The organism is Micromonospora sp. NPDC005254 (genome assembly GCF_042872525.1).
In the GTDB taxonomy this organism is placed as follows: domain Bacteria; phylum Actinomycetota; class Actinomycetes; order Mycobacteriales; family Micromonosporaceae; genus Micromonospora.
On the sequence record NZ_JBIAKM010000002.1, the window covers coordinates 112,502 to 166,837 of the forward strand.

A 54,336-nucleotide genomic window follows, 5' to 3' on the forward strand; every position below is an offset into this window, starting at 1 on the left:
CCTCACCGTGCCGGACGGGCCGAGCCTGCGCCCCATGCGCCGGAACCTTCACCACGCCAGCAGCCCGACGCCGATCAATCCCACGCGACCGGTGGGCAACCGCTGGCAAGACCAGCACGCCTAACCCGTCCACCCCTCAACGGACAAAGGCTCAACCATGTCCCTCCATTCCGTCGGTGACTTACCAAGCGCCCCTGACCAGCAGTGTTGTCCAATGCTGCCCGGCTCAGACCTGATCATCAGTACGTTCGACGGCCGCCCAGAGGTTCCGCCAAAGGTTTGGGCGGTACCCCTTCATGTGGCATCCCGGCTCGCCTCGCACCATCGCGAACAATGGGCGGCGGAGACGATCTCCCGCGACCCATCCGCTGACGATCACGCAGTGGCTGACGCCAAAAGGTCGATCGACCGCCTCAACGCCACCCGCATCGCTCTCATTGGTGAGATCGACTCATGGGTCGAGCAGGTGATCCAGCCTCCAAGCGGGGCACCGTTGCACACCGAGACGATCGGCTCCGTGATCGACCGCCTGGCCATCGCCTGGGTTCGGTGGAGGAGATTCTCGGAGACCGCTCACCTGGGCCTGCGCGACGTCGATCCTCCGCTGGCGCTCCATCAGTTCACCGAACTCACCGAGGCCTTCGACACCCTTGTGCTCGACATCCATGAAGGCCGCCGCCGAGTTCCTCACTGGCGCACGCTGAAGAGCTATCGGGAGCCGCGATGAGGATCGCCGTCACCCTCAACGGCGCCGACAACGTCGGCAAAACCACGAACGCTCGCTGGTTGGCCTCGGCGCTGCCGGACGTCGAGTTCACCGGGACAGTCGATCGGTGGGACCGGCGATGGGCCGAGGTGTCCCGACGAGACTTCAGTCAGTGGTGGTTCGTCGACAGCACCACCGACGAACACATCGACCTCGTGTTCAGCTCCCACGCCGCGCGGAGCGCCGGTGGTGGTCCCTTGGCGTTGGAGGACCGCGGCTGGCCGATGCTTGTGGCGACCTGCGCGGCGACAGCGGCCGTCAAGGACGGCATATCCACCGCCGAGGCGCTCGCGCTAGTCGAGACCAAAGCGCGTCGCTACGCCCCTACACCCCGCCGCGAGCTGCACCTGCTGCTGCGCCACAGCGACCAGGCGGTAGCCGAGGCGCACCACGCCGTGGCGCGTGAGCCTGTGCCGGCCACCGAGCGTTACGTCGAGTATCAGCGGCGGCTGGCCGAGGCGATCGATCTTCAAGTCTATGCCGGGGAGTACCAGGCCATCGTGGTGCGCGGGGACCGCCCGCTCCTTGATGTGCAGCGTGAGGTCCGCGAGGCCGTAGCGCAACTCGACGTGCCCGTCGCCCCGCTCCCACCGGACCGGATCGAGCACCTATGGGTGCTCGCTGGCATGTCCGAGAGCGGCAAGAGCACGGTCGGCGAGTTGCTCCGCACGGAGCACACGGCCACCCGCCTGAAGATCGGCTACCTCATGCAGCTCGCCGCCGATCGGCTCGGGGTGGCCGATCCGTATCGCGAATGGGACGAGCTGACCCAGGCGCAGATGCTCACAGAAGAGATCCTGCGGTTCGCCGCGCTGAACCCAGGCTCGCACCGGATCAGCCTGGAGAGCGCCCACCGCTTCGACGCCACAGCACACCTCCGCAGAATCTGGGGCGAGCGCTGCGAGATTGTGTTCCTCCGCCTCCCGGACGGGCTTCGCGCGCAGCGCGCCACCGAGACCATGGAGTCGCTCTCCGCCCGCGACGCGATCAAGCAAAGCCGGGGCGGAGACCGCATCGCGTCGATCGCCGACACGGTCATCGATAACGGCCGCAGCCTGGCCGCGCTGAAGAGGGCGGTCACGGAAGTTGTTCACCGCAGGTCCGGGGCCCGGGTTCCACCACACGTCGACACGGCCATCCCTGAGGCTCTGCAACCGGTACTCGCGGACTGCGTCGCCAGACTGACCGATTCTGAGACCACGCTCGTCGCCGCCACCGGGAGCCTCGCCCATCAGGGCTGGCAATCGGGATGGAGCGACATCGACCTCCTTGTCGTACGCGACACGCTGCCATTGCACTGGCTCCAGACCAGGCGTGTACCCCAGAGCGGACCGGCGGGGGAGAAGATCGCGCTGTCGTCGTTCACCACCCGGGAAATGCTCACCGGGTCGGTCCCACCCCGAGTACTACACGCGCTGCGACAGATAGCCCACGACGGCCGCGGCCTGCTCTACCGCCGAAGCGACCTCGTACTCAACGCCTTCGACGCACCAACCGACGACCGCGCCTCACGCGGTGAACTGCCGCTCGTGGCGATGGTACTGCGGCGACTCGCCGCGAACCCCGAACCCGATGTCCGCGCTGTCTACAAGCACATCGTGCTGATCATGAAGATCATCCTGCGCGCCGACGGGCTGGACCTCGACGGCAGCGAGGAGGTCCGCCTCGCCTTCACCACCAGCCATCCGGACGCCGATGTCGACCTCCCGGCAGTGGCCGAGGTCAGCGGCGACCGGTGGCGACAGGACGAAACCCTCTCCTATCGGGTCCGTGGAGCCGCCGCCAAAATCCTCGCCTACCACGACGTGCTCGGCTGCTCGGTCGCGCCCAACACGCCCCAGACGGAAGGATCAGATCTTCAATGACCACCGCCTTCGACAAGGTTCTGCACGCCGAGCGAGTGACCCGGCTCGGGGTGGGAGACACCACTCGTCCGGTCCGCGTCGTCCACGGTCTCGATGGCATCCGCACCGACGTGGCCGCGGAACAGGTACTGGCGACGGGGCGAAGCCTGTGGGGGCGATGGTGCGAACACCCGGCGTACCGGCCGCACGATCTTCTCCTGGGCCTCGACGCCGGCGGCATCGTGCCGACGATCGCGGTGGCCTGGGCCAGCGGTAGCCAGTATCGGCTCGCCTGGAAAGTCAACCTCGACCTACCCGGGAAGCTCGTGTTCCACGAGCCCCATGCCCGGCGTCTTGAGGTCTTCGCCTACGGCGACTTCGAAGGACTGCGCGTCCTCATCGTGGACGACGAGATCACGACCGGACTCACTCTGGCCAACCTCGTCGAGGCGCTTCGCGCGGCCGGCGCCGACATCACTGGCGCGCTCTGCCTCGTCGAAGACACCGCTGGCGAGGGCCGACAGCTACTCGAGCGCAACGGGGTCCCGCTGTGCGTACTGACCACGCTGTGACCCTCGTCGAGGGACCGGTGCGCCACCGCGGCGGGCGGTACCTCGTCCGACGTGAACAGGCACCGCTCGGCCGGCTCCTGCCGTATCGCCGGGCCAACGGAGAGATCCCATCCCGGCGGGCACTCCTCGACGCGGTTCGTGAGAACGGGTGGCGCGTCGACTTCGGCTCTCGCGGACTCGGCGACCTGCTGCTCGGCCTCGCCATGGCACAGGCGCTTCACGACGCCACCCACGATCAGTTCGAAACCCTGGAGTACGCGGGCAGCCGGGCGGATCTGATCGCCCGGTGCACCCTTCCTGTCATGGTCGCGTACCGCGACGGGCACAAGTTGGGTACGCGCGGCAGCGACAACGCCTTGGAGTTCGACGCGGTGCCGGAATCGCCTCCAACACTGCTCGACCTCGTCGACGCCGACATGGTCGAGGTCCATGCCGCGCTGCCGATGCGCTACTACCTCGACATCGAGCAAGCCCTCGGCGTCAGGCTCCCCGCATCCGACGACCCATGCCCCAGGTTCCGGTCGACCGTCACAGCGCCACAGCCACTGCACGTGGTCTTCGTGGCCACGACAAGTCGCCCCGACCGCAAGGACTACGGCATCGATAACTTCAGCGCCGTCGCCGAACACCTGACGACCCGCCACTCGGGCGCCTGGCGCTTCAGCCTGGTGACACCACCGGGCCACCAACCTCCGGCACCCGTAGGGCAGATTGAGGTACTTCACGGACCAACGGCGGTCGACTGCATTGACCTCTTCGCCACCGCCGAGCTGGTCATCGGCAACGACACCGGCCTGACCCATCTCGCCGCGCTCACCATCCGACCGAACGGCACCCAGCCGCACGTGGTCGGCCTCTACGGACGACACGGCTACGCCAAGTGGATCACCGGATCGCCACACCACCACGCGGTGGCCACCCCGTTCTCGCACCTGATGTCGCTCGCCGACGCGTGTCCCGTGCGGGACCGCTACGACGACACCGTCTGGTCCACCGCGAGCGACCTTCGGGCCATTCCCGCCAAGGACATTGCCGACTTCGCGGGGCAGTGCGCCGGGTGGTGGCAACGATGATCCGGGTCGCCCGCTACCGCCGCTTCACCATGAACCGCACGTTCCACCTCGACATCGGCTCACACCGCCTCTTCGCCAAGGTGAACCCGAACCCGGTGGAGGCCGCCGCCGAAGCCGCCGGATACCAACGAATCCGCCACCACTACCGGGTACCAGGGCTGCATTCCCAACACCGCATCGGGCACTGGACCCTCACCCTCTACGACCGCCACCAACCAGATCTTCCGGACACCGGCCTGCTCCTCGACGCTCTCACATCGACCGACGCAGACAGCACGGCCAACCTCGGTCGCGGGCTAGACGCGATCTTCCAGCACTACCGCCGAACCATCGACGCGACAATCTGCCGCGTCCCCGCCTCGCGCACCAACGGCAAGCTCTACCGCGACCGGGTCCAGCCCCGCGGCAGGCTGGACCATTACTACGGCCACGACCCGATCGTGCTCAAACTGGCCGACGCCGACGGTCTCCGACCCACCGAGCTGCGAGAGACCACCCTCATGGTCAACGGACAGCCCCGACGGCTCGACTTTCCTGCCCTTGTCAGCGAGCTACGCGACGCCTTCCACCCCGACGAGCAGGTCTGGTCCGCGATAACCCAGGGCGACCCCACCGACTTCAACATCGGCCTCGACGCCGACAGCAGGCCCGTCTGGTTCGACTACGACACCGCAGGCCTCAACGCCCTGCCCGGCGAGATCGCCTGCTTCCTCTGGTACCAGAGACTTCACGGCGCCTGGCTCGTCCCGCACTACAACACCGCCGCCTACGCCGACCACGCGATGGCGCTCGCCGAAGCTGTCGAACCCACCGTACGGCTCAAGAGACTCTCCCACCGATCGGTCGGCATCGACTACCAGCACCAACCATCGCCGGCCCGGCAGCAAGCCATCACCCGATACCTCACGACGCTCGCCCGGCCGCTCGCACTCTCCGCCGCCACCGACCTACTCACCTGGATACGCCCATACATCGCCATGCGGATCCTCGCGGTCTACCCACTACAGCTCCTGGAACCCCGCGACGCCGCTCTGTCGCTGGGCCTGCTCGCCGACCTCTACGCACCCGACGCCGACCTGGAACAGATCCTCGGACTCACCACTCGTGCACCGACGGAGCCGCCCTCATGAGCCGCTCCATCGCCGTCATCACCGGAGCAGGCACCGGCATCGGAGCGGCCATCGCCACCCGGCTGTCCGCCGACTTCGACCTCGTCCTCACCCACCTCCAAGACGACGCCGACCTCGCTGCGGTCGTCGAGGCCGCCCGCCGCCACGGCGCCCAGACCCACACCGTCACCGGTGATCTGACCGCCGCTGACACCCAGACCGCACTCCGCGCTGCGATCGAGCAACACGCCACCCGGCTCGCGGCCCTGATCAGCAACGCCGGCGCGTACCCCCGCATCCCGTGGAGCCAGACGGACCCCGACGCCCTTCGCGACCAGCTCGAACTCAACCTCGTCACGCACGCCGCTGTCATCCGCGCCGTCACGCCGGCATTCATCGATAACAACTACGGGCGTATCGTCGCGGTCTCCTCAGTCATGACCCAGCTCGGACGCGTCGACCTCGCCGGCTACATCGCCGCGAAAAGCGGCCTGGAGGGACTCGTCCGCGCGCTCGCCCGCGAACTCGGACCCCACGACATCACCGTCAACACCGTGCGGCCCGGCTCGATCGAGGTCCCCGCAGAGCACAGCGTCGTACCCGACCACGACGCCATGGTTCGACGCCAGCTCGACCGACAGTGCATCAGGCGACGAGGCCAACCCTCAGACGTCGCCGCCGCCATCGCCTTCCTGACCACCGCGGAAGCGGGGTTCATCACCGGCCAAGCGATCAACGTCGACGGCGGCTGGCACCTGTCATGACCACCCTCTGGATCCGCCACGGAAGCAGCCTCGACGGAATCACCCGACCCCACGCCCATGCCCGACCCGACACGCCGCTCTCCGCGCGCGGGGCAGCACAGATTGCCGCCACCGCCCACACACTTCGTGACCGCCGTGTTCGGCCTGCGATCGTGTTGACCAGCCCGCATCCGCGCGCCGCCACAAGCGCGGAGATCCTGTCTGCTCTGCTCGGCGTGCCGCTCGCCGCTCCCAACCCGCTGTACGCCGAGTGGCGTGCTCCAGACTGCGTCCTCGGCAAAGGACCTGACGAGTACCCAGCTGAGTACCAGACCTGGCGCTCGGACCGACTCCGCGACCCGGACTCGGCCCTGGCCGGGGGCGAGAGCCTTACAGCGCTTTACAAACGGGCGATGGCAGCCGCGACTGTCCTCGGACCTCCGGTCGAAGAAAACACCAGCTTGATCGTCTCGCATCGAGTGCTCATCGGTGCCGTCGCGGCAATCGCCGCTGGCGCGAGTTGCCCCCAGGACGTGTTCCAAGCCGCGCGCCGGTTCACGCTCGCACCGGCAGGGATCTGGCCCGATTCAGGTCAACTCCGATAGCAACGCGTCAGTGTTCGCGAGGATGAACTCTTTCAGGGCCTCAGGCTTCAGATCCACCTCAGGAAGGCGGTCGACAGCTACTCGGTCGAGAACGTAGCCACCCCGGCCCGGATCAGTGAACTCAGGACCCGTGCGAGCACTCTCGTCTACCTGGGTGAGCCGGCAGGAGACGAAGTGCTGTACGGACACCCCATCCCCTGACGGCGAGCTGAACAAGAACACCTGGCTGAGCCGCTCTGCCTCCGCGCCTAACTCCTCCCGCAGCTCACGTCGCAGGGCTGCATCGAGGGATGCGTCCGTCGGCTCAAGGCCGCCACCGGGCGCAGTCCAGTAAGGGGCTTGGCCGGGCTTCGTCCTCTTGATCAACACGAGCTGATCGCGGTCGTCCCACAGGATCGCCCGCACAGACCGACGCATGACCTCACGCATGTAGACCCCATAGCAGTTACGAGAACCGGGCGAATCGAAGTTACCGCGAAGATTGTCGCACCTCGCTTTGAGCGGCGAACCTGCCGCTCGGTCTTGCTGCAGCACGCCTCACGGGTCAGGCCGTACTTCAGCCCTGTCACGATCGGAGCGTGCGCGGACGATCTGAACCTTCCACCACGCCCACTCCAAGATCCGGTCTGCGGTGTGCAGGAGGCCGTCGATAGGTTTCGCCGGCCTGCCGAGGCGGTGTGGACAGCAGTCTTACGATATCGGCACGCTGGCGGTCCGCAGCCCCGAAACCGTCCGGTCCGGTCGGGAGCTGACCAGCGCAAGCACCGCGACGGCACGCAGGGTCAGTGCGGCGTAATCGGCGCTCATGTTGACGGTAGGCCGCGTTGTCACGTACCAGCGGTGATTGCATCTCAAAATTGGCCGCCTCCTTTCACCCATGACTTCCCAGACAGGAGGGTCACTGCACCTTGGTGCCGTTTGAGGTTGGGCGGTAGGTAGTCGACAAGAGGTCAGGAACGTCGGCTAGGACGTCGTTAAGCAGCCTGATGACCTCGTCAGCCTCGTGCGCCTCCAAGGGCTGCCCGACGCGTCCGCTACGTCGGAGTATTTCGTCTAGGCGAGCAGCAAGAAGGTCTATGTTCGTCTTTTCTTCTGCGGTCACAAACTGTTCGATGACGCTGGCCAGATGCTCGTCGGTCAGATGGGCTGCAGCATGCGCGCGAGGGCTGTGGCGCAGCCGGTCTAGCACCGCGATCCAACGTTGGGTCAGTTGGTCGGTCCGCTGGGCTCGTCGCAGGAGTAACTCGTGCTCGCCTTCCTCCTGGATCCGTTGGAGGTGGATCGCTCGAAGTTGTTCACGTACCTCCGGGTCGAGACGGACCCTCACCTCGGGCCGGCAGCAAAGAACGATCCCCCGTCGTTCATAAGTGCGGTAGCTTCGCGAGAGTTCCCGGTTGAGGCGGTACTCGAGTTCGCCGGCCTGTTGCGGGTGAAAATGTCGTGCCAGCTCAGCACACTGTCTCTCAACATCTCTCCGTGCTAGGTCGGCAAACTGCAACGACCAGGCACCTAGCAGTTCTTCGCTCAGCTTTTCCGCGTGCCAGGTCAGCAGCACCTGGATCTCAAACGTGAAGACGAACCCGCGTGCCGGCACGATAATGGGCTGGGACAGCCGACGGCGTTGGCTGACGCTCTCCGGGACGGATTGCCGGATCGGCGGTGGCGGACCGGCGAGGAGGCGGCGCGCAGCGAGCCACAGCCGCCTCAGCCATGCTTTCAGGTCTCGCCACCTAAGGACGATGGCATTCGTAGAAGCAACAGCGTTGGGGGAGGTCATGGGAGCTCCTGAACTCAAGCAGCCGAAGCAAAATGGGATAGGGCACCGGCTCGTGATAGCCAGTAGGCGAACCGTGGCTGCACGCTCGGGTCGAGGACGAGATTCCGGAGCAGGGCGCGAAAGGCCTCGGCGGTCGGTGGGTATGCCCGGAAGGATCGCAGCCAGTGACCCAGTTGGCGCCAACCGTTCTCTGCAAGATCGGGATCCAAGAGGATTAAGCGCCAGATCGCCGCCACATCTTCTAAGGCTCGGGGCGATGCGCCTGCTAGCGAGAGCAACGGAAACTGGCCGGGAAAGTGAAGTTCCGACGTTGTCAACCGGCTGAACGCGCGACCGGCCGCGACCTCAAGGACGGAATCCTCACTTTGTGACCATTTCTTGAGTAGAACCAAGATCGGGGCATGGCCGAGATCTCCGGCCAGTCGAGCGACCGACTCCGTGACCTCGTGGCCGAGATAGCCGTGGGCGTTTCGAGCAACGTGGGTCAGGTCGTGCCATAATCGGTTGTGATTTGCGGTGCGGAAGCCCATAGACCATGCCTTGGCGGCTGTGTCGCGTTCGAATGCGGCGTGAGACCGGGCGAGGGAGGAGATTTCCACGCTCACACGGCTGCTGATCCGGTGGCTCGGTGATCTGTCGGGGGTCCCTGAGTTGGCAAGGTTGGCCGCAGCCACCAGCGCCGCCGCAGCCGCTCGGCGAAGGGCGGGCTTCCGGTCTTTCGCCCAGTTGCTGATCACGCTGCCATAAACTTGATCGAAGTCATGACAGGCGAACCCGGCAGCAGCGACTGCTGCGCAGTGCTTGAAATCCTCAGCGGGATGAGTGGCCAGCGCGTCCAACCACCCGATGAGTGCCGACCTACTGTTGTCGAATTCGTTCCAGGAAACGTCCAGAAGTGCCCGAACCATATCCGGCTCCACCTGCGCCATCCGGGTCGCCACGTCAGGCCGGAGCCGATCTGCTAGCTTCTCCTCGCCGTCCCAGTCGCCGGCAAGGTCGTCACCGAGCAGTGTGGGAAGGCTGTGTACCAGCGCGGGCCGGCCGATGGCGGGATGGGCGAAGAGCCCATCGAGCTTCTCTAGCAATAGCCCGGCCGCATCCGTCACGTGGGCGACCGGATGGCCAGAAAAGACTGCATAGGTGACTCGTAGCGCCCTGCGGTGCTGCATTTGGCGGTGTTGGTAGTCGCTGTCGGCGGTAGGCATCTCCAAGATGGCGCGTGCACGAACACGTCGCCGCACTTCTCCGGACGGAAGCAGTGCGGCCAGTTCTTCATTGCTTTGCGGAAGTCTGGTCGCGATAACTTCCGCCTGCTGTGCGCATTCTCGGGGCCGAGCCAACAGCGTCACGCCGCGGCGGAGGAGATCGTTTTTCAAGAGCCTCCGAGCGTAGCGGATCCCGCAGTGCCCGTCGCAGTGCTCATGGCCGTCAACACAGCGGCCATGGAGGTTATAGACGAGGTGCCGACGGAACACGGCTGTCGGATCGAAACTGCTTTTCTGAAACACCTCCGCGTGATGAAGCACGCCGTCTGGCACGTCTAGGTCGCGAACCAAAACTGCACTCGATTCTTGCTGCTCAAAGGTTCGCTCCAAAGCTCGGAGTAGCCCAGCAGTGGCGTTGGCGCCGAGTCGAATGATGTAGCCATGCCCCTTCTGCAGCAGATCCGCGTGATCTCGGATCTGCAAAGGATCGCTGGACTCGGGGAGCATGATCTCTCGAACGCGTTCTTGGCCGTGGCGAGCGACGAGTGCAGCGCAGGCAGTCGTCGAGCGCCCCGTGCCAACCGGACCTGCGAGGCCAACTACCGGGCTTCGACCCAAGCGTTGTGTTAGGTCACCGAAACATGCAGGCTTGACTAACGTGGCTACCTTGAGTTTAATCCTGCGAACGGGATCGGCACTTAGTCGAGCGCGATCGTCTTGGCCGATGTTGATGATGTTGCCGATGATCCGCGCATAGTCGCCATAGACCGTCGGTCCTTCGTTTCGGACGTCGTCGAACCGGAAGCGATTGCCCTGCCGTGGCATCCATGCTCTGAGCGTCGGATTGGACTGCATGAAGTCGGCAGAGTTGCCAGACTCGTCGATCTCCGCTGGATCCTCCGACTGGTCCTCTGCCTCTTTGTCCTCCTCACGGGCCTTGGTGTCGCGCAGATCGACGCCCGCCTCGTCCCGGTCATGCTCGGGTTTCCCTGCTGTTGCCGGCTGCTTCGAATCGTCCACCTCCGGCCCGGAGCCGGGCGTTTCCACACCAGGCCCTGCATCGACTGGTAACGGCTCGTCAGCGGGGGGACGGTGGGGAGTCACCGTTCTCGCTCCTCGTCGTCGCGCCACACCGCGTGTGAGCCGTAGGCGCGGCCGTGGTCGCCGTACACGGTAGGCCCGTTATTCGTGACGGTGCCAAAGTCGAACCTGCTACCGCCGGACGGACTTGCTGCTGATGGCCTCGTCTTTCCACCACTACGGCGAGCGTCGCCCGGACCATCAGCGGCGGGCACGAAGGGACCGCAGTTGATATTTTCGTCTGGCACAAACACCCAGGCCTCGTCCACGAAGGACTTCACCTCAACATCTACCCGACGGAAGCGGTCTGGCCGGATGCCGCTATAGGACTGGCAAACGACGTCGCGGTGAATTGTTCCTGATACGATTAGCGCTACTGCAGCGTCGGGGAATAAGCCCAATGCCTCCCGCGCAGGATCGGCATTGACCAGCCGAGCGGCTGTGACGACTGCCTTGCCGGCGAAACCGTTTTCCCCCCGTACTACCAGCCCCTGATGTAAGGCGACACGCATCCGGATACGAGCGTGGTCCGCGGCTTGCCGATTGTGGTCGCGCAGAACCCGGTCCATTGCCGGCACGAGTTCGGCAACGATCCTCGGCTCCGAGGTCCCAGGCGGAAAGATTGCGAACTCCCCGTCCCCGCTCGCCTGGGTGACCCAGCCACTCCGGTCCAGCCCGCAAAGCTTGGCAGCGTCTCGCATGATCTTTTGGAAGTTCCTCTGGGCATGGAACTGTCCCATGTCGTCGTTCCTGCTGTAGCTTTCCATGTCCACAAACATGATCAGCCGCCGGTCCGCCTGCGCTGCCGGTGTCATCTCGCCCCCCTCGTGCCTCGCCTTGCTTGCGAGACCATGTCACTTATAGCGAGGCGCGACGGTGGGAATGCCATCGAAGTACGGGTTTCGGGAATGAGGTTGTTGTCGTCTTTGCGTCAAGCCGTACTTCGAAGGGGTCTGGCTGAGACGCCACGGCTTGACTGATGCCATGAGCATCCCTCAGTTCCCGGTGTCATCCGGTACCGCCGACGTGGAACGAGCGTTGGCCACGGCTCGCATTCATCAAGACTCGATCCAGCACGCCGATACCAAGATCGCGAGGCTCGTTGGTGTCTACGGAGCGCTGGCGGGCCTCATCGCCAGTAGCCTGCCCACGCGATCTGAACTGGCAGGCACGCCAGGGCTGGGTCTAGCCCTTGGCCTCACCTGCGTCGTGTTCATCTGCTCGCTGGTCGCCGGTGCCCGGCAACTGGCGCTCGGCTTCCGCCCAGTGGTGACCGGACCAGAGGGACCGAACCGTTTCGGCTTTCCCGATCCTCAATCGCCACCCATCGCCCTAGTCGCTGGTCAGGAGAGCAATGAGGCGTGGCGGCTCGTGATGCTGCTCGGGCAGATCGCGTACGGCAAGCACTGTCGGGTGCGTTCGGCGCTTCCGTGGACCTTCGTTGCAGTCGCCTCGGCAACGTCATCGCTGGTCGTTGCTTCCTTCCTGTGACTGGCATGCCGCTGCTCGGATACCTTCTGCCGGCCGACTGCATCGACCAGAATGGTTGCTGTGTCGATGCAACCGCAACCAGGCCGAGCATCGCGACGTCCGACGGCGAACGGGGTGCTGACATGCAACACCACCAGGACCGACCACAGGGCCTGTCACCGTGGCCTCCGGGGTCCCTACTCAGCTACCTGACCCCGCCAGTCCGCACCGCGCTCCTTGCCATCGGTACAGCCGTTAGGGTGGAGCCGGGAGACCGCATCCTTCGCGAAGGCGACGAGGGTAGTCATATGGTGCTGCTCCGCGATGCGTTGGCGAAGGTAACTGTCAATATGTCAGATGGGCGTCAAGCCCTTCTAGCAATCAGGGTTTCGGGTGACGTCGTCGGTGAGATCTCGGCGCTGGGCGGCGCACCGCGCACCGCCACGGTCACCAGCTGCGGCGACGGGGTGGTCAACGTTATGCATCGGCGGGATTGGCATCCATTTTTGCAGGGTCACCCCGAGGCGGCGCTTGCGCTAGCGGGCACCACGGCTGCACGTTTCCGCTGGGCGAACCAGCGAAGGGTCGACTTCGCCTCTTACCCGGCGAAGGTCCGATTGGCTAGGGTCTTGGCAGAACTATCGGCCGCACACGGAGAGTCGGTGCCGGCCGGCAGAACTCTTGGCGTGATGCTGACTCAAACGGAGTTGGCGACCTTGAGTGGCGCAGCGGAGCCGACGGTGGAGAAAGCGCTCCGCGAGCTTCGGCAGGCCGGAGTTCTTGAGACGGGATACCGCCAGATCACCATACGTGATTTGGCGACCCTGCGGCAGGTGGGGCTAATGCCGAACGTGCGACATGGGTGGACCAAAGGCAGCTGAAGGGTTGGAGTCCAACCGACCCGTATCGAACGATGTCCGAGTGAAGGCGAAGCGCCCTCCCTGCCGCGTATCTTCTCTGGCCTCTTACGGTTCTTGACTACCGTGAAGAGCCAGACCCGCCACGCCCTCGGCCGACTCCGCGTACTCGCCCCCGAACTGGCCGAACTTGTCGGCCGTGACCCGCAGGAGGTGGCACGGTGACCGCCCGGCTCTCCGAAGCGCTGCGGCGCCTCGCCGACGACGTGCCGCCCGCGCGCGTAACCGGCGGGGTTCTTCGACGCGGCGCGGACCCGGCACCGCCGTCGCCGGGCCGCCGTCGCGGGAGCGCTCGCCGTCCTGGTCCTGCTCCTGGGCACCGGGTACGCGCTGCGCCCGGTCGCCCTGCCGATCCCCGCCGGCCCGAGGCACGACGCCCCCGGCCTGCCCACCAGACTCGTCGACCCGCCGCTGCGAACCGCCTCGGTGCGGGCCTCGGCACCTGGCACGGCGGCGATGCTCTTCGGCGGTCCCGCCGTGCGCACCGATTGGTTCGAGACCCGGATGGGTGTGCTCGCCGCGGACGCCGACCGCTATCGGGTGCTGGACGCCGGTTCGGCCGTCGCGGGCTTCGAGGCGATGCTGTCCCCGGACGGCCGGTACGCCTCGATCGGTGCGACACTGCTCGACCTGCGGACCGGGAAGCTCACCCCGGATCGCACGGGCGGCTACCCGCTCGCGTTCGCGCCGAACGGGGAGCGTCTCGTCTACGCCGAGGACGACACGACGTTCACCCCGCCCAACAGCTACGGCACCCCGTACGTCGGTGTCTACGACCGCAAACTCGGCGCGGATGTGCTGCGGGTGCGGGTCGGGACGGCCTGGATTCCGCCCGGACGCACGGCCGCGCTCTCGCCCGACGGCGGGGAGTTGGCCCTCCAGGTCCGCGACGAGGTCTGGCTCACTCGGGTGGCCGACGCGGGCGCCGATCGGGTCGCCGAGCCGTACCGGAAGCTGCCGCTCGCCGGCGGCCGGCTCGCCGGGGCCGGGTCCTGGTCGCCGGACGGCGGATCGGTGGCGGTCCTGGATCGGTCCACCTGCGACGACTGCCCGGTGCCGTCCTTCCGGCGCACCTGGACGCTGGCGTTGCGATCCACCGTCGACGGTTCGCCCGTGGCCGGTGCCGCGTTCCCCCCGCTGCCTTCCCGCACGTTCGTGCAACTGCTCGGCTGGCGCTCGGCCGAGGAGGCGGTCGCGTTGGTCGGGGTGCCGGGGCCGGCGGCGGTGGACCGCCCGGACGACCACGACGTGGCCTGGGAGCCGTATCACGAGCCCGGAACGGAGGCGGTGGAACTCGTGGCGCTGCGCCGGGGCGCGCTCGCGCCGGAGGTGCTCTTCCGCACCCCGGAGGGCATCACTGAGCTGTCGGTCGCCGCCGACCTGGCGATCGACGGGGCGGTACGCGAATCCGGTCGCCCCGACTACGGGCCGCTGCCGTTCTGGGCGCTCGCGGCGGGGTTCGTGCTGGTGGTCCTGGTGGCGCTGCCCGTGCTGGGGTGGCTGCGGCGGTGGCGCGGCCGCCGTCGCCGGCCTAGCCCTCGTGCACCTCGATGACGCGGGTGGCCGGGGCGGCCTCGCCGAGGGCGGTGCGCAGGGCCGCCCGCTCCGGGTCGACCAGGAACGACTCGTAGCCGGCCCGCCCGTCGAAGGTGATCACGTGCACCTCGGCCCGCCCGTCCGTGCCGCGCAGCCGTCGTTCCAGCCGGCCACCGTGCCGGTCGAGCAGCGCCAGCACGGTGTCCTCGTAGCGCTGCCCAGCGGCCTCGGCCCCGGCCGGATACTCGACGACTGCGACAAGGGTCAGCATGACGCCACGCTATCCGTCGATGCCGACGGCCGTGGCGCTGGCTTCCCAGAGCAGGGCCGCGAGCCGCGGGTCGGCTGCCTTGCGGTACGGCCGGCGTGGCCGGCGGTTGTAGTAGTACGCCCCGTTGATGAGCCGGGCCGGATCCTGGTTGGCCAGCCAGACCAGCGTTTCGGCGCCCTTCTCGGGGCTGCGGAACGGCAGGAACCGCATGCCGAACGCGACCATCCGGCTGTCGTTGGCGAACCTCGTACGCACCACGCCGGGGTGGAAGCTGTGCGTGGGGATGTGCGGCCAGCGGCGGGCCGCCTCGGCGGCGAACAGAATGTTGGCCTGCTTGCTGGTGCCGTACGCGGCCATCGACCGGTAACGGCGCAGCGGCTTGTTGAGGTCGGCCGGGTCGAGCCCGCCGTAGCGGTGCGCGCCCGAGGCGGTCACCACTATCCGGCCCACCCGGTCGGCGAGCAGGTTGGTCAGCAGGAAGGGGGCCAGGTGGTTGGCCTGGATCGACAGCTCGAAGCCGTCGACGGTGGTGAGCGGTTGGAGCGCGATGGCCCCGGCGTTGTTGGCCAGCACGTCGATCCGGTCGTACGCGTCGCGCAGCCGCTCGGCGAGCCCGCGTACGTCGTCGAGCACGGCGAAGTCGGCCCGGAACAGCTCGGGACGCTCGCCCGAGGTCTCCCGTACCCGTTCCGCCGCGGCCTGCAGGCGGGCCGGATCCCGTCCGACCAGCACCACCTGGTCTCCGCGGCACGCGAAGCTCACCGCGGCGGCCAACCCGATGCCGGAGCTTGCCCCGGTCACCACCACCAGCCGACGCCCAGTGAGATCTTCCACAGGTCCATTCACCCCGGTCATGGCGCGAGGTTACCGTGACGTCACCACGCCCTTTGGGATCGTTAAGTTTTCTTCGGAGTCAGGTGGCGTCGGCGTGCTCGCCGATCGCTGGAAGAGGAGCGCATTCATGGCCGCAGTCGGTCGTCCCCGCCGGTCCTGCCTCGCCGTGCCGGGTTCCAGCGTCAAGATGCTCGGCAAGGCCCAGGGTCTCCCCGCCGACCAGGTCTTCCTCGATCTGGAGGACGCCGTGGCGCCGCTGGCCAAGCCGGATGCGCGCAAGAACATCGTGGCCGCCCTCAACGACGGTGACTGGGCCGGCAAGACCCGGGTGGTCCGGGTCAACGACCTGACGACCCCGTGGACCTACCGGGACGTCATCGAGGTGGTAGAGGGCGCCGGCGCGAACCTGGACTGCATCATGCTGCCGAAGGTGCAGAACGCCGCCCAGGTGCAGTGGCTGGACCTGACGCTCACCCAGATCGAGAAGACGATCGGCCTTGAGGTAGGCCGGATCGGCATTGAGGCGCAGATCGAGAACGCGGCGGGTCTGGTCAACGTGGACGCCATCGCGGCCGCCTCGCCGCGCGTGGAGACCATCATCTTCGGCCCGGCCGACTTCATGGCGTCGATCAACATGAGGTCGCTGGTGGTCGGCGGCCTGATCCCGGACTACCCGGGCGACCCGTACCACTACATCCTCATGCGGATCCTGATGGCCGCGCGGATGCACGACAAGCAGGCCATCGACGGCCCCTTCCTGCAGATCCGCGACGTCGACGCGTTCCGCGAGGTGGCCAAGCGGTCGGCGGCGCTGGGCTTCGACGGCAAGTGGGTGCTGCACCCGGGCCAGATCGACGCCGCCAACGAGATCTACCAGCCGGCCCAGGCCGACTACGACCACGCCGAGCTGATCCTCGACGCGTACGAGCACTACACCTCGGAGGCCGGCGGCAAGCTCGGCGCGGTGATGCTCGGCGACGAGATGATCGACGAAGCGTCCCGCAAGATGGCGCTGGTCATCGCCGCCAAGGGCCGCGCCGCCGGGATGAGCCGTACCTCGTCGTTCACCCCACCGGCGCAGTGACGCCTCGGGCCGGGTCGGTAGCCGCCCGCTGCCGACCCGGCCTACCAGCCGGCGGTACGCGGACCCGACGACCGAGTCAGTAGCTGCTGTCGCTGCCGGCGCCCGTCGTGACCGCGAAGACGATCGCGACGACGTAGAACGCGATCGCCAGCACCATCAGCGCGGTGACGATCCAGCCGACGATGATGCCGGCCTTCGCCATTCCCTCGCCGCCCTCGCCGCTGACCCGGATCTGCTTCTGCGCCACATGGCCGAGGATCGCCCCGATCGGCGCGGTGATGCCGCAGGTGGTCAGGCCGGCCAGGGCCAGCACGAGCGCCGCGATGGCCAGCCCGTTGGTCTTCGGCGGTGGCGGGTACCCGTAACCGGGGTGCGGCGGGTAGCCGGGCGGCGCGTACGCGCCCGGCGGCAGCTGCCCACCCGCGTACGGGTCGACCGGCGCGTACGGGTTTGCGGGGCTGGGTTGGGTCGGTATCGGCTGGCCGGCCACCAGGGTCGGGTCCGGCGGCGCGCTCGACGGTTGAGCCGACCAGGTGGGGTCGGTCCAACCGCCGGGGGGTGGGGGATTGGTCATGCGAACTCTCCGTCGGCTCGGGTGCGCCGTCAGAGTAGCCAGGGGTGCCCAAACCCGATGCCCCCGCTACCGGGTGCCGCGTTGCTCGGGCCGGTCGTAACGGGCAGGATCCCTGGCATGGCAATAGACGCGCGCGCCGCGGACCGTTCCGGCAGCCGACCGCGACGGGACGTGAGCCGTCCGGGTGCGGGCCGCCGCGGTCGGGCGGCCACGCCGGCCGGCGCACCCGGCCCCGACGAACCGGTCGCACTCGCGGACCCGGTGACCATGCGGCTCGACGGTCGGGTCGCCCTGGTGACCGGGGCCGGCAGCCCGGACGGCATCGGCTACGCCACCGCCCGGCGGCTCGCCGACCTGGGGGCGCGGGTGGCCATCGTCAGCACCACCCGGCGCATCCACGAGCGGGCCGGTGAGCTGGGGGCGACCGGGTTCGTCGCGGACCTGACCGACGAGTCCGAGGTCGGCGCGCTGGCGGACGCGGTCGCCGAGCAGTTGGGTGACGTCGAGGTGCTGGTCAACAACGCCGGTCTGGCCAGCCGGGCCAGCCAGGGGGTGCTGCGCCCCGTCGCGCAGCTGACCTACGACGAGTGGCGCGGCGAGATCGACCGCAACCTGTCCACCGCGTTCCTGTGCAGTCGCGCGTTCATCGGCGGGATGGCCGAGCGGGGCTGGGGGCGGATCGTCAACCTGGCGGCCACCGCCGGGCCGGTCAACGCTCTGCCCACCGAGGCCGCGTACGCCGCCGCGAAGGCCGGTGTCGTCGGGCTGACCCGTGCGCTGGCCATGGAGATGATCGCCGACGGGGTGACCGTGAACGCGGTGGCGCCCGGCACCATCTACACGGCGGCGTCCACGATGGCCGAGATCAAGCAGGGCCTGGGCACACCGGTCGGTCGGCCGGGCACCCCGGACGAGGTAGCCGCGGCCATCAGCTTCCTCTGCTCGCCGGCCGCCTCGTACATCACCGGCCAGATGCTTGTGGTGGACGGCGGCAACAGCGTCCGGGAGGCGCGCTTCCGCTGATCGGCCGGGCGGGTCAGTAGCCGCCGCTGTCACCGGTGCTGCTGAAAATGACCAGCGCCAGCCAGCCGCAGCAGGCCAGCAGGGTCAGCGCGGTGAAGGCGTAGCCGAGGATCAGCCCCCAGGTGGCGAGCTGGTCGCCGTCCTCACCGCTGGTGCGGATCTGTCGCTTGGCCACGTGGCCGAGCACGGCGCCCGCCGGGGGGAACACGAAGGCGAACACCAGCGACAGGATCGCCAGCACGTTGGTGCCCCGACCGGGTCCGGACGGCGGCGGGCCGTACTGGCCGTAGGGGCCCTGCGGCGGGTACGGCGGCTGCTGCCCCCAGTGCGCCGGCTGGTGCGGCTTCTGCTGCTCGTACGGCGACGGCTCGTCGGCGGGGGGCCCGTACGGCGAGCGTTCCGGCGACCCGAACGACGACTGGTCCGGCGGCGGCGGGTACGGCGACTGGCCGGCCGGCGGTGGCGCGTACGGCGACTGGTCCCGGGGTGGCTCGTAGGGTGACGGCGGCGGCTCGTCCCCCGGGGGGCCCGACGGTGGCGGGTAGCTCACGGCTGTCCTCCTCCTGCCGGTGCCGGAAAAGTCCTTCTTGCCGGACGGTACCCGCAGCGGTGAACCTTTTCACAGCGGTTGTGTGGACTGGTCACCTTGGCCTTGCCGACCCGGAGGCCGATACTGACCGAGCGTTCAGTTACCCATGAGTAGTGCGCTGATCCCCGGAGGCTGAGATGGCCCGACTCGCCCAGACGCCCGGCCTGACCGATGTGCAGCGATCGATCCTGGAGACCGTCCGGGAGTTCGCCGACAAGGAGATCATCCCGCACGCCCAGCGGCTGGAGCACGCCGACGAGTACCCCACCGACATCCTCGACGGGATGCGCGAGATGGGGCTGTTCGGCCTCACCATCGACGAGGAGTACGGCGGGCTCGGCGAGTCGCTGCTCACGTACGCCCTCGTGGTGGAGCAGCTGTCCCGGGGCTGGATGTCGATCTCCGGCATCGTCAACACCCACTTCATCGTGGCGTACCTGATCTCCCAGCACGGCTCCGCCGAGCAGAAGGCCCGCCTCCTGCCGAAGATGGCCACCGGCGAGGTGCGTGGCGCTTTCTCGATGTCCGAGCCGGAGACCGGCTCCGACGTCTCGGCGATCAAGTCCCGGGCCGTTCGCGACGGCGACAGCTACGTGCTCAACGGGCAGAAGATGTGGCTGACCAACGGGGCGTACTCCTCGGTGGTGGCCACCCTGGTCAAGACCGACACCGGCGCCGAGTCGGTGTACGGCAACATGAGCACCTTCCTGCTGGAGAAGGAACCGGGCTTCGGCGAGACAGCCCCCGGCCTCACCATCCCCGGCAAGATCGAGAAAATGGGTTACAAGGGCGTCGAGACCACTGAGATGGTGCTCGACGGGGTGACCGTGCCCGACTCGGCCATCCTCGGCGGCGCCGACAAGGTGGGCCGCGGTTTCTACCAGATGATGGACGGCATCGAGGTGGGCCGCGTCAACGTGGCCGCCCGCGCCTGCGGCATCTCCATCCGCGCCTTCGAGTTGGCCGTCGCGTACGCCCAGCAGCGCAAGACCTTCGGCCAGCCGCTCGCCAGGCACCAGGCGATCGCGTTCAAGCTCGCCGAGATGGGCACGAAGATCGAGGCCGCGCACGCCCTCATGGTCAACGCCGCCCGCCTCAAGGACGCCGGCCAGCGCAACGACGTCGAGGCCGGGATGGCCAAGCTGCTCGCTTCGGAGTACTGCGCGGAGGTCGTGCAGGAGGCGTTCCGCATCCACGGCGGCTACGGCTACTCCAAGGAGTACGAGATCGAGCGGCTGATGCGCGAGGCCCCGTTCCTGCTCATCGGCGAGGGCACCTCGGAGATCCAGAAGACCATCATCTCCCGCGGCCTGCTCAAGGAGTACAAGCTCTGAGCTGCCCCTGATCCGGCTCGACGGCCAGCTCCCGCGATCGGAACCGGTAGTCCTCGAGCGCGGCGATCAGCCGGTCCTCCGGCACCGCCGTGTCCCGGCCGCCGACCACCGGCGCCGGCCGCAGCGACTGCCAGACCGCCGGCCGCAGCCGCACCCCGTTCAGCCGGCCGTCGCGCCGGTGCGGGCTGACCCGGTCGATGTTCGTCCAGTCCACGATCTGGCGGCCGTGCCGGATCTCGCTGGCGGTCAGCGCCAGCCTTCCGGTGAAGCGCGTCTCCTCGTAGACCCCACGACCGAGCCAGGCCGCGACCCCGACGGCGAGCACCGGCCGCGTCAGTTCGACCCACCGGCCGTGCGGGGGCAGGCTGGCGATCAGCCACCCTCCGATCGCGAGCAGCGTGGTCGCACCGGCCGCCAGGTCGACCCACCCGGCGAGCGACCGGCGTGCCACCAGGCCCGGTTCGACGGCGTCCAGGCCGGAGGCACGCTCCCGCCAGCGCAGATGCCCGGTCCGCCGTGGCCACCACCGCCCGGTCAGCCACCGCATGCCGATGGCCGACCAGACCGCCAGGCTGGCGGTGGACGGGTTGATCCGAGGGGGCGCAAGCAGCCCACCGGCGACCCCGGCCGTCACCACCAACCCGGCCGTCAGAGCCAGGATCCGGCGCGGCCAGAGCCCGTCGCCCAGCGCCGGTACGCGGCCGCGCCGCGGGATGACCATGCCCGCAGCGTACGACCACCGGGAACCCAGTGAAGCGGGTCAGGCCGGCGGCGCGCTCGACGACGAGATGTTCGTGCCAATGCCGGCCGCTCACGTCGTGCCCACCGGCCTGTCGACGGCTTCCGGTCCGTCCGGCCGTCGGCCAGCCCGTCGGACCGACGCGGGATCAGCCGAGCCGGGTCAGGCCGGCGGCGGCGCGCTCGACGATGAGGCAGCGGTCCTCGACGTAGTCCATCCCGGCCGCCTCGGCGATCCGTCGCGCCTCGGCCGAGACGATGCCCAGTTGCAGCCAGACGGCCGGAGCGCCGATCGCCGCCGCGTCCCGCACGACCTGCACGGCGTCGGCCGCCGGCCGGAACACGTCCACCAGATCCACCGGGTGCGGGATGTCGGCCAGCGTCGGGTACGCCCGCTCGCCGAAGAGTTCGTCGACTGTCGGGTTGACCGGGATGATCCGCCAGCCGTACTGCTGCATCTGCAACGGCACGCCGTGCGCGGCCTTGCGCGGGTCGCGCGACGCGCCGACGACGGCGATGACGGCGGAGTCGGCGAGGATCTGCTGAGCGGTGCGCACCCGCCGACTGTAGCGCCGCCTGCTGGCTAGAGCAGGGTCAGCTGCTCGGCGGCCGGCGGTGGGGGCGGCTCGGGCAGCCGACGGTTGTCACCCACTTCGCCCCGGTGCAGCCCGTGGCGGCGGGCCGCGATCCGCACCCGGGCGGTCAGCTCCCGCTGGTACGGCTGCGGGGCGTACGCGCCGGCCCGGTAGAGCTCGCGGTAGCGGGGCGCGAGGTGCGGGTGCTCCCGAGCGAGCCACTGCGCGTACCACTCCCGGGCGCCTGGGCGCAGGTGCAGCGCCAGTGGCGTCACGCTGGTCGCCCCGGCGGCCGCGATCGCCGACACGGTGGCGTCGATCGACTCGTCGCCGTCGCTCAGCCCGGGCAGGATCGGCGCCATCAGCACCCCGACCTCGAAGCCGGCGTCGGTGAGTCGGCGGACCGCGTCGAGCCGGCGGCTCGGGTGCGGCGTGCCCGGCTCGACGCCACGCCAGAGCTGCTCGTCGACGAAGCCCACCGAGTAGGAGATGCCGACTCTGGTCACCTCGGCGGCCTGGCGCAGCAGCGGCAGGTCTCGCAGGATCAGCGTGCCCTTGGTCAGGATCGAGAACGGGTTGGCGAAGTCGCGCAGGGCCGCGATGATCTGCGGCATCAGCCGGTAACGCCCCTCGGCCCTCTGGTAGCAGTCCACGTTGGTGCCCATGGCCACGTGCGCGCCCCGCCACTTCGGCGCGGCCAGCTCCCGCCGTACCAGCTCACCGGCGTTGACCTTCACGATCACCTGCCGGTCGAAGTCCGCACCGGCATCAAGATCGAGATAGGTGTGGGTGTTTCTGGCGAAGCAGTTGTGGCTCACGACTCCGTCGGCGATGAAGTCGCCGGTGCCGGTGGTGATGTCCCACAGCGGCAACTCCAGCCCGAGCGCTTGAATGTCGACAACCCTGAGTGCGGCCTTGCATTTCAGAGCGGCACCCGCGATCGAACGCTTGCGAGTGATGGCCGGGTCGGTCAGGTGGAAGAAGCGCAACCGCGCCGGGAGACCGCCGGTCAGCCGTACATAGCGCAGGCGGTTCGTCCGCCTCCGGTCCTCGAGGACGGTGGCGAATCCAAAGGCGCGCAGTGCTTCCGTCGTGTGGCTGAGGACCTGATCGTCGCAGTTGGCGATTCTCAGGATGCCCTGGCTGCAACTGCCTTCGGCATCGAAGATGCCAGCAAGGAACCCTCGTTGCCAGTCAGGAGTCGAATGCTGCGGCCATTGGACGATCTCCCTGATTGCATCGACCTTCTGCTTTCCCGAGGCGCGGATCGCCTCCATCGGCCGCCGGTCGGGCCTGGCCTGGCCAAAGGAGGTGCGGCTTGTGTCGACGCCCTCTTCCTTCAGATACCGCTCGGTACGATCGAGGGCCTCGCTGTCCGCGAGCGCCAAGCGGAACTGGTGACTCCAGCTCCTGCCTGTGGCGTAGGTGCCTATGGTTCCGTCGCCGCGCACCATGCCGCAGAGATAGCCGCGACGGTAGTCGTGGGAGGCCTTCGGAGTTGTCTCGAACGCCCCAGTGCCGATCAGGCGACTGTTGGTGGTGAGGTAGGGCCGTTGATCGGCGCCGAACATGCCGCCGGTGATGTGTTTCCAGCCTCGCTCCGTCAGGAAGCGGTGGTCCCCGCTGGCGACGAGCGTCGTGCCGTCCTCCAGGGTGACGCGATAAGCCGGTTTCACGGTGGACCACTTGTCGAGGACGGTGGTGACGACGTATCGGCGGTAGGCGCCGCGTCGCTCGGTCCCGTAGATGCGGTCGCCCGACTCCAGCTCGCTGATCGGTTTCGTGCGTCCGTCCGCCATCAGAATGGGGGTGTCGCCCGATACGCAGTAAACACAAGCATGACTGCATCCTCGGTACGGGTTGATCGTCCACTCGAAGGGCACGCGGGACTGGCCGGGCACCCGGTTGAGGATGGACTTGGCCTGCACCTCGTGAAAGGTCATCCCGGCGAACTCAGGGGTGTCGAAGGTGCGCACGATGGCGCCGGGCAGCGCCAGCGGCAGGGGTGGCGTCGCTGGCGCTGCCCGCTCGGGGTCTCCCTCAACCGGGGGAGCGGTGAGGTTGTCCCAGCGCATGGCCACTATTCGAACACGTGTACGAGGCACGCGCAAGTGACTCGCCGGACACCGGAGCCCACCGGGCGGTCGCGCGGGGGAGGATGGACGCCATGGAGAGGTCGACCTTCGTCTACGACGGGGACTGCGCGTTCTGCACGAGTTGCGCGGAGTTCATCGAACGCCGCATCCCCACCGCCGCCCGGGTGGTGCCCTGGCAGTTCGCCGATCTGGACGCGCTCGGCCTCACGGCCGCCCAGTGCGAGGAGGCCGTGCAGTGGGTCGGCGCGGATGGCTCACGCGCCGCCGGGCCGGACGCCATCGCGAAGTTGCTCGCCGCGAGTGGTCCGCTCTGGCGGGTCGCCGGAGCGGGGCTGCGGTTTCCGCCGGCGCGCGCCGTGGCCTGGCCCGCGTACCGCTGGGTGGCGCGCAACCGGCACCGGCTCCCGGGCGGCACGGCGGCGTGCTCGCTGCCGCAGGAGGCCCGGGAGCGGCTCTACGGGCCGGCCGGCCGCCCGAGCGCCGGGGCCTGATCCCCGAGCCGCGCCGGCTCCGTGCCGGCGTCCGCCGGGGCCTGATCGCGTGGTTCGGGGTCGGCGTTCGGTGGGGCCGGCTCCGGCGCGTCCGTCGGTGCGCCGGGGGTCTCGCGGCCGGTCAACCGGCGGGCCCAGACCAGCGGGCGGACCCGCTCCAGCGGCAGGAAGCTCGTCATCGCGGCGAGGTGGGGTGCGAACGAGATCGTGATGGTCGCGATGGTCACCACGTGGAACGAGTAGAAGAAGCCGACCATGGCCAGTCGCCAGCGGGCCGGCAGCAGGAACACCACGGGGCTGAACAGTTCGAAGGCCACGATGCCGAACTGGGCGACGATCAGCAGGTACGGCACCTGGGCGATGAGGTCCGCCAGGTCGGTGCCACGTCGGATGATGGCCCGCGCCAGCACCGAGCCGGTCAGCCAGTCCAGGCCGCCGAAGCGCAGCTTGGCCCAGGCCGCCAGGAAGTACGTGCAGATCACCGCGATCTGGGTGACCCGCAGCGCCCAGCCGCCGGCCTCGGTGCGGGTGGTGTCGCCGTGGCGGGCCCGGCCGGCGGTGGGCAGCACGGCCAGTGCGACGAGGAGCCCGAACCGGTCGTGGTCGACCTTTCCGTAGCTCATCGCGATGATCATCCACTCGAGGTAGAGCGCGCAGACCGACCAGCCGAGCAGCCGGGGCGCCCGGCCGGTCGCGGCGAGCAGGGTGAGCAGCAGCAGCACCCAGAAGATCACCGCCACCACCGTCGGCGTCGGCGTCGGCAGCGGGAGCAGCCGGCCGATCAGCAGGGGCTGGTACAGCTCACCGGGCACGCTGGCCCTGGTGCGTACCCATGGGGTGAAGACCACCAGGTCGGCGGCGACGAAGAGGTAGATCAGGGTGCGGAAGGCGGCGATCCGGCCGCGCGGCACCGCCTCGGTCAGCCAGCCGCTCATCGGGAGACCTGCCAGCGGACCACGGTCTCGTCGGTGTGCTGCCCGGTGGGTCGGCCGGCGCGGATGCCGTGCCAGCGGATGACGATGCGGACCTCGACCAGCGCCGGGGCGTCCGGGTGGCGTTCGGCGTACGCGTCGGCCACCTCGGCGAGCAGCGTCGGGTCGGCTGCGTACCGGTCCTGCTGGCCCTCGATCTCGGCGCGGCGGATGCCGGTGGCGCCCTGGTCGAGGTCGACCACCGCGCCGGCGCTGTTCACCCCCTCCACGCGGGTGTCCGGGGCGGGGGCGTTCGGCGGGTTGGAGGTGGCGTACATCCGGAACGGGCCGAACGGAAAGTCGTCGTCGCTGCCCCAGAAGGTGCCGAGCAGCAGCAGGACGAGACCGAGGGCGGTCGCGCCCAGCCGGGTCGCGCGCCCGCGGGTGGTCAGGGTCTCCATCGGGTCGTGACGATACGGGATGTACCGGCCGTGCGGGGTCCCACCGATGGCCAGTTCCGCCTGCCCAGGTCGATGATCACGCGCCGGTGCCCGGGTACGACGAAGGGCCGGACCCGACCGGGCCCGGCCCTCGCGCGCCGTCACGGGGACGGCTCAGTGGTTGTGCTCGGCCAGCTGCTTGCGGACGTCGTCCATGTCCAGCGCCTCGACCTGCTCGATCAGGTTCTCCAGCGCGGACTCGGGAAGCGCGCCCGGCTGGGCGAAGACGATGACGCCGTCGCGGATCGCCATGATCGTCGGGATCGACCGGATGTCGAACTTCGCACCCAGCTCCTGCTGGGCCTCGGTGTCGACCTTGCCGAAGACGATGTTCTGGTGCTTCTCCGAGGAGCGCTCGTAGACCGGGGCGAACCGCTTGCACGGACCACACCAGTCGGCCCAGAAGTCGACCAGGACGATGCCGTCGTTGCCGGTCACCTCGTCGAAGTTCGCCGAGGTCAGCTCAACGGTTGCCATTGCACTCTCCGATCACCGCGGTTTGTCTGCGTCCCGTAGAACCAGGGCTGACCGTATCGAATTCCCGGGCCGTCCAGCACGAAACGTGCGCAGGGCTGCCCGGGGCCCTCGGCGGCCATCGAACTGCGTCAGTTCATCCCGTCCTGCGGAACGCAAGTGCATGACGCACTTGCGTGACCTGCGGTGATGGGAGCGGTTCCAAGGAGATCCACCCGATCGAGCGCTACGAATCGGTAACTTGAGCCCTGACGAGGAGGTATCCGGCCTGCGGAGATCGCTGATCACCCCGCTCTCCGTCACGCAGAGTAGTGTTACAAAAAGATAAATGTGACCTCGATCTCTGTCGAACCTACGCCGTCGTAGGGCAGAATTCCTCACATCAGAGCGTGGGCGGCGGGTGCCGGGGAGGGCCCCGCCGCTCATTGCGTCTCCCCTCGGGTGAGTGACCGGTGTGACATTTCCGCCGGGGTCCGGCCCCGACCGTCGCCTTAACCATCGGTAAGGCATGCTGTGCCGAACTCCATCGCCGCCCGTCGAAGGGGACCAGGATGCAGTTCGGCCGCTACTACGAGGAGTTCGAGGTCGGCGCGGTCTACCGGCACTGGCCGGGTAAGACCGTCACCGAGTACGACGACCACCTCTTCTGCCTGCTCACCATGAACCACCACCCGCTGCACATGGACGCGCACTACGCCGCGACGGCCAGCCAGTTCAAGCGCAACGTGGTGGTCGGCAACTACATCTACTCGCTGCTGCTCGGCATGTCGGTGCCGGACGTCAGCGGCAAGGCCATCGCCAACCTGGAGGTCGAGTCGCTGCGGCACGTGGCGCCCACCTTCCACGGCGACACCATCTACGGCGAGACGACGGTGCTGGACAAGCGCGAGTCCGGCTCCAAGCCAGACCGTGGCGTCGTGTCCGTGGAGACCCGGGGCTACAACCAGGACGGCACCATGGTCTGCGTGTTCCGCCGCAAGGTCATGGTCCCCAAGCGGGAGTACGCGGCCGACGCCGTCGCCGAGGGAGTGGACCCGGAGCGGCCCAGCTTCCCGAACCCGCGCTGAACCCCCGGCGGCGCTGAGCAGGAGTCGCCGCCGCCGAGGCACGGGCCTCCATCCCGCACAGCAGGTTCTGTCGGGGAGGGGGCCCGTCGCCCGTTTCGGGGCTTATGCTGGCGCCGGAGGTTCCGATGAGCCACTCCGTCGCCGGAGAGCCGCCCTCTGCCGGCCGCCGCGCCGCACCCTTGACCACCGCCGTCTACTCCGCCGCCGAGTGGGACCTGCTCACCAGCCTGCCCGCTCGGGTGCTCGTGGCCGCCGCAGCGCCAGGCGCCGGCCGCCCGGAGCGGGGGGTGATGGCGGGCCTCGCGGGTCTGGACGCGGTGGCTGCCGGCCGCGGGTTCGACAGTGATCTGGTCCGTGCCGTGGTCGCCGCGATCTACGCCCGCCACGACGGCGCCCCGGCGCCCGTCGAGCGACTCACCGACCTGGTGGACCTGCTGGTCGCGTGCCGGGCGGCCGTTCGGGTCCTGCGCCGGCGCGCTGATCCCGCCGACTCGGCCGCGTACCGCCAGTGGGTGCAGTCGGTCGCGGCCCGCGTCTGCCGGGCGGTGCCCGGCCCCGGCGGACGTCCGGCCAGCCCCGCCGACCAACGGTTCCTGGACCGGCTGGGTGACGCGCTCGGCCTCGGCTGAGGTCGGCGGGCCGTCGCGGCGGACGCCGAGGTGGCCCGTACCCTCTGATGACCGTGACCGACGACCAGCTTGAGGTGGGCGTGGGCCCCTGGCCGGGGGACCCGCCCGAGGACCCGCGCTACGACCCGGAGTTGCTGGCCGAGGGGGACCGGCGCAACGTGGTCGACCGCTACCGCTACTGGCGACACGACGCGATCGTCGCCGACCTGGACCGACGCCGGCACGGCTTCCACGTCGCCATCGAGAACTGGCAGCACGATTTCAACATCGGCACGGTGGTGCGCAACGCCAACGCCTTCAACGCCGCCGAGGTGCACATCGTCGGACGGCGACGGTGGAACCGGCGCGGCGCGATGGTCACCGACCGCTACCAGCACGTCCGGCACCACGCGACGATCGAGGAGTTCGTCGACTGGGCGGCGGGGCGGCGGCTGCCCGTGCTCGGCATCGACAACCTGCCCGGCTCCCGCCCGCTGGAGACCGGCGTCCTGCCGCGGGACTGCGTGCTGCTCTTCGGCCAGGAGGGGCCCGGCCTGTCCGAGCCCGCGCGCGCCGCCTGCGCTGCGCTCTACTCCATCGCCCAGTACGGCTCCACCCGGTCCATCAACGCGGGTGTGGCCAGCGGCATCGCCATGCACGCGTGGATCCGCACGCACGCCGGCCCGCCACCGGACTGACCCTCGCCCCGTCGGCGCAATCGGGCGTTTCCGGCTTGACGTGCCAGCGATGCCGGGTGACGGTGGGGTTGTGAGTGTCGCGGTGAGTTGTCCGAGATGCGGGGGCCCGGTACGGGCGCCGGATCTGATGCACACGGAGTCGAGGTGCCTGCGCTGCGGTCCCGTGCCGCCGCTGCACGTGCCCGAACACATCGGAGCGGAGATCGTCGCGAGCGTGGTGGAGCGGATCGCCGCGACCGCGGGTCCACCGGGGACGCCGCTGTGGTGCCCGTGGCCGCTGCCACCAGGTTGGACCCTCACCGGCGTGGCGTACGCCGGTGACGACCGCACCGGGGTACGGGCGACCGCGGTGGCCTGCGCGGGGCCGGCGCCGCTCGACGACGGTCCGGCGGATCTGGTCTTCGTGGCCGAGGAGCCGGGCGTCGGCCTGGGCACCCGGCTCGCCGGCCTGGCCGGCCCGGATCCCGGACCGGAACTCGTCGACGCGCTGACCGACCCCGGACCGGGGCATCCCGAGCACGTGGGGCAGGCCAGGATCCGCGTCGGCGGGCACCCGACTCCACTGTGGCTGGTGAATTCTCCGACGGATCGAAGCGCGTACGCCGGCGAGGCTCGGGGAATGTGGCTGCATGCGATAGCCTGGCCGGCGAGTGCGGGTCACCTCCTCGCGGAAGACGTCGTGTTGCACGACCTCACCGAGTGGACTCCGCCCGAGCTCGTGTACGGCGCACCATCCCCGTACCTGTCCGGGAGGGCTTGACAACCTTCCGGGTTTGACGGAGAACGGACGCAGATCTTCACTGTACGACACCACACTGATACTCTGGGTGCCGCTGCGGTAATGGGACCCGGCGCCGCGCGAGAGGATGGCCCGCCATGGTCAAGAAGGTCCTCACCTGGGCCGGAATCGCATTCTTGATCTTCTTCGTCGCCTATCGGCCAAACTCTGCGGCTGATGTTTTCAAGTCGCTGGGCGGCGGGATCATGGACATCGCCCAGGGGTTCGGCGACTTCTTCACCAGCCTCGTCGCCTAACCGTCGATGGGCAGCCCCTCCGGTCCACCCTTCGACCCGGACGACCCCGACCGGGAACGTCGCGAGCGCGACACCGAGCCGATACCGCGGATCGGGCCGGATGACGGCCCGGGCTACGGAGCCGGTCCCGGCCTGTCCGACGGGCCGTCCCTTTCGGACGACGTCGGCTACGGCGAAGGGCCCGGCTACGCCGGCGAAGGGCGGTCCGGCCGGGGCTGGATCCGTGATCCCGAGGCCGCCTACCAGCCACCGCAGATCTCCGAGGACGAGCTCGCGGGGCTGCGTGCCGACGCGACGGGGGCGACTCCCCGGCGGGTGCTTCCGTTGGAAGACGAGCCCAGCTCGCTGGTCGCCCGCTACCTCTTCCCCACCGAGCGCTACCGGGGCGAGTGGAAGCGGCACTGGATCCACCTCACCAACCCGATCCTGATCGGCATCGCGGCGACGTTCGTGCTCGGCTACCTGTCCGGTTTCCTCGCCGGCAACAACGTGGGCGCGCTGACGACCATCGCGGTGCTGCTCTGGTTCGCCGTCATGGGCTGGGTGGCCTGGAGAGTCGCCGACTGGTGGTATGACCGGTTCATCCTGACCAACAAGCGGGTCATGGTGGTCAACGGCATCGTCACCCGCAAGGTGGCCATGATGCCCCTGGTCCGGGTCACCGACATGAAGTACGAGCAGACGCCGACCGGCCGCGCACTCAACTACGGCACCTTCGTGCTGGAGTCCGCCGGCCAGGAGCAGGCGCTGCGCGAGATCAAGAACCTGCCCAACCCGAACGAGCTGTACCTGCGAGTCGTGGAAGAGATGTACGAGCCGCAGGCGGTCGAGGCGCGGTTGGGCAAGGAGGCCGACGAGGCCAAGGCCGACGACGGGGCGTGAAAGTTTTCGTCCGAACATCGGAGCAAGTGCGCACCTTTCGTCATGGACCGGCACGCCTCTGACGTGGCACTCTGCCAGGACGGTGTGGGTGCGGAGGTGTGCGGTGGCGAGCAGGGACCCGTTGGAGGAGGAGTTTCGCGAGTTCGTCGCGGCTCGCTCCGCCGCTCTGCTCCGTACCGCCTATCTGCTCGCCGGCGACTGGGCGACAGCCGAGGATCTGCTCCAGACGGCGCTGACCAAGACCTACCTCGCCTGGAAGCGGCTCGGCGGGATCGAGGCGGTCGAGCCGTACGCCCGTCGTGTCATGGTCAACACCTCGACGAGCTGGTGGCGGCGACGCTGGCACGGTGAGCGCCCCACCGAGGTGCTGCCCGAACGGCCCGGTGTCGACGAGATCGAGCAGCAGCTCGACCGCGACCTGCTCTGGCGGCACCTCAGGGAGCTGCCCAACCGGCAGCGGGCGGTGCTCGTCCTGCGCTACTACGAGGACATGTCGGAAGCACAGACGGCAGCGCTGCTGGACATCTCGCCGGGCACGGTGAAGAGCCAGGCCTCCCGGGCACTGGCCACGCTGCGCCGACGGATGGGCGCCGCCACCCCGGACCTGGCCGACGCCCCCGGGACGGACCGGAGCGCCAACACCGCTTCCTCCGGCCGGGGCCGCGACGCCGGCCTCTCCGCCGGGAGCCGCGACGCCACTCTCTCGGGTCGGGACCGTGGCGCTGCCCTCTCGGGTCGGGACCGTGGCGCTGCCCTCTCGGGTCGGGACCGTGGCGCTGCCCTCTCCGGCCGGGGCGACGCCGCGCGAGCTGGCCGAAGTGTCGACGCTGCCCGACCTGGTCCGGACGGGAGGGATGCGGGGGGCCGTGCCGCGGTGACGCCGCGTCCGGCGGCCGGCCGGGCCGGGCCGGGCGCGGTCGCACCCCGCCCGTCCGTGCCCCGCCCGATCGCACCGGCGGTCGAGCTGCCCACCGCTCCGGCGGTCGTGCCCGTCGGCACCGGCGCCGGGGACCAGCAGTGAGCGCATTCCCCCGGCGGCCCGACAACCTGACGGGCGGTCCGCAGCGTCCTAACCAGGTGCGACGTGACCAGCTGGAAGGTGCGGTGCGGGAGACTCTCTCGCACCAGGTCGCCGTCGCCCGTCCACTGACCGCCGACCCGGCCGGTCAGGCCATCCGCCGGGCCAAGCGGATCCGACGGCGGCGTGCCGGTGTCGGTGTCGCGCTCGGAATGGTCACCACCGTGCTGATCGGCGCCGGCATGACGCAGCTCGCCGACGAGACCGGCCGGCAGGGCCCGCCCATCGTCGTGATCGGCGATCCGGATCTGTCCGTCCGGCCGCTCCCCTCGGCCGCCGTCGCCCCACCCGCGCCGTCGCCCGGAACGCCCGCCGGTCTGCTCCTCGACGGCACCCTGATCAACGCCGACGGCAAGCGGCTGGCGCTGCCCAGCGTCGGCCCCGCCGAGCGCGCCCACAGCCGGCCCAGCGGCGCCGGTCTGCTGGTGGTCGGTGCCCCGACCACCGCCGGCCGTTCCCTCTGGGTCGCGCAGGACGACGGCCTGGTGCAGGTGCTGCTGGCCGGCGCGGGCCAGATCGTTCTCGCGCCGGACGCCAGCCAGGTCGCCTGGCGCGACGGCAAGGACCTGCTCGTGGCGGGGGTGGTCGGGAGCCAGCTCATCGGCACGGTACGCATTCCGGTCCCGGACGGCGCGGAACCCGTCCGGTTCGTCGGAAACAGCGTGCTGGTCCGGCTCGACCGGGACGGGCCGGCCCACGCCCTGTGGCGGCCCGGCGCGGGGGAGCTGACCGCGGTGTCCGAGCGGGGCACCCTGAACGTCTACGGTGCGCTGCCCGACGGGCGGCTGATCGGTCAGGTGTCCGCGAGCGGGCCGGGTGGGACCTGCCTGGCGGCGCTCGACCCGAAGCGGGCTCTGAAACCGGTACGCACCGCCTGCGGCGCACAGTTGAGCCTGGACGGCGCGGGCGGTGTGTCCGACGACGGGCGGTGGCTTCTGGTGAACGGGAAGGTCGGCGCGAGCGACCGGGCCCTCCTGGTCGATCTGCAGCGGCTCGGGACGACGCTGAACGCCATGCCGGCCGGCCCGGCGCTGAGTGGCGCTGTCGCCTGGACGACCCGGACGGACGTCTCCTACGTCGACAGCGCCGGCAAGCTGGTTCAGGTCGACGTCGAACGGGTGCGTGCCGGGCAACCGGCCGAGCCGGTGCCCGTGGCCGGCCTCCAGCCCGGTGACCGGCCGGTCCTGGTCACCGGCTCCTGATCCGCACCCGGGTCGCTCCCCGGAGTGGTCGCGGCGTCCCGCGCTGCGATCGATCGCCTCGGCTCGCTGGCCGGCGTTCCCGTCCCTGCGCCGCGGGGGCCTGGCCCACGGGCGGGCCCACGGCCTGGCGCACGGGCGGGCCCACGGCCTGGCGCACGGGCCGGCGCGCGCTGAGGGCCGCGCTCTACGGCTGGCCGGCACCTACGCGAGCCGGATTCGGGTCTGCTGGGTAGCGTCGGGAGGTGACCTCGCGTACCGGCCCCGCGCCGCGGATCGACCTGCACGCCCACTCGACCGCCAGCGACGGCACGCTGAGCCCGGCCGACCTGGTCCGCGCCGGCGCCGAGGCGGGTCTGGACGTGCTGGCCATCACCGACCACGACACCACCGCCGGTTGGGCGCCGGCCGTACGGGCGCTGCCGCCCGGTCTGCGCCTGATCCGAGGCGCCGAGCTGTCCTGCCACTGGTCGGGCGCGCAGCCGCCGGTGCCGCTGCACCTGCTGGCGTACCTGTTCGACCCGGACCACCCGGAGCTGGTCGCCGAGCTGACCCGGGTGCGGGCCGCCCGCGAGGCACGCGGCGAACGGATCGTGGCGCTGCTGCGCGCCGACGACATCGACGTGAGCTGGCCGGACATCCTCTCCGGGGCGGGCGGCGGCACGGTGGGTCGCCCGCACATCGCGCAGGCGCTGATCCGCGCCGGTCTGGTCGCCAGCACCCGGGAGGCGTTCGGCCCGGACTGGCTGGGCGAGCGGTACCGGCTGCCGAAGGACGACATCGACGTCTTCCGTGCGGTCCGGCTGGTCCGGGCCGCCGGGGGCGTACCGGTCTTCGCCCATCCCCGCGCCACCCGACGCGGCCGGGTGGTGCCCGACGAGCTGATCGCCGAGCTGGCCGCCGCCGGGCTGGCCGGCCTGGAGGCCGACCACGAGGACCACAGCCCGGCCGAGCAGGCGCACGTACGCGCGCTCGCCGCCGAGTTGGGCCTGCTGGTCACCGGCTCCTCCGACTTTCACGGCACCCACAAGAGCGTCCAGCTCGGCGCGTTCACCACCGGCGTCGAGGCGTACGAGCGGATCGTCGCCGCCGGGGTGACCGAGGTCGCTTCGGGCTGATCCGGGTATTTCGCCCACCAGGGCGCGGCTATTTTGATCACGTGGATCTGAAGCTGTTCGGCGAGGTTTTCGTGACCCTGCTGGTGATCACCGACCCGCCGGGCATGATGCCGATCTTCCTGGCGCTGACCGGGCCGTTGCCCGCACGGGACCGCAACCGGGCGGCCTGGCAGGCCGTCGCGCTGGCTCTCGGCGTAATCGTGATCTTCGCGGTGGCCGGGCAGACCCTGCTCGACTACCTGCACGTCGACCTGCCCGCGTTGCAGGCCGCCGGCGGCCTGCTGCTCGTCCTCGTCGCCCTGGAGCTGCTGACCGGCAAGGCCGACGATCCCAGCCAGCAGGTCACCTCGAACATCGCGCTGGTGCCGCTGGGCACCCCGTTGCTGGCCGGTCCGGGCGCCATCGTGGCGACCATGCTCTTCGTCCAGCAGGCCGACGGGCTGGGTGACTTCACCGCCATCGCCGCGGCCATCCTCGCCGTCATGGTCGCGGTCTGGATCGTGCTGCGCTTCTCCGGCGGCATCGTGAAGATCCTGCGCCCCGGCGGCATCGAGGTGTTGACCCGGATCGCCGGCCTGCTCCTGGCCGCGATCGCCGTACAGCTCATCGCCGACGCGGTGGCGGCCTTCGTGACCCAGTACGTGAACATGGCCTGACCGGCACACCCGGAATGTCGGCGGTGGATGGCAGGATCGCAGGCGTGCGACGAGCCTCTTCAGCCGGACGACCCGCCGCAGGCGGTCGGGCCCCTCAGCAGCGCCCCGGTGGCGCCGAGCAGCTCGGCTTCGAGGGGATGCCGGAACGGCTGTTCGTCTGCACCCCGAGCAAGCTCGGCGCGTACGCGGACTGCCCCCGCCGCTACCGCTACTCCTACGTCGACCGGCCCGCACCGCCGAAGGGCCCGCCGTGGGCACACAACTCGCTCGGCGCCAGCGTGCACACCGCCCTCAAGAACTGGTACGCGCTGCCCGCCGACCGACGCCGCCCCGAGGCGCTGGCCACCCTGCTCAAGGGCACCTGGGTCCGTGAGGGCTACCGCGACGACGAGCAGGAGCGGGCCGCCTACCGGCGTGCGTTGAGCTGGCTGGAGGCGTACGTCGAGACGCTGGATCCGGAGTCCGACCCGCTCGGTGTCGAGCGGGTGGTGGCGGTCAAGACCGCAGTGCTGGCCTTCAACGGCCGGGCCGACCGCATCGACTCGCGCCCCGGGCCGGAGGGCCCGGAGCTGGTCATCGTCGACTACAAGACGGGCCGCACCGGGCTGGACACCGACGACGCCCGGGGCTCGCAGGCGCTGGCGCTCTACGCGTACGCGGCCGAGCGGGTGTTCCGCCGGCCGTGTCGCCGGGTCGAGCTGCACCACCTGCCGACGGGCACGGTCGCCGGCCACGACCACACCGTCGAGTCGCTGAACCGCCAGTTGACCCGGGCCGAGGACACGGCCCGCGACATCATGGCCGCCGAGCGGGCCGTCGCCGACGGCGGCGATGCCGACGAGGCGTTCCCGGTGGCGCCCGGCCCGCGGTGCGGTTGGTGCGACTTCCGGCGGCACTGCCCGACCGGGGCACAGACGCCGGGCAAGGAGCCGTGGGCGGCCGTGGACCGGTCCGCCGACGCCTGACCCCGTGCGGCCTGCCCGCACCTGACACTGTGCGGCGTGTCCGCACCTGACACTGTGCGGCGTGTCCGCACCTCGCCCCGAGGGGGTCCGGCTGGTCAGCCGGCCAGCGGGGTCGCCATGTGACGTTCGGCCCGCTCCTTGGCGGCCTGCATCAACGGCCCCTCCCGATAGCGGCGCGGTACCGCGGCGAGCGCCAGGCGCAGGGCGCGCACGGTGAGGTCCGCCGACAGCTCGGTGGTGGGCAGCCCCAACCCGCCGTACATCCGTCGGGCCCACGGAGGCAGCAGCGCGAGCGCGGTGCCGGCGATGCCCAGGTACGCCCAGCGCGGCGGGCCGAGGGTGAGGCCCAGCCGAGCCGGCAGGCTGAGCTTCCACGGCAGCGGTGGGGCGGTGAGGAAGATCGCCGTCTCGGCGGCCTCCCGGGTCATCCGCAGCTCCGGCCGCACCGCGCGGTAGTACGCCGCCACCTCGGCGGCGGTGCCCGGCACCGTTGCCGGGTCCAGCCCGACGAGGCCGGCCGACCGACGCTGCTCGGTGTAGTAGCCGTCCACCTCGTCGTCGGTGAGCGGCAGACCCGCCCGCCGGGCCGTGCTGAGGAACGATTCGACCTCGGTGACGTGCACCCAGCGCAGCAGGTCCGGGTCGTCGATCCGGAAGTCCTCGCCGGTGTCGGGGTCGGTGGCCCGCAGCCGGGCGTGCAGGCGACGCAGTCGCGCCCCGGCCTGCTCGGCTTCAGCCGTGGTGCCGTAGACGGTGGTCGCCACGTAGGTGGCGGTACGCACCAGTCGCCCCCACGCGTCGGTGCGGTAGTTGCTGTTTTGCGCGACCCCGGCCATGGCCCGGGGGTGCAACGCCTGGAGGTAGAGCGAGCGCAGGCCCGCGACGATCAGGATCGGCTCCTCGTGCACCTTCCACGTGACCGAACCCGGACCGAAGAGGCCGAGGTCATCGGAGTCCACCGACCAAGCGTGCCACGGCCCACCGGTCGGTGTCGGTGGTGCGGGCCGGGTCAGCTGTCGGCGGCGCGGCGCGACTGGCAGCTCGGGCAGAGGCCCCAGAAGGTCACCTCTGCCTCGTCCACCTCGAAGCCGTGCGCGGTGCCCGGTTCCAGGCACGGGGCACTGCCGACGGTGCAGTCGACGTCGGCGATCTCGCCGCAGCCCCGGCAGACCACGTGGTGGTGGTTGTCGCCGGCGCGCGCCTCGTACCGGGCGGGACTGCCGGCCGGCTCGATCCGGCGGGACAAGCCGGCCCGGCTCAACGCCCCCAGCACGTCGTAGATCGCCTGCGTGGAGACCGAGTCGAGGCGTTCGCGGACCCGGCGGGTGATCTCGTCGACCTCCAGGTGACCGCCGTCGGCGAGAACGTCGAGCACCGCGAGGCGCGGTCGGGTGACGCGCAGGCCCCTCGACCGCAACAGCTCCTCGCCACCGGACATGCGCCAATGACAGCACGTACGACCAGCAGCGACAACCGTCGCCCGCTGGGGGTGGCCACGGACACAGCCCGCAGGACCGACCTGCGGGGTCGCGCCGTGCTGAACCTGATCGCCGGCGCGCGCGTGTCTCCGGGCGAGAGCTCGGGGACGACCGGCGGCCCGTACGCTGGCGATCCCTCACCGTGATCCACCTGGAGGTGTCGATGTTCGAGGAGATCCTGGGTCTACCGGTACACGTCCTCGTGGTCCACGCGGTGGTCGTCATGGTCCCACTGCTGGCGGTGCTGGCCATCGGATACGTGGGGCTGCCGCGCTGGCGGCACCGACTGGACTGGGCGCTGGCCATCCTCGCCGTGGTCGCGCCGGTGACCGCGTTCGTGGCCGTGGAATCCGGTGAAGCCTTCACCGACGCCCTGGTCGCCAGCGGCTACCAGGGCCAGATCCTCGACCAGATCTTCGAGCACTCCCGCTACGGCGACATCCTGTTCCGGATCGTGGTGCCCCTGGGGATCGTGGCCATCGCGCTGCTCGTGGCGACCAGTGGGCACCCGCGGGTGCCGCGGCTGCCGGCACTGGTGACGCCGGTGCTCGCGGTGGCGACCGTCGCGCTGGCCATCGCCGCCCTGATCTACGTCTACCTGACCGGTCACTCCGGCGCCGAGGCCGTCTGGGGCACCACCCTCTGAGCGGCCGGTCGGGGTGGGCGCCACCGACGCCGCTCAGAAGATGAGGCGCGAGCAGAGCAGGCAGACAAGAGCCACCAGCACCACGGCGGCTGCGGCGCCGAAGCCGTAGGTGACCCGCTGGGAACGCTGCTCGGCCGCATCCAGGACGGCCATGTCCTGTGGCGGAAGCTGTCGGGGCGGGGCCGGTTCCAGGTGCACCGGGGGACGCCAGCCGGCCGGGGGCGGCACGCTCGGGGGTGGCCCCGCGTACCCGCTCGTGGGTGTGGTGGCGGGTGGGGGTTGGTCCGCCATCCCGCCGTCGCCGGTCCCGGGCCGGCGCCAGTAGTCGTCGTCCGGGATGCTGCCACCGCTGGGGGTCGTCACGGCGTCCGACGCTACCAACGGAGCCGGCGGCCCGGTCGCTTCTGGTCGATGTGCCAACCGTCGGCGAGCTGTCGCCTGCGCTAGTCTTGCCGCTCGTGAGCACCGAGGACCCCGGAACGCAGGGCGCGCGCGGCGATGATGACCGCACCGTCGACCTGAGCGACGACTTCGTGGTGCTGCCCGAGCAGACCACGGACGACACCGACCACGGCTGGGGCGAGCGGAGCAGCGGCAACGACGACTGGCTCCTCGCCCAACGCCCCCCACACTGGGACTGACCCCGACGCCGCGCCTGCGGGGCGGGCCACCGGCAGCGCGACAGGTTGGGCTGGCGGGACCGGCGCCCCGGCCGCGCCGTTGGTCGCCGGGCAGCCGGTCGCGGTGTGCTGGCCGGTCGGGGTGTCCATCCCGGTTGGGGTGTGCAGGATCGCGGCGGCGAGGCCGAGCAGCGCGGCGACCAGCCCGGCCCGCAGCAGGGTGCGACCGCCGGGCAGGGCCGGCCGGCGCAGCGGGCGCAACGCCCGCGCGGAGTCCAACTTGCGGGTAATCATCTGCCGCCTCCGTCCCGGGTGCCGTCGTGGTGACACCCGTAGAGCGGCACGTTAGGCCGGCAACGGCCGGCGCTGCGGACCACTCGTCCCCGCCTGTGGACAACCGACCGGCCTGTGGATAACGCCCATTTACCGGCTGGATCTGCTATCGCACCCGGCGGGACCCGCTATGGCACGGAAAGGCAATCCGGGCGATCAACCCGGCCCGGCCGACTTTCGGGAACCCGAGTGGATCAAGGATGGACAGCGCCGCCCGGGCAATCGCGGGCGGCGCTGTCAGCGAGCTTGGGGAAGGCTGAGGTCAGGACGCGGAGCTGGCCGCCGGAGCCTTGCCGCCGCCCGACCCACCGGACGAAGACCCACCGGACGAAGACCCAGACGACGACCCGGACGACGAGGACGAAGACGACGATCCGGAATCCCCACCCGAGGACGAGGACGACGAGGACGACGAGGACGACTCGGACTTGGCCGGCTTGCTCGGCGTGCCTCCAGCGGAGGTCTCGGAGACGGACGCGCGGGAGTCGGTGCGGTAGAAGCCCGAGCCCTTGAAGACGATGCCGACCGAGTTGAAGACCTTGCGCAGCCGCCCCTGACACGCCGGGCACTCGGTCAGCGGCTCGTCCGAGAAGGACTGCACCGCCTCGAGCTGGTGACCGCACGCGGTGCAGGCGTACTGGTACGTGGGCACGTTCTCCTCCGGTATCTGAGCTCGGCCAGTTGGCACTCGACGTATTCGAGTGCCAATGGTGCGTCATTCGCCCCGGGTTCGTCCAGCGGACGTGTGGGGCGCGACACCCTGCGCCGCACCCGGGCCGTCGTCAAGCGTACGCATCCCGTCGGTGGGGGTGACGACCGCGCGGACCGGACGGTCGTGCGGCTCCGCCGGCAGCGCCTCGACCAGCTCCCCGTCGTGCAGCGGGACCACGGTCAGGGTCGCCGTGGGCACCCGTGCCAACGCCCGGTCGTACGAGCCGCCGCCCCGGCCCAGCCGTCGGCCGCGTCGGTCGACGGCGAGCGCCGGCACGACCACCAGCTCCGCTCCGGTGACCGCGGCCACGCCGAGGCGGGGGCCGGTCGGCTCCCGCATACCCCGACCGGCCGCGCTTAGAGCATCGGGTCCGGAGTACGCGGCCCAGTCCAGGTCCAGGTCGGGGAGGAGCACCGGCAGCAGCAACTCGGCGTCGGGCGGCAGCGCCGACCGCAACACCTCCGGCAGGTCGGCCCCGCCCGGCTCGGAGCCGACCGGGACGTACGCCGTGATCCGGCGCGGGCGCAGCCGGCGTACCAGGGCGACCAGCTCGGCCTGGACGCGCCCGGCGGCCTCGGCCCGCGCCGGAGCGGTCAGGGCCCGACGGCGGGCGAGCAGGTCGACGCGGGTGTCCCGCTTCGCCACTCGGGTCACTTCCGCTTCATCAGAAAATTCCGGCACGCAACACTCCTGACGCAACGCCACTCCCACGGTTGCTCTGTGTCAGCATCGCAAGCAACGGAGGCGGAACTTCCGGGGGGACCGAGTGACGCTACGCGGGCGGTTGACGGCAGCCTTCCTCGTGGTGGTGCTCGGCCCGGTCCTGCTCGGGGCGTTCTTCGTGGCCTCCACCGTCACGGCCGTCGACCGCAGCCGGTCCACCGAGCGCCTCGCGGTGGCGGCCTCCACGGTGCGTACCTCAGTCGACGCGCTCTGCCAGCAGCTGCGCGCCGCCGCCGACGCGGTCGCCCTCACCGGTGACCCGGCCGTCGCCGCCGGCCAGCTCGTCGGCCGTGGGCTGGCCGCAGCGGTGCTGGTCACCGACGTGAACGGACGCGTCACGTACGCCTCGCCCGGCGCTCCGTCGACCCCCTGGCGGGACTGCTCCGAGCCGGCCACCGCGTCGTCCGGCCCGGTCCGCGCGCTGGCCGCCCGGGTGGACCGCCGCGACCCGGCCGGCGCGCTACTGGGCACGGTGGCCGCCGCGCACCTGGTCGACCCGGCCTTCGTGGCCCGGCTGGCGGCGGTGACCGGGGTCGCGGTCACCCTGCTCGACAGCGGCGCGAGCGCCGCCCGCGTCACCCACACCACCGAGTCCCGGGAGGTACGCGACGCGGTGCTGGCCGCCGCCGGGGCCACCAGCGGTGAGCGGGTCACCGAGAGCACCAAGGGTCGGTACGTGCGCCGGATCGGGCCGTCCGCGGGCCAGCCGCTGCCGCTGGTGTTGTCGGTGCCGAGCGAGCGGCCGCCCGGGCTGCACGTCACGCTTGCCGGCGTGGTCGTGCTGGCCGGGCTGCTCGCCGTGTTCACCGCCTGGCGTCTGGCCCGGGTGACCACCCGGCCACTGGTGGAGCTGGCCGGAGCGGTCGACCGGGTGGCGCACGGCGACCTGACCGCCCGGGTGCCGGTGCGCAGCCGCGACGAGCTGGGACGGCTGGCGGCCGCGTTCAACCGGATGACCCGCGAGACCGGGTCGTACGTCGCGGCGCTGACCAGCAGCCGCGACCAGCTACGCGGGCACCTCGCGGTGCTCGGCGACACCCTGGCCAGCACCCACGACCTGCAACGCATCCTGCGGGTGATCCTGCACAGCGCCATCGCGGCCACCGGGGCGCGGGCCGGCGCGGTGCTGCTGGTGGAGGCCGGCGGGGTGCTCGTCGCGCAGTGCAGCGAGGGGTTGGACGGGCGCTGGCCGGCGGGGGACCCGGACGGGTCGCAGGGACTGCGGGTGCCCGTGGGAGTGGGCGTGGTCGGCGCGGTGGCCGCGACCGGCGAGCCGCAGCGGGGCCGGGTGGAACCGACCGAGGCCCCGACCGGCGAGCCCCGCTGCCGCACCTACGTCGCAGTCCCCTTCGCCACCCCGGGCGGCGCGAGCACAGCGGGCGGCGCGAGCACCCCGGGCGGCGCGAGCACCCCGGGCGGCGCGAGCACCCCGGGCGGCGCGAGCACCCCGGGCGGCGAGAGGAGTCCCGACGAGGCCGGCGCCGCTGCGGCCGCGCTCGGTGTGCTGGCGCTCTACGACCGGGTGGGCGCGGACGAGTTCGACGACGACGACCTGGTCAACCTGCGCACCTTCGCCAGCCACGCGGCCGTGGCGGTGGAGAACGTCCGGGTGCACGAGGAGGCGCAGCGGCTCTCGCTCACCGACCCGCTCACCGGGCTGTGGAACTACCGCTACCTGCGCGAGTCGATCCGGCGGGAGGTGGAGCGGGCCAGCCGGTTCGGCCGGATGCTCAGCGTCCTCGCCCTCGACCTGGACCGCTTCAAGGACGTCAACGACACGTACGGGCACGCGGCGGGGGACACCGTGCTGGCCGAGTTCGCCCGGCGGGTACGCGGTGAGATCCGCGAGGTCGACCTGGCCTTCCGGCAGGGCGGCGAGGAGTTCGTGCTGCTCCTGCCGGAGACCGACGCCCGGGGTGCGGCGATCGTCGCGGAGCGGCTGGGCGCGGCGGTGCGCGAGACACCGATCGCGGTCGAGGCGTACGCGGGGCCGATCGTGGTCACCGTGTCGGTGGGCATCGCCGTCTACCCGGACCACGGCAGCACCGGACGGGAGGTGCTGGAAGCCGCCGACGACGCCCTCTACGCGGCCAAGGCGGCCGGCCGGGACACCTATCGCGTGGCCGAGGCCCGCCCCGACGTGCCGACGCGGGAGATACCGGTGCCCGCTTGCGCCGTCAGCCCACCCGACGGGCTGCCGCGTGCCGGCCGGCCCGTGCAGGCGCCCCGGGAGCCGGGCGGGCACGCCCGGTCGGAGTCGACTGCTGGCGTACCGGAATCGAACCGGTCGGGGCCCGCGCACGCCGGCCCGGATCCGGCGGACGAGCCGGCGGCCACCGCCGCGGACGCCGCGCGGGCCGGCCCCGACGTCACCCGGCCGGGGTCGGGCGGCGGCGCGTCTTCTGGGCCACACCCGCCGCGGCAGAGCCGTGGCCGATAGTCTCGCGGCATGTCGGAGCACTCAGCGAACCCCTCATCGACGGTCGCCGCAACCGGCCGTCCCGTGGCGGTCAAGGCCGTTATCCCGGCCGCCGGACTGGCCACCCGCTTCCTGCCGGCCACCAAGGCGGTGCCGAAGGAACTGTTGCCGGTGGTGGACCGGCCGGTGCTGCAGTACATCGTCGAGGAGGCCACCCAGGCCGGCATCGGCGACGTGTTGCTGATCACCGGCCGGGGTAAGACGTCGATGGTGGACCACTTCGATCGACGCCCCGACCTGGAGACCAGGCTGGAGGAGAAGGGCGACGCCGAGCGGCTGGCCGCCGTGCGCCGGCCCAGTGAGCTGGCCGAGATCTACACCGTCCGGCAGCCGGAGCAGCTCGGGCTGGGCCACGCCGTCGGGTACGCCGAGTCCCACGTCGGCGACCAGCCCTTCGCGGTGCTGCTCGGCGACGAGTTCGTCAAGCCGTCCGAGCCGCTGCTGCCGGCGATGCTGGAGCTGCAGGCCCGCACCGGCGGCGTGGTGCTGGCCTTCTTCGAGGTCGACCCGGCCGACACCAAGCGCTACGGCATCGCCTCCGTCGAGCCGGCCGAGGCGGAGCTGACCGACATCGGTGAGGTCGTCAAGGTCACCGGCATGGTGGAGAAGCCGCAGCCGGAGGACGCGCCGAGCAACCTCGCGGTGCTGGGTCGGTACGTGCTGCCCGGCAAGATCTTCGACGCGATCCGCCGGACCAAGCCGGGCAGCGGCGGCGAGATCCAGCTGACCGACGCCATGGAACTGCTGCGCACCGAGGGCACACCGGTGCACGCGATCGTCTACCGGGGCACCCGCTACGACACCGGCATGCCGCTGGGGTACCTCCAGACCGTCGTGCAGATCGCCGCCGAGCGCGAGGACCTCGGCAGCGAGTTCCGCTCCTGGCTGGCCGAGTTCGTCAAGGCCGACGCGGCAGGCGGATCTGGTACATGACCGCGACGGCCGACGCCGAGGCGGCCGCGAACGAGTTGACGCCGCTCGCCGACTACCTGGGCAGCGTGCTGCGCAGGTTACGAGCGCTGCCGCCACTCGACCTCGACCTCACCCAGGCGCACGGCAACGTCCTCGCCGAGGATGTCGTCGCGCCGCACGCCTTCCCGGCCTTCGACCAGGCGGCCGTGGACGGGTACGCGGCCCGGTGGGAGGACATTTCCGGAGGGGGCCGGGGCCCGAGCTACGTCCCGGCCCCCTCCGGCACGCCCGGCGGCCGGACCATCCGGCTCAACGTGGTCGGCGACCTCGGCGCGGCGAGCTGGCGGCCGGTGCGGCTCACCCCGGGCTCGTGCTTCTCGGTGGCCGCCGGGGCGCCCCTGCCGGTCGCCGCGGACGTCGTGGTCCCGGTGGAGTGGACCGACCAGGGCATGGCCGCCGTGGAGATCTTCCGCACCCCCAAACGGGGGTACGGGGTACGCCGCGCCGGTGAGGAACTGCCGGCCGGCACCCTGCTCGCCCGCGCCGGCACGTACGTCTCCCCGGCGCTCGTCGCGGTCTTCGCCGCCACCGGCATCGGGCACGTGGTGGTCCGGCCCAGCCCTCGGGTGGTCATCGTGGCCACCGGCGACGAGTTGGTCGACGTGGGCCGGGGCAGCCAGCCCGGTCAGGTGGTGGACGCGAACTCGCACGCGCTGACCGCCGCCGCCGCCGAGGTGGGCGCGCTGGCGTACCGGGTCGGTATCTGCGACGACGACCCGGAAGGGCTGCGCGGGCTGCTGGAGGACCAGACCCTGCGCGCCGACCTGATCATCACCACCGGGGGGACCGGCACCGGCCCCGGGGACATGGTGCGGCGGATCCTGTCCCGCCGCGAGGGTGGCCGCGCCGGGCCGGTGACCTTCACCGACGTCGCGCTCTATCCCGGCACCGCGCTCGGGTTCGGCACCGTCGGCGCCGAGGAGGTGCCGGTGGTCTGCCTGCCCGGTGACCCGGGGGCCGCGCTGATCGGTTTCGAGGTGCTGGCCCGCCCCGCCATCCAACTGCTCGCCGGCGCCGAGCCGGTGTTCCGGCCCAGCGTCCGGGCGCACCTGCTGGAGACCGTGTCGTCCCCCGGCGGGCTGCGGGAGTTCCGGCCCGCGCACGTCGCGGAGCGGCGCGGCGGCGGTTACACCGTGCAGCCGCTGCGCGGCGGCCCGTTCACCCTCTCCGGCCTGGCCGAGGCGAACGGGCTGCTGGTGCTCGGCGAGCGGGTCACCACCGCCGCCGCCGGCTCCACCGTGGACGTCCTGCTGCTCGACCGGCGCCGGTGAGTGCGCTCGGCTGTTCTTCGACGGTGCGCGTGGTGGGTCCACTTGCGCACGATCCGGTCCCGCGCGGGAGACTGTGCGGGTGAGCCTCTTCGGACCCGCGCGAGCCCCCGGCTGGCCGGCGGTGCTGGTCGACGGCCCGGTGCTGCTACGGCCCTACCGGCGCTCCGACGCGGCGGCGTGGTCGGAGGTGCGCCGGGCCAACCGGGCCTGGCTGGCACCGTGGGAGTCGTCGCTGCCGGGCAGCTGGGACGAGCTGAACTCGCCGGCCGCGTTCCGCTGGGTGCACCGTGACCAGCGGCGTTCCGCCCGCGAGGGCGAGGGTATGCCGTTCGCGGTCTGCCTGCGGGAGGCCGACCGGGACCGGTTGGTCGGGCACCTCAACGTCGGCAGCATCGTGCGCCGCGCCTTCTGTTCCGGCTACGTCGGCTACTGGGTCGACGCCCGGGTCGCCGGACAGGGCGTGATCCCGACGGCGCTCGCGCTCGCCGTGGACCACGCGTTCGGCCCGGGTGGGCTGCACCGGGTGGAGGTCAACATCCGGCCGGAGAACCGACCGTCGCGGCGGGTGGTGGAGAAGCTGGGCTTCCGCGAGGAGTCGTACCACGTGCGCTACATGCACATCGACGGCGCCTGGCGGGACCACATCGGATACGCGATGACGAGCGAAGAGGTCGCCGCCGAGGGTGGTCTGCTGGCCCGCTGGCACCGGGTACGCGCCACCGCGCGGTGAGCCGTCCCACGCACGGGATCGGCGCGGCGCGGCGGCATCACGGTCGGTGCGCCGTAACCTCAAGTAACTGCAAGCTGCGGCAAGCGCTCACCGCCCGGACGATCTACGCACCCAGGCACGATCGGTGGAAGATCCTGCGGTCGGGCAGCGTTTGCTCCGAATTCGGTGACGGGAGGGGTGAGGGTGCCGACCTCGGTGCTCCTCGCCGTCCTCGCCGCCGCCGGCCTGCTCGCCCTGGCCCCGGCGCTGGTTCGTCGGTACGACGCCACCGAGCGGCTGGTGGCGGAGCGGGCGCAGTCGACGGCGCGGGTGCTCCAACGCCGTCGACGGCGCCGCACTGTGCCAGGACGGCAGCCCGTGCACCCGCCCCGCTCCCTCGTCGTCACCCTCAGTGAAGACGCGACTACAGGAAGGCTGGCAGCGCCTGTCTCCGCGCCCCCGGCGGCACGCCGCTCCGGCCGGCTGCGCGCCGTACCGCCGGCACCGAAGCGCTCCCGCCGTCGTCCGCCGCGCCGGCAGCACACCCCCGCCGTGTACCGCCGACGCCGGGTGCTCGCCGCGCTGCTGCTGCTCAACGTCGTCGAGTTGATCGGCGTGCTGTTCGTCAGCCCCGGCTTCTGGATCGGCTTCTCGGTCACCTTCCTGCTGCTGGCCCTGTACGTCGTACACCTGCGCGGGCGTGCCCTCGCCGGCCGGCGTCGACGCCGCGCCCACGCCCGGGAGGCGGCGTGGCTGGCCGCCCGCCAGGCCGAGGTCCGCCGCGAACAGGCCCGCCGCGCGGCGGCCCGCCGGGAGGCGCAACGCCGCCTGGCGGCCCAGCGCGAGGGGGTACGCCGAGCAGCCATGGGCCTCGACCGGCCCGGCGACCTGCCGGCGGCCGTCAACGGCGGCTCGGTCTCGTACCGTCGCTCCGGAGGACTGCGCGGCCGCCCCTACGAGGCCGGCCGCGGCGCCTGACCCCGCGCTGCCTCGACCTCGCGGTGCCCGGCGTCGCGCTGCCCTGTGTCGCGGCGCCTGGCCTCGCGGCGCCTGGCCTCGCGGCGCCCGGTCTCGCGACGCCCGGCGTCGCGCTGCCCGGTGTCGCGGCGCTTGATCGACTCCGGTTCGCCGAGGTGGGGGTATCGCCGCGAGATGATGCCGCCACATCGGCGACGTCGAGTCGATCAAGGGTGTGCGGGGGCTTGATCGACTCGACTTCCTGGAAGGCGGGGTGTCGAGGCGTCCCGGATGCCCCGGTTTCCTGGAAGTCGAGTCGATCTCCGTGCTGGTGACAGCGCCGCACCGGGGGCGGATTCGCGGTGGAGGTCGGCGACCTGTTAGCCTTGCTGCCGGCCCGCCCGGTGTAAGCCGGGTGGGACCGAAGCCGGTTCGCCGGTGGGGGGCTGTGGCGCAGACTGGTAGCGCACCTCGTTCGCATCGAGGGGGTCAGGGGTTCAAATCCCCTCAGCTCCACCCCAGGTCAAAGGCCGTTTCCGCGAGTCGGAGACGGCCTTTTTCGATCATGAAGGCAAGCGCGGCGGCGCGGACGTGCACGGTCAACTGAAGCGCTCGGTGGTCACGAGCACCGGGCGAGCACGGCCGGATCGGTGCGCAGACCGCGACTCAGCGAGGCGGAACTCCACCAACCGGCGCTCGGCGTCCAGCCCGCGCTGTGCAGACCCGTCGTGGTGAAGTCGTCGTGCCGGGTGAACTCCTCGACGAGGATGCCCTCCACCTCATGATCGCCCTGCGCGGACCGGACCAGGTGGTAATCCAGCGAAGGCCCGGCGTGCGGCCGATCGGTGCTCACCGGCCCCATCCTCCGGCCACGCCGCACACCGGGCAACAGTGATCCGTCCATACCAGACGGTTAGCCCGCAGACGTCGATCATGTCGTCCATCCGACCTGCCGCAACCGAGAGGCATGTTCAGGGGTGCTTCTGGCATCAGTTGACGCCCGGGAGTATCCGGGCCGCCCGCACGGGGAGAAGAGAATGACGCACACCGCTCGACACCGGATGCTCGCCGGCACCGCCGCCGGCCTGCTGGCCGCCTCTCTCGGCGTCGCCGTGGCCTCGACGGCGACCGCCGCGCCCAGGACCGGGGCCACCAGCGCCTGCACGATCAGCACCTTGCCCTATCCGACGGACACCTACCGCGCCGACGCGAGCGTCATCGACCCGTCGGGCCGCTTCGTCGCCGGCACCGCCCTGCGGATCCGGGAGGACGGCAACCAGTACCTGCTGCTGACCTGGGACGGGCAGCAGCTCACCGAGACCGAGGCGCCGGGCAACGGGATCGACCCGGTCGACGTCAACGAGAGCGGCATCGTGATCGGCAACGGCTGGGCGGAGAACGGCATCGGCCGACCGTGGACGTTCCGCGACGGCAAGCTCGAGCAGTTGCCGGTGCTGCCGTCCACCGGCATCTTCGTCTCGGCCATCAACAAGGCCGGCGACATCGTCGGCTACGGCTCGGACATCGTGCCCGGCGAGTTCGTCGCCCTGCGCTGGCCGGCAGCCCGCCCGGGCACGGTCGAGGTGCTCGACGCCCCGGTCAACGCCCAGCCGGTGGGGATCTCGCCGAACGGGACGATCGTCGGTTACGCGGGCCCGTTCGGTGACTGGACCAGCTGGGTCCGCCGGCCGAACGGCAAGATCAAGCCGCTCGCGGTTACGGGTGGTGGGTCGACCTCGCTCAACGCCGCCGCGGGCCACTGGGCCGTCGGCCAGGCCTGGCTGGATGGCACCAGCCCGGCCAAGGTGCGGTGGGACGTGCGCGACGGCTCGTACACGTTCCTCGACCAGGAGATGGGGCTGGACGACGTCAACGCCAAGGGCGTCGTGGTGGGTGGCGACCGGGTCGCGCGCGGGTCCACCTCGCGGGTCCTGCCGGGCAGCGGCGAGCGGATCAACATCGGCGCTCGGGCCATCTCCGACACCGGCACCATCGTCGGCTTCCGCAACGCCGACCGGGTGACGCCGGTGCGCTGGACGGGCTGCTGACCGCGCACCAAACGGGGGCGTGGGGCCGGTCCGATCACCGGGCCGGCCCCACGGCACGTCACGGCCTCCAGGAGCCGGCGGTCGCGAACTTGTGCTGGTACTCCAGCACTCCCGAGGTGTCCTGCACGTCGAACACCACGCTGCCGGTGCGCTTGGTGCCCGCGGTCAGGTCGTTGGCGGCCGGCATCGGTTTGCCGCAGCCGGAGAAGGCGCCGGCGATCGCGTTGGTCTCCGTCCCGTCGGCGGCGACCCACTGGAAGTACAGCGGGTTCGCCGAGCCGGTGCCCTTGGTGACCGCCACAGTCACGTCGGCGATCACGTACATGCCCTCGTCGGGCTTGAGGCCGTACGACGTGCAGGGCTTGGTGGCGGTGCTGAACTTCGTCACGGTGATCTCGACGGTGCCGCCGTTGTCGTCGATGACCAGGGTGTCCCCGGCGGACATGTTCCGGGTGTCGCTGTCGGCGGACGCCCGGGGCGACGGCGCGGTGCTGGCCGGCGGCTGCCCGACACCACGGGTGACTGCCGGGGTGGGCAGCGCGTCGGTCACCTCGTTCGCGGCGCGGTTCGCGCCGATGACCACCGCCACGATGCCGCCCGCGCAGCACAGCAGGGTGAGCACGGCCGCGGTCACCGCGATGGCCACCACTGTCTTCTTGGAGTTCTTCGTCTGCACGGGCGGCGGCGGCATGAGCGGGTAGCCCGGCCCACCGGGCTGCGGGTAGGCGCCCGCGCCGGGCTGCGGGTAAGCGCCGCCGGCCTGCGGGTACGCGCCGCCCGAGAACGGCGGCTGCGGCGGGTTCGCCGCTGCCGACCACGGGCTGGGCGGCACCGGCGCCTGCGGGACCGTCGGGTCGGCGGCGGACTGCTGCGGCTGCGGTGTCGCCGCGAACGGTTGCGTCGGCGGCTCCGGGTTCGGCTGCTGAGGGTCCTGCGGCCCGGCGGGGGGCTGGGGGTGGGTCACCGTACTCCTTGACGCCTCGTACGTGCGGTTCGGGAACCCGCCGACGCTACCGTGCGTCGCCGACCCGCCGGTCGCCGCGCCGGCTCGTGTCCCACCGTCCGCGAGTCGTCGACGCACCGGCCAGAATGGACGGTGCAGGGGTCAGCGCAGCGTGAGGACGGCGGCGGTGCGGACCAGGCCGTCGGCGACCACGAACCGGCCGGTGATCGTGCCCGGAGGATCGGCGACCTGCGCCGCGTCCACCCGCGCCGGTGCGATCCGGGCGGTGAACGTACCGGAGTCCGGGTCCAGCGTGAGGTGGGCGTCGTGGAAGTCCAGCCAGCTTCCGACGACGGGGTGCCAGACCTTGTAGACGGTCTCCTTGGCGCTGAACAGCACGACGGGCCAGGAGATGTCGGAGGGTAGCCGCGCGAGGGTCTCCTCCTCCTCGGGCAGCAGCACGAGTCGGCGTACCCCCGCATTGATCTCGCGGTGCCGTTCGGCGTCCATGCCGACCGATCGCAGGTCGGTCGCGCGCGCCGCGGCGGCGGCGCAGTAGCCGGTGGTGTGGGTGATGGTGCCGACCACCCCGGCGGGCCAGATCGGCGCGCGGTCGGCGGCGGCCGGCACGGCCGCCACCGGCAGGCCGAGGTCGGCCATCGCCCGGCGGGCGCACACCCGGCCGGCGGTGAAGTCCCGTCGACGGGTCTGCACCGCCCGTTCGCCGAGGCACGCCTGTTCGGCGGTGAGGAGTTCCCCGGTCCAGTCGTCGGGTGCGGCGACCGCCACGGCGACCGTCGGCGGCAGGAGGTCACGCACGGCCGCCACCTACCGTCCGGTAGCGAAGGGGCATCCGCTCGACCGTCAGATTTCCGACTCCCACGACGGGAGAAGGTACCGCAAAGATGTAACACCGGAGGGACGCGTCGCGCCCTCCAGGATGGCTCCGGGGGGACCACCATCAACACCTGGCCAGTCCCGCGAACATCTTGAGAGGACCTGCGATGAGCGATGGCACCGAACCGCCGGGGGATCGGGCCGACGACCACGCACCGACGACCCCGGGCTGGAGCTGCGGCTCCTGCGGCGACGAGTGGCCGTGCGCGACGAAGCGCAGCCGGCTGCTCGCGGAGTACGGGGATGATCGGGCGATGCTCAGCGTCTACCTGGGCTCGTGCCTCGCCGCCGCCGCCGAGGATCTGCGCGCGGCCCCGGTGATGTCGCTGCAGGACCGGTTCATCGGCTGGCTGCCCCGCGGCGCGCGACGCCGCTGAGCCCGCCGGTGGCCCCGCCCGGCGTGGGCGGGGCCACCGGTTGGCCGGGCGGGTTCAGGCCCGGCGACGCCGGCGGGTCAGCGCGAAGCCGAACACCCCGGCCACCGCGGCGAGCACGCCGCCGATGCCGGTCCAGATCCACCGCGAGCCGAGATCCGGCAGCCAGTCCGCCGGCGAGTCGCCCTCGTCGTCGGCCTCCGGGTCGGGCGTCGGTACGGCGTTGAGCACCGTCCCCGCCCTGGTGTTCGCCACCAGCGGCGCGGCCAGCTCACCGTCGTCGGCCGAGGCGCCCCGGTCCGCGAGGACGCCGACCAGCAGGTCCACGTCGACGGGTGCGCCCAGGTCGGGCTCGGGCAGGTCGATGACGGAGAGCCGGACGACGTACGTGCCGGGCAGCGGGTCGGCCGACCACGGCTCGGCCCAGGGCCGCACCTCGCGCAGCGTGCAGCCCAGCGCCACGCTCGACGCCTTGCCGTCCACCGTCGGGGTCTGCGCCCCGGCGGTGCACGCCTGCCGTCGGCGCAGCCCGTCGAACACGTCGACGGTCCAGGTGGAGGCGCCGCTGCGTGCCTTCGGGAAGGTGACGGTGGCGCTGATCTCGTGCACCTGCCCGGCGGTCGCCGGGAACGACCAGTAGAGGTGGTCGCCGACCGAGGCGTCCACCCGCACCGGTTGGCCGGCCGTGATCGGGGTGGCGGTGAGGAACGAGGTGCCGGCCCGGGTCACCGGCGTGGCGCCCGGAGACGGGGTGGGGGCGGCCAGGGCCGCCCCGGGCAGCAGCGCGGCCCCACCGGCGGCGAGCAGCGCCGCCAGCGACCGGAACAGTGCGGTAAGCATCAGTTCTCCCTCCAGGTGGCGACCCACCAGCGGGTGAGCAGGCCGGCGATCAGGCCGGTGAGCAGGCCGGCCACGGTGAGCAGGGCGAGCAGCACCCAGCCCCGGCCGAGGTCGGGCCCGTCCGGGGTCCCCGCGGCGGCGACCACGTCGATGGTCAGCTCCACCGGCATGCCGGGCGTCGCCGCGGTGCCCGGGCGTGCGGCGAACGAGTTGCTCACCACCAGGCAGACGGTGGTGGGCTCGACGACAGGCGTCGAGGTCCCGGCGGTCGCGTTCTCGTCGTCGGCGGCGTCCTCGTCATCGGCGGTGGCCGACCAGCGCAGACCGGCGGAGAGCACGTCGGCCCGGCCGCTGCCCGCGTCCGCGCCACGGACCAGCTCCCGGCCATCCGCCGCGGTGGCCCGCAGCAGCACCCCGTAGTCCCGGTTCACCGGCCGGTCCAGCGCCATGCTCACCGACGCGCGCAGCTCCTGCCCGGGGCGTACGGGCACCCGGTAGTAGCGGTGCTCGGAGAACGACTCCCGGTCGGCGTACACGCCTGGGGCGAGCAGCGGCGCGGAGTCACAGGCGCTCGCGCCGCCGACCACGGTCGGGGCCCGGGTGTGGGTGTCACCGGCCCGCTCGACGAGCTGTTTGATCCGGCCGGTCAGCTCGTCGGCGCTCTGCGCCGCGGTGTAGGTGCCTCCGGTCGCCCCGGCGATGCAGAGCAGCTGACGGCGTACCTTTTCGTCGGGCGCGAGACCGAGCGTGTCGACGACCAGGCTGGTGCCCTGCGCGGCCAGTTCCCGGGCGACCTGGCACGGGTCCGGTGGTGCGCAGGTGTCCTCCCCGTCGGTGATCAGCACGATCCGCCGGGTGGTGGCGCCGGTGCCCAGGTCCTGCGCGGCGGAGCGCAGCGCGAGCCCGACCGGGGTGAACCCGGTCGGTCGGAGCGTCGCGACCGCCGCCTTGGCCCGGGTCCGGTCGACCGGCCCGACCGGAACGATCTGCTGGGTGTCCTGGCAGCCGACCTTCTTGTCCTTGCCCTTGTAGGTCGCGCCGAGCACCCGGATGCCGAGCTGGGTCTCCTCCGGCAGCGCGTCCACCACGTCGTTGAACGCCTGCTGGGCCACCGAGATCCGGCTGCGCCCGTCGATGTCCGCGGCCCGCATCGAGCCGCTGACGTCGAGCACCAGCTCGACCCGGGGCGGCTCGGCCGCCTGCTCCTCGTCGGCCGCCGCCGGGACCGGCCCGGTCAGCGCGGTGGTCGCCAGCAGTCCGAGGAGGACGGCCGCCGATCGTCTGAAGTTGATCACGGCGGGCAGTGTAGTAAAATCCACTTTGGATGATCATTGGGGTGGTTGGTCGTCCCGGATGACCGGGGACGCGTGGACCCGGCCGGGTCAGGCGGGCGGGTCGAGCAGTGCGACCAGCCGCGTCGGCGCGATCTCCCGGTACGCGTCCCGACACAATTCGTCGATCTCGGCCCAGTCGACCGTGCCGTCCAGCCGTACGCCGACCCAACCCCGACCGCCGACGTAGGGCGGGCGGAAGAAGCGGGCCGGGTCGGCGGCGGTCAGCTCCGCCTGGGCGCCCGTCGGCGCGGCGCACCAGAGGTGGGGAAAGTCGTTCTGGTGGTGCCCGTCGGCGTGCAGAGTGACGAACACGCTCTTGTCCCGGACGAACCAGGTCGGTGACCCGTGGCTGGGCCGCTCGGTCACCTCGGGCAGCGCGAGGCAGATCGCCCGGACCCGTTCCAACAGCTCCACGGCACCCCGCCTCCCGTCACGATCCCGACGCCCACCACGGCGAGCCTAGTGCGTCGGGCCGGGTCGCCGGCAGCCCTCGAAGCGGCCTCCGTCGGCGTCGAGTCAGCCGGTTCGGGGGCGCTGGGTCCACGTCAGGTCACCCTCGGTCAACGGTCGGAGGGGAGACGTCGGCCCGGGTGGAATCCGTCGGAAATCTGACCCAAGTTGACCCGTTGTGCCGGTGGTGCGCGGTGGTTAAGCTCTTCATGCGCGCCCCAATCGCCCGCTTCCCCCGTGGCAGGCGATCGGGGCGCGCGTCTTCGTGTAAGAGGTCGGGCCCGCACGCGTGACGCGTGCGGGCCCGATTTTCCGTCGCGCTGTGCGGCGCGTCGCCCGCCGGTGCTTATATCCAGCGGCCGTCGAGCCACATTCGGGACAGCCAGTCCGAGTACGGGATCAGCCGTCCCACGAAAATCGGATAGAAGTACGCGAAGCACAACGCCACCAGCAGCACGTACGCCCCGGCCGCGATGCTGCCCACCAGCCGGCGTTCGTAGCCCGCGTCGCCAGGCACCAGGGCTGCCGTCTCACCCACGTCACCGCCGGGCGGAGCGATCAGCGCGCCCAGCACGTACACCACGGCCAGCACCAGGAACGGCAGCGCCGGCGCGACGTAGAACGAGAACATCGTCCGGCCGTCGAGGGCGAACCAGAACCAGGGCAGCAGTCCGGCGGCCACGGTGAGCAGGATCGCGCCGGCCCGCCAGTCCCGTCGGGCGATGCCCAGCCAGACCAGCGCCACGAGGGCGGGCAGGAACGACCACCACAGCAGCGGGGTGCCGAGCAGCAGGATCTCCGAGGCGCAGGTCGGCGCCCCGCAGGCGCCGTCGCCGGACCAGTGGAACGCCACCGGCCGCCCGAGCAGCAGCCACTGCCACGGCCACGACTGGTACTTGTGCGGATCGTCGAGCTGGGCGTGGAAGCCGTACGCGGCGCGGTGGTACTCGAAGAGGTTGACCAGCGGGCCGATCACCGGGGTGTCGCTGAGCGGGGCGCTCGGGTAGGCCGACGCGAGCCGGTAGTAGCCGTCGTCGCTGAGCAGCCACCCCG

Annotated in this window: 61 protein-coding genes and 1 tRNA gene (2 of these 62 only partly in view); 36 read left to right on the plus strand and 26 right to left on the minus strand. The window is 71.0% G+C overall.

Annotated elements, in window-relative coordinates; genetic code table 11:
• From ACFYPR_RS06105 to ACFYPR_RS06140, 8 genes are all read left to right on the plus strand, one after another.
• Positions 1–124, plus strand: the 3' end of a protein-coding gene (locus ACFYPR_RS06105) for an N-acetyltransferase (RefSeq protein ID WP_387258808.1). 530 nt of this gene lie to the left of the window's left edge; the window shows 124 of its 654 coding nt (coding positions 531–654); its start codon lies beyond the left edge, outside the window; the stop codon is at positions 122–124.
• Positions 125–214: 90 nt separating this feature from the next.
• Positions 215–727: a DUF4254 domain-containing protein gene (locus ACFYPR_RS06110; protein ID WP_387258809.1), complete on the plus strand. Its 513-nt coding sequence runs from the start codon at positions 215–217 to the stop codon at positions 725–727.
• Positions 724–2,631, plus strand: coding sequence for a hypothetical protein (locus ACFYPR_RS06115; RefSeq protein WP_387258810.1), 1,908 nt, complete (start codon positions 724–726; stop codon positions 2,629–2,631). The genes ACFYPR_RS06110 and ACFYPR_RS06115 overlap by 4 nt, the downstream gene beginning before the upstream one ends.
• On the plus strand, positions 2,628–3,182 hold the full coding sequence (locus ACFYPR_RS06120) for a phosphoribosyltransferase (RefSeq protein ID WP_387258812.1): 555 nt from the start codon (positions 2,628–2,630) through the stop codon (positions 3,180–3,182). Before ACFYPR_RS06115 ends, ACFYPR_RS06120 begins: the two co-directional genes overlap by 4 nt.
• Entirely contained in the window at positions 3,179–4,255 is a 1,077-nt protein-coding gene (locus ACFYPR_RS06125; protein WP_387258814.1) for a glycosyltransferase family 9 protein, read from the plus strand. The genes ACFYPR_RS06120 and ACFYPR_RS06125 overlap by 4 nt, the downstream gene beginning before the upstream one ends.
• Positions 4,252–5,385, plus strand: a complete 1,134-nt coding sequence (locus tag ACFYPR_RS06130; RefSeq protein WP_387258816.1) for a hypothetical protein — start codon at positions 4,252–4,254, stop codon at positions 5,383–5,385. Before ACFYPR_RS06125 ends, ACFYPR_RS06130 begins: the two co-directional genes overlap by 4 nt.
• Entirely contained in the window at positions 5,382–6,128 is a 747-nt protein-coding gene (locus ACFYPR_RS06135) for an SDR family NAD(P)-dependent oxidoreductase (protein WP_387258818.1), read from the plus strand. The genes ACFYPR_RS06130 and ACFYPR_RS06135 overlap by 4 nt, the downstream gene beginning before the upstream one ends.
• On the plus strand, positions 6,125–6,712 hold the full coding sequence (locus tag ACFYPR_RS06140) for a histidine phosphatase family protein (protein WP_387258819.1): 588 nt from the start codon (positions 6,125–6,127) through the stop codon (positions 6,710–6,712). Before ACFYPR_RS06135 ends, ACFYPR_RS06140 begins: the two co-directional genes overlap by 4 nt.
• Here the strand turns inward: ACFYPR_RS06140 and ACFYPR_RS06145 are convergent.
• From ACFYPR_RS06145 to ACFYPR_RS06160, 4 genes are all read right to left on the minus strand, one after another.
• Positions 6,695–7,141: an NUDIX domain-containing protein gene (locus tag ACFYPR_RS06145; protein WP_387258821.1), complete on the minus strand. Its 447-nt coding sequence runs from the start codon at positions 7,139–7,141 to the stop codon at positions 6,695–6,697. The genes ACFYPR_RS06140 and ACFYPR_RS06145 overlap by 18 nt on opposite strands.
• A 469-nt stretch (positions 7,142–7,610) precedes the next feature.
• The gene (locus ACFYPR_RS06150) at positions 7,611–8,489 is read right to left on the minus strand and encodes a hypothetical protein (protein ID WP_387258823.1); all 879 of its coding nucleotides are present in this window, start codon (positions 8,487–8,489) and stop codon (positions 7,611–7,613) included.
• Positions 8,490–8,503: 14 nt separating this feature from the next.
• Positions 8,504–10,741, minus strand: coding sequence for a hypothetical protein (locus ACFYPR_RS06155; RefSeq protein WP_387258825.1), 2,238 nt, complete (start codon positions 10,739–10,741; stop codon positions 8,504–8,506).
• A 53-nt stretch (positions 10,742–10,794) separates the two neighbouring features.
• Positions 10,795–11,541 (minus strand): hypothetical protein, encoded by a 747-nt coding sequence (locus ACFYPR_RS06160; RefSeq protein WP_387258827.1) that lies wholly within the window; start codon positions 11,539–11,541, stop codon positions 10,795–10,797.
• Positions 11,542–11,758: 217 nt separating this feature from the next.
• On the opposite strand from ACFYPR_RS06160, the gene ACFYPR_RS06165 reads away from it, so the two are divergent.
• The 3 genes from ACFYPR_RS06165 (at position 11,759) to ACFYPR_RS06175 (ending at position 14,715) form a co-directional block, all read left to right on the plus strand.
• Positions 11,759–12,265 (plus strand): hypothetical protein, encoded by a 507-nt coding sequence (locus ACFYPR_RS06165; RefSeq protein WP_387258829.1) that lies wholly within the window; start codon positions 11,759–11,761, stop codon positions 12,263–12,265.
• 239 nt (positions 12,266–12,504) lie between these two features.
• Positions 12,505–13,125 (plus strand): Crp/Fnr family transcriptional regulator, encoded by a 621-nt coding sequence (locus tag ACFYPR_RS06170; protein WP_387258830.1) that lies wholly within the window; start codon positions 12,505–12,507, stop codon positions 13,123–13,125.
• Positions 13,126–13,638: 513 nt separating this feature from the next.
• A complete protein-coding gene (locus ACFYPR_RS06175) occupies positions 13,639–14,715 on the plus strand; it encodes a hypothetical protein (RefSeq protein ID WP_387258832.1) in 1,077 nt (358 codons plus the stop codon).
• Here the strand turns inward: ACFYPR_RS06175 and ACFYPR_RS06180 are convergent.
• The gene (locus tag ACFYPR_RS06180; RefSeq protein ID WP_363936690.1) at positions 14,693–14,968 is read right to left on the minus strand and encodes a hypothetical protein; all 276 of its coding nucleotides are present in this window, start codon (positions 14,966–14,968) and stop codon (positions 14,693–14,695) included. The two genes, ACFYPR_RS06175 and ACFYPR_RS06180, sit on opposite strands and share 23 nt — an antisense overlap.
• A 9-nt stretch (positions 14,969–14,977) precedes the next feature.
• Positions 14,978–15,802, minus strand: a complete 825-nt coding sequence (locus tag ACFYPR_RS06185; protein WP_387259344.1) for an SDR family NAD(P)-dependent oxidoreductase — start codon at positions 15,800–15,802, stop codon at positions 14,978–14,980.
• 127 nt (positions 15,803–15,929) lie between these two features.
• On the opposite strand from ACFYPR_RS06185, the gene ACFYPR_RS06190 reads away from it, so the two are divergent.
• A complete protein-coding gene (locus ACFYPR_RS06190) occupies positions 15,930–16,886 on the plus strand; it encodes a CoA ester lyase (RefSeq protein WP_354855926.1) in 957 nt (318 codons plus the stop codon).
• Positions 16,887–16,962: 76 nt separating this feature from the next.
• Here the strand turns inward: ACFYPR_RS06190 and ACFYPR_RS06195 are convergent, their stop codons facing one another.
• A complete protein-coding gene (locus ACFYPR_RS06195; protein ID WP_387258833.1) occupies positions 16,963–17,460 on the minus strand; it encodes a DUF4190 domain-containing protein in 498 nt (165 codons plus the stop codon).
• Positions 17,461–17,577: 117 nt separating this feature from the next.
• Between ACFYPR_RS06195 and ACFYPR_RS06200 the strand changes: the two genes are divergently transcribed.
• A complete protein-coding gene (locus tag ACFYPR_RS06200) occupies positions 17,578–18,483 on the plus strand; it encodes an SDR family NAD(P)-dependent oxidoreductase (protein ID WP_363936685.1) in 906 nt (301 codons plus the stop codon).
• A gap of 13 nt (positions 18,484–18,496) precedes the next feature.
• Here ACFYPR_RS06200 and ACFYPR_RS06205 read toward each other — a convergent pair whose 3' ends face one another.
• Positions 18,497–19,033, minus strand: coding sequence for a DUF4190 domain-containing protein (locus ACFYPR_RS06205; RefSeq protein ID WP_387258836.1), 537 nt, complete (start codon positions 19,031–19,033; stop codon positions 18,497–18,499).
• A 176-nt stretch (positions 19,034–19,209) separates the two neighbouring features.
• Here ACFYPR_RS06205 and ACFYPR_RS06210 point away from each other — a divergent pair, with 176 nt between their 5' ends.
• Positions 19,210–20,406, plus strand: a complete 1,197-nt coding sequence (locus ACFYPR_RS06210; protein ID WP_354855922.1) for an acyl-CoA dehydrogenase family protein — start codon at positions 19,210–19,212, stop codon at positions 20,404–20,406.
• Here the strand turns inward: ACFYPR_RS06210 and ACFYPR_RS06215 are convergent.
• From ACFYPR_RS06215 to ACFYPR_RS06225, 3 genes are all read right to left on the minus strand, one after another.
• Complete coding sequence (locus tag ACFYPR_RS06215; RefSeq protein WP_355066731.1) at positions 20,387–21,127, minus strand: hypothetical protein; 741 nt, start codon at positions 21,125–21,127, stop codon at positions 20,387–20,389. The two genes, ACFYPR_RS06210 and ACFYPR_RS06215, sit on opposite strands and share 20 nt — an antisense overlap.
• 166 nt (positions 21,128–21,293) lie before the next feature.
• Complete coding sequence (locus ACFYPR_RS06220) at positions 21,294–21,701, minus strand: CoA-binding protein (protein ID WP_355066732.1); 408 nt, start codon at positions 21,699–21,701, stop codon at positions 21,294–21,296.
• Between the two features lie 26 nt (positions 21,702–21,727).
• A complete protein-coding gene (locus tag ACFYPR_RS06225; protein WP_387258839.1) occupies positions 21,728–23,794 on the minus strand; it encodes an intein-containing Rv2578c family radical SAM protein in 2,067 nt (688 codons plus the stop codon).
• A 92-nt stretch (positions 23,795–23,886) separates the two neighbouring features.
• Here ACFYPR_RS06225 and ACFYPR_RS06230 point away from each other — a divergent pair, with 92 nt between their 5' ends.
• Positions 23,887–24,306 carry a DUF393 domain-containing protein gene (locus ACFYPR_RS06230; RefSeq protein WP_354855918.1) on the plus strand — a complete coding sequence of 140 codons (420 nt, stop codon included), beginning with the start codon at positions 23,887–23,889 and terminating at the stop codon, positions 24,304–24,306.
• Here the strand turns inward: ACFYPR_RS06230 and ACFYPR_RS06235 are convergent.
• The 3 genes from ACFYPR_RS06235 to trxA all read right to left on the minus strand — a co-directional run bounded on the left by ACFYPR_RS06235 (position 24,270) and on the right by trxA (position 26,194).
• Complete coding sequence (locus tag ACFYPR_RS06235) at positions 24,270–25,241, minus strand: MFS transporter permease (protein WP_363936677.1); 972 nt, start codon at positions 25,239–25,241, stop codon at positions 24,270–24,272. The genes ACFYPR_RS06230 and ACFYPR_RS06235 overlap by 37 nt on opposite strands.
• Positions 25,238–25,678, minus strand: a complete 441-nt coding sequence (locus tag ACFYPR_RS06240) for a hypothetical protein (RefSeq protein WP_354855916.1) — start codon at positions 25,676–25,678, stop codon at positions 25,238–25,240. Before ACFYPR_RS06240 ends, ACFYPR_RS06235 begins: the two co-directional genes overlap by 4 nt.
• A gap of 153 nt (positions 25,679–25,831) precedes the next feature.
• Positions 25,832–26,194: a thioredoxin gene (gene trxA / locus ACFYPR_RS06245; protein ID WP_030329190.1), complete on the minus strand. Its 363-nt coding sequence runs from the start codon at positions 26,192–26,194 to the stop codon at positions 25,832–25,834.
• A 548-nt stretch (positions 26,195–26,742) separates the two neighbouring features.
• Between trxA and ACFYPR_RS06250 the strand changes: the two genes are divergently transcribed.
• The 11 genes from ACFYPR_RS06250 (at position 26,743) to ACFYPR_RS06300 (ending at position 35,497) form a co-directional block, all read left to right on the plus strand.
• Positions 26,743–27,258, plus strand: a complete 516-nt coding sequence (locus ACFYPR_RS06250; RefSeq protein WP_354855915.1) for a MaoC family dehydratase — start codon at positions 26,743–26,745, stop codon at positions 27,256–27,258.
• Positions 27,259–27,362: 104 nt separating this feature from the next.
• Positions 27,363–27,887: a hypothetical protein gene (locus tag ACFYPR_RS06255; RefSeq protein ID WP_354855914.1), complete on the plus strand. Its 525-nt coding sequence runs from the start codon at positions 27,363–27,365 to the stop codon at positions 27,885–27,887.
• Between the two features lie 53 nt (positions 27,888–27,940).
• Entirely contained in the window at positions 27,941–28,564 is a 624-nt protein-coding gene (locus ACFYPR_RS06260; protein WP_354855972.1) for an RNA methyltransferase, read from the plus strand.
• A gap of 49 nt (positions 28,565–28,613) precedes the next feature.
• On the plus strand, positions 28,614–29,324 hold the full coding sequence (locus tag ACFYPR_RS06265; protein WP_354855913.1) for a DUF6758 family protein: 711 nt from the start codon (positions 28,614–28,616) through the stop codon (positions 29,322–29,324).
• 116 nt (positions 29,325–29,440) lie between these two features.
• Positions 29,441–29,599, plus strand: a complete 159-nt coding sequence (locus ACFYPR_RS06270) for a hypothetical protein (RefSeq protein WP_007455302.1) — start codon at positions 29,441–29,443, stop codon at positions 29,597–29,599.
• A 6-nt stretch (positions 29,600–29,605) separates the two neighbouring features.
• Positions 29,606–30,481 carry a PH domain-containing protein gene (locus tag ACFYPR_RS06275; RefSeq protein ID WP_354855912.1) on the plus strand — a complete coding sequence of 292 codons (876 nt, stop codon included), beginning with the start codon at positions 29,606–29,608 and terminating at the stop codon, positions 30,479–30,481.
• Between the two features lie 103 nt (positions 30,482–30,584).
• Positions 30,585–31,502: a SigE family RNA polymerase sigma factor gene (locus tag ACFYPR_RS06280; RefSeq protein WP_387258842.1), complete on the plus strand. Its 918-nt coding sequence runs from the start codon at positions 30,585–30,587 to the stop codon at positions 31,500–31,502.
• 56 nt (positions 31,503–31,558) lie between these two features.
• Positions 31,559–32,761, plus strand: coding sequence for a hypothetical protein (locus tag ACFYPR_RS06285; RefSeq protein WP_387258844.1), 1,203 nt, complete (start codon positions 31,559–31,561; stop codon positions 32,759–32,761).
• 242 nt (positions 32,762–33,003) lie between these two features.
• On the plus strand, positions 33,004–33,876 hold the full coding sequence (locus tag ACFYPR_RS06290) for a PHP domain-containing protein (protein WP_387258846.1): 873 nt from the start codon (positions 33,004–33,006) through the stop codon (positions 33,874–33,876).
• A gap of 41 nt (positions 33,877–33,917) precedes the next feature.
• Positions 33,918–34,532: a MarC family protein gene (locus ACFYPR_RS06295; RefSeq protein WP_354855908.1), complete on the plus strand. Its 615-nt coding sequence runs from the start codon at positions 33,918–33,920 to the stop codon at positions 34,530–34,532.
• Positions 34,533–34,669: 137 nt separating this feature from the next.
• Entirely contained in the window at positions 34,670–35,497 is an 828-nt protein-coding gene (locus ACFYPR_RS06300) for a PD-(D/E)XK nuclease family protein (protein ID WP_354855971.1), read from the plus strand.
• Positions 35,498–35,592: 95 nt separating this feature from the next.
• Here the strand turns inward: ACFYPR_RS06300 and ACFYPR_RS06305 are convergent, their stop codons facing one another.
• Together ACFYPR_RS06305 and ACFYPR_RS06310 are read right to left on the minus strand one after the other, a co-directional pair.
• Positions 35,593–36,456, minus strand: a complete 864-nt coding sequence (locus tag ACFYPR_RS06305) for an oxygenase MpaB family protein (protein WP_387258848.1) — start codon at positions 36,454–36,456, stop codon at positions 35,593–35,595.
• Positions 36,457–36,506: 50 nt separating this feature from the next.
• Positions 36,507–36,935 carry a Fur family transcriptional regulator gene (locus ACFYPR_RS06310; protein WP_354855906.1) on the minus strand — a complete coding sequence of 143 codons (429 nt, stop codon included), beginning with the start codon at positions 36,933–36,935 and terminating at the stop codon, positions 36,507–36,509.
• A 203-nt stretch (positions 36,936–37,138) separates the two neighbouring features.
• Between ACFYPR_RS06310 and ACFYPR_RS06315 the strand changes: the two genes are divergently transcribed.
• Entirely contained in the window at positions 37,139–37,621 is a 483-nt protein-coding gene (locus tag ACFYPR_RS06315) for a DUF2231 domain-containing protein (RefSeq protein ID WP_354855970.1), read from the plus strand.
• A 33-nt stretch (positions 37,622–37,654) separates the two neighbouring features.
• Here the strand turns inward: ACFYPR_RS06315 and ACFYPR_RS06320 are convergent, their stop codons facing one another.
• A complete protein-coding gene (locus ACFYPR_RS06320; protein WP_387258850.1) occupies positions 37,655–37,984 on the minus strand; it encodes a hypothetical protein in 330 nt (109 codons plus the stop codon).
• 95 nt (positions 37,985–38,079) lie between these two features.
• Here ACFYPR_RS06320 and ACFYPR_RS06325 point away from each other — a divergent pair, with 95 nt between their 5' ends.
• On the plus strand, positions 38,080–38,262 hold the full coding sequence (locus ACFYPR_RS06325; RefSeq protein ID WP_354855904.1) for a hypothetical protein: 183 nt from the start codon (positions 38,080–38,082) through the stop codon (positions 38,260–38,262).
• 574 nt (positions 38,263–38,836) lie between these two features.
• Here the strand turns inward: ACFYPR_RS06325 and ACFYPR_RS06330 are convergent.
• Entirely contained in the window at positions 38,837–39,226 is a 390-nt protein-coding gene (locus ACFYPR_RS06330; protein ID WP_387258852.1) for an FmdB family zinc ribbon protein, read from the minus strand.
• A gap of 63 nt (positions 39,227–39,289) precedes the next feature.
• Entirely contained in the window at positions 39,290–39,967 is a 678-nt protein-coding gene (locus tag ACFYPR_RS06335) for a 5-formyltetrahydrofolate cyclo-ligase (protein WP_387178320.1), read from the minus strand.
• Between the two features lie 85 nt (positions 39,968–40,052).
• Here ACFYPR_RS06335 and ACFYPR_RS06340 point away from each other — a divergent pair, with 85 nt between their 5' ends.
• From ACFYPR_RS06340 to ACFYPR_RS06365, 6 genes are all read left to right on the plus strand, one after another.
• On the plus strand, positions 40,053–42,449 hold the full coding sequence (locus ACFYPR_RS06340; RefSeq protein ID WP_387258853.1) for a diguanylate cyclase: 2,397 nt from the start codon (positions 40,053–40,055) through the stop codon (positions 42,447–42,449).
• A gap of 9 nt (positions 42,450–42,458) precedes the next feature.
• Positions 42,459–43,421 (plus strand): UTP--glucose-1-phosphate uridylyltransferase, encoded by a 963-nt coding sequence (locus tag ACFYPR_RS06345; RefSeq protein ID WP_354855901.1) that lies wholly within the window; start codon positions 42,459–42,461, stop codon positions 43,419–43,421.
• The gene (gene glp / locus ACFYPR_RS06350; protein ID WP_139582488.1) at positions 43,418–44,731 is read left to right on the plus strand and encodes a gephyrin-like molybdotransferase Glp; all 1,314 of its coding nucleotides are present in this window, start codon (positions 43,418–43,420) and stop codon (positions 44,729–44,731) included. The genes ACFYPR_RS06345 and glp overlap by 4 nt, the downstream gene beginning before the upstream one ends.
• Positions 44,732–44,810: 79 nt before the next feature.
• On the plus strand, positions 44,811–45,461 hold the full coding sequence (locus tag ACFYPR_RS06355; protein WP_234584369.1) for a GNAT family N-acetyltransferase: 651 nt from the start codon (positions 44,811–44,813) through the stop codon (positions 45,459–45,461).
• 177 nt (positions 45,462–45,638) lie between these two features.
• Entirely contained in the window at positions 45,639–46,418 is a 780-nt protein-coding gene (locus tag ACFYPR_RS06360; RefSeq protein WP_355066742.1) for a hypothetical protein, read from the plus strand.
• 421 nt (positions 46,419–46,839) lie between these two features.
• Positions 46,840–46,913, plus strand: a tRNA-Ala gene (locus ACFYPR_RS06365).
• A gap of 103 nt (positions 46,914–47,016) precedes the next feature.
• Here the strand turns inward: ACFYPR_RS06365 and ACFYPR_RS06370 are convergent.
• The gene (locus ACFYPR_RS06370; RefSeq protein WP_354863269.1) at positions 47,017–47,250 is read right to left on the minus strand and encodes a hypothetical protein; all 234 of its coding nucleotides are present in this window, start codon (positions 47,248–47,250) and stop codon (positions 47,017–47,019) included.
• Positions 47,251–47,434: 184 nt separating this feature from the next.
• On the opposite strand from ACFYPR_RS06370, the gene ACFYPR_RS06375 reads away from it, so the two are divergent.
• Positions 47,435–48,445: a hypothetical protein gene (locus tag ACFYPR_RS06375; protein ID WP_355066744.1), complete on the plus strand. Its 1,011-nt coding sequence runs from the start codon at positions 47,435–47,437 to the stop codon at positions 48,443–48,445.
• Positions 48,446–48,503: 58 nt separating this feature from the next.
• Here ACFYPR_RS06375 and ACFYPR_RS06380 read toward each other — a convergent pair whose 3' ends face one another.
• Entirely contained in the window at positions 48,504–49,409 is a 906-nt protein-coding gene (locus ACFYPR_RS06380; RefSeq protein ID WP_355066745.1) for a hypothetical protein, read from the minus strand.
• 141 nt (positions 49,410–49,550) lie between these two features.
• Entirely contained in the window at positions 49,551–50,207 is a 657-nt protein-coding gene (locus ACFYPR_RS06385) for a 4'-phosphopantetheinyl transferase superfamily protein (protein WP_354863272.1), read from the minus strand.
• A 185-nt stretch (positions 50,208–50,392) separates the two neighbouring features.
• Between ACFYPR_RS06385 and ACFYPR_RS06390 the strand changes: the two genes are divergently transcribed.
• Positions 50,393–50,662 (plus strand): hypothetical protein, encoded by a 270-nt coding sequence (locus tag ACFYPR_RS06390; protein ID WP_354863273.1) that lies wholly within the window; start codon positions 50,393–50,395, stop codon positions 50,660–50,662.
• 54 nt (positions 50,663–50,716) lie between these two features.
• Here the strand turns inward: ACFYPR_RS06390 and ACFYPR_RS06395 are convergent, their stop codons facing one another.
• The 4 genes from ACFYPR_RS06395 to ACFYPR_RS06410 form a co-directional block, all read right to left on the minus strand.
• The gene (locus ACFYPR_RS06395) at positions 50,717–51,499 is read right to left on the minus strand and encodes a peptidase (RefSeq protein WP_387258856.1); all 783 of its coding nucleotides are present in this window, start codon (positions 51,497–51,499) and stop codon (positions 50,717–50,719) included.
• Positions 51,499–52,794, minus strand: coding sequence for a VWA domain-containing protein (locus tag ACFYPR_RS06400; RefSeq protein WP_387258858.1), 1,296 nt, complete (start codon positions 52,792–52,794; stop codon positions 51,499–51,501). The genes ACFYPR_RS06395 and ACFYPR_RS06400 overlap by 1 nt, the downstream gene beginning before the upstream one ends.
• A gap of 87 nt (positions 52,795–52,881) precedes the next feature.
• The gene (locus tag ACFYPR_RS06405) at positions 52,882–53,247 is read right to left on the minus strand and encodes an MmcQ/YjbR family DNA-binding protein (protein WP_354861851.1); all 366 of its coding nucleotides are present in this window, start codon (positions 53,245–53,247) and stop codon (positions 52,882–52,884) included.
• Positions 53,248–53,629: 382 nt separating this feature from the next.
• Positions 53,630–54,336, minus strand: partial view of a dolichyl-phosphate-mannose--protein mannosyltransferase gene (locus ACFYPR_RS06410; RefSeq protein ID WP_387259347.1) — the 3' end only. It continues 946 nt past the right edge of the window; the window shows 707 of its 1,653 coding nt (coding positions 947–1,653); its start codon lies off the right edge, out of view; it ends in the stop codon at positions 53,630–53,632.

What these genes read in the sequence shown, in the direction of transcription:
- ACFYPR_RS06145 (WP_387258821.1), bottom strand. Translation starts at nt 7,141, where the DNA reads ATGCGTGAGGTCATGCGTCGGTCTGTGCGGGCGATCCTGTGGGACGAC.
- ACFYPR_RS06200 (WP_363936685.1), top strand. Translation starts at nt 17,578, where the DNA reads ATGGCAATAGACGCGCGCGCCGCGGACCGTTCCGGCAGCCGACCGCGA.
- ACFYPR_RS06250 (WP_354855915.1), top strand. Translation starts at nt 26,743, where the DNA reads ATGCAGTTCGGCCGCTACTACGAGGAGTTCGAGGTCGGCGCGGTCTAC.
- ACFYPR_RS06140 (WP_387258819.1), top strand. Translation starts at nt 6,125, where the DNA reads ATGACCACCCTCTGGATCCGCCACGGAAGCAGCCTCGACGGAATCACC.
- ACFYPR_RS06165 (WP_387258829.1), top strand. Translation starts at nt 11,759, where the DNA reads ATGAGCATCCCTCAGTTCCCGGTGTCATCCGGTACCGCCGACGTGGAA.
- ACFYPR_RS06240 (WP_354855916.1), bottom strand. Translation starts at nt 25,678, where the DNA reads ATGGAGACCCTGACCACCCGCGGGCGCGCGACCCGGCTGGGCGCGACC.
- ACFYPR_RS06315 (WP_354855970.1), top strand. Translation starts at nt 37,139, where the DNA reads ATGTTCGAGGAGATCCTGGGTCTACCGGTACACGTCCTCGTGGTCCAC.
- ACFYPR_RS06230 (WP_354855918.1), top strand. Translation starts at nt 23,887, where the DNA reads ATGGAGAGGTCGACCTTCGTCTACGACGGGGACTGCGCGTTCTGCACG.
- ACFYPR_RS06130 (WP_387258816.1), top strand. Translation starts at nt 4,252, where the DNA reads ATGATCCGGGTCGCCCGCTACCGCCGCTTCACCATGAACCGCACGTTC.
- ACFYPR_RS06115 (WP_387258810.1), top strand. Translation starts at nt 724, where the DNA reads ATGAGGATCGCCGTCACCCTCAACGGCGCCGACAACGTCGGCAAAACC.
- ACFYPR_RS06345 (WP_354855901.1), top strand. Translation starts at nt 42,459, where the DNA reads ATGTCGGAGCACTCAGCGAACCCCTCATCGACGGTCGCCGCAACCGGC.
- ACFYPR_RS06395 (WP_387258856.1), bottom strand. Translation starts at nt 51,499, where the DNA reads ATGCTTACCGCACTGTTCCGGTCGCTGGCGGCGCTGCTCGCCGCCGGT.
- ACFYPR_RS06225 (WP_387258839.1), bottom strand. Translation starts at nt 23,794, where the DNA reads ATGCGCTGGGACAACCTCACCGCTCCCCCGGTTGAGGGAGACCCCGAG.
- ACFYPR_RS06180 (WP_363936690.1), bottom strand. Translation starts at nt 14,968, where the DNA reads ATGCTGACCCTTGTCGCAGTCGTCGAGTATCCGGCCGGGGCCGAGGCC.
- ACFYPR_RS06150 (WP_387258823.1), bottom strand. Translation starts at nt 8,489, where the DNA reads ATGACCTCCCCCAACGCTGTTGCTTCTACGAATGCCATCGTCCTTAGG.
- ACFYPR_RS06195 (WP_387258833.1), bottom strand. Translation starts at nt 17,460, where the DNA reads ATGACCAATCCCCCACCCCCCGGCGGTTGGACCGACCCCACCTGGTCG.
- ACFYPR_RS06275 (WP_354855912.1), top strand. Translation starts at nt 29,606, where the DNA reads ATGGGCAGCCCCTCCGGTCCACCCTTCGACCCGGACGACCCCGACCGG.
- ACFYPR_RS06270 (WP_007455302.1), top strand. Translation starts at nt 29,441, where the DNA reads ATGGTCAAGAAGGTCCTCACCTGGGCCGGAATCGCATTCTTGATCTTC.
- ACFYPR_RS06235 (WP_363936677.1), bottom strand. Translation starts at nt 25,241, where the DNA reads ATGAGCGGCTGGCTGACCGAGGCGGTGCCGCGCGGCCGGATCGCCGCC.
- ACFYPR_RS06255 (WP_354855914.1), top strand. Translation starts at nt 27,363, where the DNA reads ATGCTGGCGCCGGAGGTTCCGATGAGCCACTCCGTCGCCGGAGAGCCG.
- ACFYPR_RS06135 (WP_387258818.1), top strand. Translation starts at nt 5,382, where the DNA reads ATGAGCCGCTCCATCGCCGTCATCACCGGAGCAGGCACCGGCATCGGA.
- ACFYPR_RS06300 (WP_354855971.1), top strand. Translation starts at nt 34,670, where the DNA reads ATGCCGGAACGGCTGTTCGTCTGCACCCCGAGCAAGCTCGGCGCGTAC.
- trxA (WP_030329190.1), bottom strand. Translation starts at nt 26,194, where the DNA reads ATGGCAACCGTTGAGCTGACCTCGGCGAACTTCGACGAGGTGACCGGC.
- glp (WP_139582488.1), top strand. Translation starts at nt 43,418, where the DNA reads ATGACCGCGACGGCCGACGCCGAGGCGGCCGCGAACGAGTTGACGCCG.
- ACFYPR_RS06210 (WP_354855922.1), top strand. Translation starts at nt 19,210, where the DNA reads ATGGCCCGACTCGCCCAGACGCCCGGCCTGACCGATGTGCAGCGATCG.
- ACFYPR_RS06265 (WP_354855913.1), top strand. Translation starts at nt 28,614, where the DNA reads ATGCCGGGTGACGGTGGGGTTGTGAGTGTCGCGGTGAGTTGTCCGAGA.
- ACFYPR_RS06120 (WP_387258812.1), top strand. Translation starts at nt 2,628, where the DNA reads ATGACCACCGCCTTCGACAAGGTTCTGCACGCCGAGCGAGTGACCCGG.
- ACFYPR_RS06215 (WP_355066731.1), bottom strand. Translation starts at nt 21,127, where the DNA reads ATGGTCATCCCGCGGCGCGGCCGCGTACCGGCGCTGGGCGACGGGCTC.
- ACFYPR_RS06375 (WP_355066744.1), top strand. Translation starts at nt 47,435, where the DNA reads ATGACGCACACCGCTCGACACCGGATGCTCGCCGGCACCGCCGCCGGC.
- ACFYPR_RS06310 (WP_354855906.1), bottom strand. Translation starts at nt 36,935, where the DNA reads ATGTCCGGTGGCGAGGAGCTGTTGCGGTCGAGGGGCCTGCGCGTCACC.
- ACFYPR_RS06190 (WP_354855926.1), top strand. Translation starts at nt 15,930, where the DNA reads ATGGCCGCAGTCGGTCGTCCCCGCCGGTCCTGCCTCGCCGTGCCGGGT.
- ACFYPR_RS06110 (WP_387258809.1), top strand. Translation starts at nt 215, where the DNA reads ATGCTGCCCGGCTCAGACCTGATCATCAGTACGTTCGACGGCCGCCCA.
- ACFYPR_RS06160 (WP_387258827.1), bottom strand. Translation starts at nt 11,541, where the DNA reads ATGGAAAGCTACAGCAGGAACGACGACATGGGACAGTTCCATGCCCAG.
- ACFYPR_RS06390 (WP_354863273.1), top strand. Translation starts at nt 50,393, where the DNA reads ATGAGCGATGGCACCGAACCGCCGGGGGATCGGGCCGACGACCACGCA.